We start from the raw sequence: 57,671 nt of genomic DNA, 5'->3' as shown, positions 1-57,671 counted from the left end.
TTGAGTTAACTCTGCATATTTTTATTCCCTAACACTCCGATAAACTGTCAAAAAAATTAACATTTAAATAACAAATTAAAATTAAGCTACTGAATATTAATAATATTTTATTTTGGCTTGGAATATGCAAAAAAACCAGAGTGCAAATTTAAAAATTTGTGAAAATCTAAATTAAAAAGGAAGTATTATGAATTTTTCTAAATTAATGAAATTAGCAGTTTTAGGTTCGGCGTTTATGACAATGTCTAGTCAAGCAACATTGGTCACTAAGACTTTTGATAATGGCGACTCATTGGCAGATTTTTCTGTAGACCGTGCTGCGCCAGCGGGATTCCAAATTATAAATAATGAACTTGTGATGAGTATTGATGGTTCAACTTTTGGTACTGGCCCCAGTGCATTTTACGATACTCAAGGTATGAAAATCGACACTACTGGCTCAAACTTCGTATCAGTAGATATGTACATTGATTCGGCGTGGTCTAATAGCGAGCGTTTCGCTGGTATGTGGGGAGTTGGCAAAAATGATACGAATGATATATCTAGCTACCCCATTATAGAATTTCAAGGACCCGGAGTTACCGATCCTAGCGCTGGTTTAGCAATATGGGATAACGCGTGGGTTGACCTATCAACGCTTTTTAATCTAGATGAATTCAACACGATTGCTTACAAAGCTGCGAATAACGGAGTGCAGTATTTTGTTAATGGCACTATGGTGTACTCAGAAACAGCATCTGGTACAAGCTCATTTGGTGATATTATTTTGAACGCTAAGAATGATGGAAATTCATTTGATGTGCGTTATGACAACCTAACTTATGGTGTGGTATCTGAACCAGGCGCAATTGCACTGCTTGGTTTAGGCATGTTCGCTATGGGTTTGCGTCGCCGCAAATCTTAAATAGCTAAAAACAAAAAGGGTCAGTGTGAAACCCATAATGACCCTTTTTATTATATTGAATGAACAGAAATAAAGTTTAACGTGGTTGATTGTGATAATGCCCAATAAGTGCCGCGCCTAAAAATATAAACATAACGCACATTACACCTAACATCCAAAAATGAGTGATTTCGAATTCTTGCATGATATTACCCTCGTTTATTTTTAATCGGTTATTACCACTTACCCGCATAAAAAATTCGGTAAAAAGCATAACCTATTAACATGATTGTTATTATGATGATAAATACTTGTAAAAAAATATGCCAGAACATGTTACTTCCTTTTTCAATTTGTTTTACTATTTGCAACAACTTGCGCGTTATATTCCACTGAATTGAAATACTTATCTTTACCAGGGCACAGTAAGTTAGTAGTAACACCTACAAATACCGTCAAAATCAGCATAATGTAAGAGTTAGGAATATCTGCCATTCCTAGCACCTGTAGCAGGTTGGTAAAAGACCAGACGGTATTAACGCACCACACACAAGCTAATGTAATTGCCGCACCTATGCTTGAACGCTTCCAAAATAAGCCGCTTACGATCAACCACAATACCGGCATTAACCACGCAAGAACCCAACCAACAGACGCCAATATTTGCGGTAAGAACGAGCCCACCATAATGGCAATAATGGATAACACCACAATTACGATTCGTGTCACCTTGGCGATTTCTTTTTCTGTCGCGTTTTGACGGTAAAATCGACGATAAATATCGTTACTAAAAATGGTAGCTGGTGCCAAGGCAGTCATCGCAAAAGACGAAAGTATTGCCGCCATAAATGAACCCAGTAATAGAATCACCAACCAACCAGGAAGCATATTAACCAACATGGTCGTGGCCGCTGTCTTCGGACCCAAGGCTGCAAATTCTGGAATTGATTTAGCCGTTAGGCCTATCACGCAAATGAAAACCCCAAACATGCCGTTAATAGGCGCAGCAATCCAAAGTGCTTTAACGATGGTTTTTTCATCTTTTGCACTCATGCAAACTTGCAATAGCGGCTGATTGGCCGGTTGGCTAAATACCAACGCAACAACCAAACCAAACGCGAATGTCCATAATAAATGTGGATTTCCAAACACCGACAAGGCTTCTTCGTTACCGCTGCTGACATAAAAATCGGCAACCGAACTAAAATCGTTGTTTGGAAGTTGGAAGGCAATAAATAAGGTAGCCAGAATAACAGCTATATACATGAGGATGGCGTTTACCACATTTATCCAACCCACCTCTTTTATACCCGCTAACACCACGTAGAGTATCCCTAATACTCCACCAGCGATTGCGCTGTATTGCACATTCCACCCGGTCATAGCCGAGAGCAAAATCGCCAGACCTTGGGTTTCTAAGGTTAATACGCCAAAAATGGAGCCAGCCATCACGCAGCCCACCACCACTCGAATCCCTGGGTTATATAAATCTTCGAGCAATTGAGGTACAGAATTCACCCCAGTGCGACGCATCCACAGGCCGGTACTCAAACAAACTATCACCAACAAAATGACATGTGCTATTGAGAACCACAACGAGGTCGCTCCCATATCCCATGACAGTTCGAAAATGCCCATAATATGCGGCGTACCTAGCACAGTAAGAGCCAAAGTGGCGGCAATCACAGTGACGCCTAACTGGCGTCCGCCATGAGTAAACTCGGCATCATGGGCAACAGTGCTCTTTTTAGATTGCCTTGATACGTAATAACCGACTCCACCAATTAGAATCAGTTCATAAGCAAGCACACAGATAATTAGGGTTATATTCACGGATTTACTCTCCTAAATGCGCGACAGGATCGCTGTGACAAAGCGCAGAGTCACTACTTGCAGCAGGTTTGATAGTTTGTGTCGGTTTAGTGTTTTTGGGCGGATAAATAACAGCACTAACAGAACCAATTCCAATGCGTAATCCATTTTCTGATTGGCAATAACCGGAAATTTCAATCTCATCCCCATCTTCAAGAAAAAAACGTTTCTCACCGCTGGGTAAATGGATTGGATGTTGCCCGCCTTGGGTAATTTCAAGTAAAGAGCCGGCCTCACTTTCGGTGGGCCCAGATTGCGTTCCCGACCCAAGAAGATCACCAGAATTAAGGTTGCAACCAGTCTGCGTATGATGGGTTATCATCTGCGCTATAGTCCAAAATGCATGTTTAAACGTGGTTTGACTTAACTTGAATGCTGGAATTCCTTGATGTCGCATTTGTTCAGTTCTAATGTGACATGTCATTTGAATATCGAATCCCCCTAAAAGGCTATTCTCATTGCTTTGTAAATTTACAACTTCAGGCCTATCTTGGTAATTCGTTGGCGGCACTCTAAATGGTGCCAAGGCTTCAGCGGTAATAATCCAAGGCGAAATACTGCTTATAAAATTCTTCGACAAAAACGGACCTAAAGGCTGATATTCCCAAGCTTGAATATCCCGCGCTGACCAATCGTTTAGCATACTAACGCCAAAGAAGTGAGCATCGGCCTGCTGAATGCAAACCGGCTCAAATGACTCCGTAGATTGACCGATGAAAATTCCCAGTTCAACTTCATAGTCGAGTTTCGCAGTGGCTGTTAATTCTGGTTGTTGAGTATCGGCATTTAAGGTTTGCCCGATAGGACGAAAAACCGGTATACCAGAAGGGTGAATACTTGATGCTCTGCCATGATAACCAATGGGCAGCCACTTATAATTTGGAAGCAAAGGGTTATTTGGTCTAAATAATTTCCCTACCGAAGTCGCATGATGAATTGACGAATAAAAGTCAGTGTAGTCACCGATTTGACAAGGCAGACAAAAACTTACGTCAGCGCTTGGAATTAACGCCTTCCTAACGGCCATTTCATGCTGAGACCCATCCGTTAAGGCATTAGATAACGCTTGCCGAAACGCCACAGAGAACTCTCGCCCTAAAGACATAAAACGTTGCAAACAGGTTTCCCTTAGCGCGTCGAGTCCAATTTGCGCTTTACCACTGAAAATCCGCTGCAATCCGAGGGTGTGAAGGTTAATCACAAAGTCACCAATAGCGACGCCACAGCGTGGTATCTGTTCGGCGTCAATAAAGACCCCAAACGGCAAATTTTGAATTGGGAAACTCGGGTGCCCGTTGGCACTTTTCAGCCAACTTATTAGTGACGGATTATGAGTTTCATCTACAAAAGGATTGTGTTGCGCGAGTTTAATATCTGATTCCACGTTTCATCATCTCCGTGCCGATAACAGCGGCTTTCTTTTTTAATTTACTGATTAACGACGGCTCTAGTTTTTGGCTAAAGCGAGAAGACGGTGTTAACACCACAATGGCAGCAATTGGCTGACGGATACTATTAAAGATTGGCACCGCCACTGCACATATTCCTAAATGCAACTCTTCCTCATCCGTGGCATACCCTTGTTTGTTGTAATCAATCAGTCGTTGGCGTAATTGTTGTTTATCCGTAATGGTATTGGGGGTTATTTTCTCAAGCTCCCCCTTCAACAACATATCTACCCGCTCGTCGTGAATGTATGAAAGTATTGCTTTGGCACCGGCTGCGGTGTGTAATGGCAGGACTTCGCCCGGTGGAAGCACCACTTTTAACGGCAGGTTAGAAGGAGCGGAGTAAGTAGGTACAGTAGAGTTACCTAACCATATTTCCAAAGTAACCGTTTCTTGTAATGAGTCTCTAAGCTCGTCTATATGAGGTCTTGCTAAATGCAGAATTTCATCAAAATTGACATCTGCCATGGTCATTGCAAGCTGATAGATAGCCGGTCCTAGCCAATATTTGCCTGTTTCTTTGTTTTTATATACAAATTCATGCTCGGCCAACTTCATTAACAACCGAGACACGGTTGCTTTATGAATGTCCAATTTCCTGCCTAGACTCGTAGTGCCAACTTCTTGATTTTCTTTGGCCAGTTCGATGAGAATACGAATGGCTTTGTCTACGGTAGACGATGAGTCACATTCTTTCATAGCGCCCCCTAATATTGGTTAAACAGATATTACTGCCGACGCTAAATTCCGCAATAAAGGTGTCTCACTATTTGAGACAAAAAGTTTATATAGTGTATTTAATTTGTGAACACTTTGTAAGAAGGGAGGTTTGAAAATTAATCATTGAGCGGCAAAAGCCCATAGCAGGGTGCATTCTGCTACAGGCAAAAAACAGCGTATTACTCGGGTGAACCGACCTGAGAGCGCAGGATACCGATACCTTCAACTTCCAGTTCAATGTTATCTCCCGGTTCTATCCATCGCTCAAGTTCGTCACCACAACCAAAGGCGATGGTACCAGAACCAATAAAGTCCCCCGGATAGAGTGTCTCAGACTTTGATACATGCTCTATGATTTGGGCAAAGCTCCAATACATGTCAGATGTATTGCCCGACGACCAAGTTTCTCCATTTATTCGTGCTTCCATTTTCAGGTTTGCAGGATCAATTTCATCGGGTGTAACCAGACAAGGTCCCATTACGTTCCCCATATCCATATCTTTTCCCTTCGCAGGCCCTAAAAGCATAGTGATTTCCTGCTGAAGAACGTCTCTTGCACTAATATCATTAAATATGGTGTAACCGGCAATATAAGACGCTGCATCTTCAGCACTTATATTGCGTCCCGTTTTGCCTATATAAATACCGAATTCCAATTCAAAATCGAGCTTTTTAGTATACTTTGGCCATGGGATGATGCTGTTATTACCGCAAACCGTGCTTGTATTACCTTTGTAATAAAGCGGCTGTTGATACCAAAGCTCTGGAATCGGTTTACCCGTTCGTTTTTCAAAATTCTTGGCGTGGGTTTCGAAGCTGATAGTATCGCGTATGGAATTTGGACGTAACACAGGGGCGAGCAAAGTAACTTGCGACATCAAAAATTGTAAAGGCTGGTTGTCAGGTCCAAACATGGGTTGATTATTTGTGTAGCGAGATTTAACAAAATTCAATCCTTTTTTCGCCTCTTCCATGCTGTAGCTGCCGCCTTGTAACAGCAACAACATATCAGCGGGAACAATTGCATCGGCTATTTGCTGGCAACGCTCAGTATCAGTGTGCTGTTTCAAATAAAACGCGTAAGCGAAATTAAGATCGACAACATACTCGCGCAATTGCGCACCTATACGGTTGATCGGTCCAAAGGGAGAGTCGACAGAAAAAGAAATAAGTTTCATAGGTGTAATCCTTGCCAAATAATATTTGTCGTTAATAAAAACGAGTTTTAGTTTCGATAAGCTGGGTTAATTGTTTGCAATGAAAAGCTTTAGTTGACGCAGCAAACGTTCGTTATTTATTGCCACTTTTTTGTCACCGCGCCCGTCGTGATACTGATACCAGCCCTCACCGGATTTTAATCCTAATTCCCCACGCTCAACTTTATCGATAAGTTGTTGCGAGGGTAAATCGGCTTTGCTTAACGTTGGGAAAATGTTGGCTGATGCCCTAGCTGCGGTATCTAAGCCAATCATATCCTCGGCTTCCATTGGTCCAAGGCACGCAAGCCTGAAACCATAACTGGCCTTTACAGCAGTATCTAAGTCTTCAGGTGAGACTACCCCTTGCTCCAACAAATAATCGATTTCTCGCTCCATTGCACCGGTTAGACGGTTAATGATAAATCCCGGAATTTCTTTTCTAACCAAAACCGGCTGTTTGCCAATTGATTTCATTAGTTCAAGGGTTAAATCAATAGTCTGTTGTGAGGTCTGCGCACATTTATGCACTTCTACTGCAGGAATAATATGTGCAGGATTAAAGTAATGCAGGCCAATCAAACGATGCTGCGTGGCCATTTTGGCGCCGACTTCAGACACCGTCATACTGCTGGTATTAGTGGCTAGAATAATATTTTCAGGTAACTTATCTAGGCGCTCGAACAATGATTGTTTAAGCTCAATAAGCTCAGGTAGCACCTCAATCACCACATCCGTCGATGAGAGATACTCAGCGACATCGGTGGTTGCTGTGTAGCTAATTCGCTGAAGTATATATTCTCGGTTTTCGGTGATTAATTGATGTTTTTTAAACTGCTCTAAATTACGCGCGATGCCATTTTCACATCGCACTAAGGCTTCTTCCGAAATATCATATACATCGACTTGTAAACCGGCTTGCGCAAAACCTTGCGCAATTCCTTCACCCATTACGCCCGCGCCAATTACCGCGACGCGCTTAATTTGCTTTATTTGTTGAGAAACCATGACTAATCACCCGATTTTTGGATTTAATTTGTTAAACTTTCGTTAACAATAGTAAGGGTGATAAGTATTCATCAGCAAGATAGGCGTTTCACCATATGAGACAATCTGCAGTATATGCGCAAATAATGCCACAACAGGGCCCACAGTTTACTTTCAAAGCGTTTCAACATGTGAAACACATGCATTGACCGGAGAATCGACCATTCGTAACCTAGATTTAACAAATTTATTACATTGATCGTTTCACGAAAATGCATTGGCGCATTGAGGAGTACTTATGAGTAATGTTGTACAAAGACGTTTTAAAAGAAACCCACTGGCACTAGCGGTTTGTACGCTTTTGCTAAATCCCATGGTTGGTAATAGTCAGCTATTTGCACAAGAACAACCCAACATCGCTGAAGAAGAAGCGGTAGAACAAATTCTTGTTTATGCGCGTAAACGCGGTGAACAGGAAAAAGATGTTCCCGTTTCTCTCACCGCAATGACTGGTGATGAGTTGACTCAAGCTGGTGTTTCTGACATTACCAGTTTATTTGCCCTGATGCCTGGAGTGGAAAATAACGCAGACGGCAGTCGTATCGCTAACAAACCTGCCATTCGCGGTGTAGGCTCTACCGAAAACTCATCAATCAGAGCTAAGGTCACCACCTTTATTGACGGCATTCCCATTGTCGGTGCTCAAGGGATGAGTTCTTTTGCAGGTTTACAGCAAGTAGAAGTACTTCGTGGCCCACAAAGTTCCGCTTTTGGTCGCTCTACATTTGGTGGTGCGATTAATTATGTTACCCGCGATCCGGATCCTTCTGGTGATTTAGAGTTTGATGTTAGAGGCAGACTTGGAACAGATGAAACCCGAGATGTTAGCCTGTCATTAATTACCCCCTTAATAGAAGATAAGCTGGCCGTGGCAGTCACCTTAGAGTCAAATAACTATGGTGGTCCAAGTGAATGGGTAACCACATCGGGTGATCAATTAGGCGCGAGAAAAGACAGCCTAGGTTCTGTGAAACTAGTGTATACACCCACCGATAATATTAAAGCTGAATTGATGTACCTCAACCAAAAAATTGATGACGGTCACACGGCTGTATTGTTTGCTAACCTTGACCAACTTGAGCCCTACGCCCTTGATAGTGACGGTTTATGTGTCATCAATGGCGGCAGTAACGCCTGTGTGATAAACGGCGAAATCGATCATATAGAGCCTTATTTTGACTACAACTTTGATCACGCGGTTAACCCCGTCGTTAATCCTGGTACACGGGTTGATCGTGAACGGATTCAAGGCTCAGTAGAGATTGAGTTTGATAACGGCATGGCGTTAACAGTCTTAGGCGCTGTCACTGACGAAGTGGGTGATACCTCTTTTGATCGTGATGCCTACAATGATGTGACCACCATACATGTGGCCTCTTCACCAGAAAGCGATGAAACTTATGCTGAAGTGCGTTTGGCCTCATCAGACGAAGGAGACTTTAACTGGTTAGTCGGTGCTTCTTTATATGAGTACGACTATTTGAATACGGTATATGCGAATAAATCTACCGGTGCGGTGATGGACTTATATTCTGAAGGCGCAAGAAATATCGGCGTATTTTTCAACCTTGGTTATCAATTTACCGACCGTTTAACTGGCTCGATCGAAGGACGTTACCAATCTGATGAGATAGACAGTGTTTATCCAGAAAATGCAGCCAGAGGAGTTGACAGTGATATTCAATCCAGTAGCGATACTAAATCGTTCCAGCCTCGTATTGCCCTAAGTTATGAATTAGACAACAACAATAATGTTTATGCTCAGTTAGCTCGAGGTACTAACCCTGCAGGCTTCAATGCCAATGCCCTTGATCCAATTTTGCTGCAAACTGCCGCAGAAGAAGGCTTCGATTTAGATGCATTTCAAACCTATGAAGAAGAAGTGATTGTGAGTTATGAGCTAGGCGTAAAAGGGTATTTGCCAGACCACGACTTCCGCTATTCTTTAGCCCTCTACTATTTAGATTGGGAAGGCTACGTTCAGCCAGCTACAGCTAACTGGACTCCCTCTGATGGCGAGTTATCTGAAGGCACGACTGCAGATGATTACTACTCTCGATTATTTCTAAATACCGGAGATTTAAGTGGTGCGGGGATCGAATTTGAAGGTGAATGGCAACCAATCGACTATCTTGACATAGGTACTGCTATCTCCTACACCGGACTGGAATTTAAAGATGATGCATGTTCACCCATTCCGTTAGATTATGGTGTTGCTGCAACTTCTACTGACCCTTATAACTGTGCTGCAACTATTGGTGGCAATGCGCCGCCTATGTTATCGCGGTTCACTTGGTCTTTAAATGCTACCTACACGGTGGAACTAAACAGCGATTTAGTGTCTTATAGCCGAGTTGACTACCAATATCGTTCCAAACGTTATGTTGAGCAAATCAATACCGACTACTTACCTGCATATTCTATGGTTAATCTGCGCAGTGGTATTCGCGCCGATAACTGGTCAATCGAATTGTACGTCAATAATTTGTTTGATGAAGACTCTCCTGCAGGCGCAGTGCGCTTTTTTGATGGACGCATCTCAGGTATGTCTTACAACACTAGTGTTCGCTTGCGTGAACCAAGAACCGCTGGAATTAATCTAGCCTACAGTTTCTTTTGATTAGTGCTTTAAGAGGTATTAAGTATTATGAATATAACTAAGTCTGTTTTGCACCTTATTGGTGTGTTGGTTTTAAGCGTTTGTATTAATGGTTGTGTTAAAACGGAAGCTGAAGCTGAAACTCAAATTGCGTCACAAACTAATCCTAAGCCGAATATTATTTTTATTCTGCTAGACGATTTAGGCTACGGTGATGTGGGGTATTTAGGGTCTGAGATTAAAACGCCTAATATAGACGCGTTGGCCAATCAAGGCGTGGTTATAAGTCATAGTTATGCTTATCCCATATGCAGCCCCACTCGGGCTGCTTTAATGACCGGAAAAAACCCTCTAGGGTTTGGCATTGATGGGCCAATGGAAAACGATGCTATGCTGCCTGAGAGCCTGACAACTATGCCTGAGATGTTTCGGGATGCAGGTTACCAAACCTGGATGGTAGGGAAATGGCATTTAGGCATGGCTAAGAAGTCTGCAATGCCCCACAACCGAGGATTTGATGATTTTTATGGTTTCCTAGGTGGTTTTGTTGATTTCTATACTCATGTGTATTTTGGTGGTCTTGATTGGCAACACAATGACACCTCACTGCGAGAAGAAGGACATGCCACTGATTTGTTAGCCCACAAGGCAATCGAAAAAATCCAAAATTATAACAACGATGCTCCCTTTTTCATGTATTTATCATTAAATGCACCACATACGCCTTTGCAATATGTGCCTGAGCCAATTTACGACTATAGCGCGATACCATCGGCTGACCGTCGTGTATTTGCTGACATGACATCTCATGTTGATCAGCGTATTGGTGAAGTACTTCAAGCACTTGAAGACAAAGGTATTGCCGACAACACCTTAGTGGTATTTATGAGCGATAATGGAGGTAACTTGGAAGCGGGAGCGAACAACGGCCAACTGTTAAAAGGCAAAGCTAGCGCCTACGAAGGCGGGGTTCGTGTACCTACCATTGTGCGCTGGCCAGCAGGTTTGAGTAAGAAGAATATTGCAGAATCACCACTTTTTACGCAAGACTGGCTGCCCACTTTACTAGACGCCGCGGACATCCAATATGATCCAGCTAATTTTGATGGTCAGAGTATGTTTACGCTGTTAAAAACAGGAACCACAGACAATACTCAAAGGACAGTTTTACTTGGTACGGCAAAATCAAAAGCCGTGTATCAGTGGCCGTTTAAACTGATAAAAGAAGGTACTGATACTTTGTTGTTTAATCTGCTAGAGGACGAATTTGAACAACATAATTTAGCCGCAATGCACCCAGATTTAGTAGCTGCCTTGTCAAAACAGTTAACCTCAAGAACAGCGCTCCCTTCAAAAGCGGCGAAAGGTCCTCCTCCAGAATCGCTTTTTTATGGACCTGACGGTAACTTTATCTACGATATACGTAAACCCGAAACCCGTGCTCCTTGGGTGGAAACAGCAGAATAATAATTAGCTAACAGGTGCAGTAATGAATTCAGAATACACTCAAGACGTCGCGTTTAATTCAGATTTTGGTGCATTACAAACACCTGTTCACATCACTACTGCAGCCCTACTATCGGGTTGGCCTGCACATAAATTTGCAGGCCATTTTCGGTATTTAGATTTAGCTTGCGGGAATGGACATACCTTAACGCTATTAGCGGATGCCTACCCCGAAGCTGAGTTTATTGGAGTAGACATCAATCCAACACACATTGAACAAGGGCAAACACTCGCCCGCCAAGCAAATTTAAAAAATCTACAATTTTTCTGCAGCGATATAGCCGATGCTGGGCAATTAAACCTGAAGGAGTTTGATTATTGCACGGCCAGTGGCGTATTTTCGTGGCTCGATGAAAAACGCCAAACAGATTTATTCGATGTTGCGACCCGTGCACTTGCACAAGGAGGCTTATTCTTTTTAGATTACTGTGCCTTACCGGGTATTACTCAAAACGCGACTTTGTATGGCATGTTGCAACAACTCTCCACCGAGTATTCTGGATCTAGTGCTGAGAAGCTCAAAGGGGCGAGTCAGTTACTGGCTGAAGTCAGAGGAAATAACGGCCAATTCTTCCAACAAAATGGTCAAGCAAACGAGCGTTTTTCCCGATTACTTGCAAATGCCCCAGAGGATGAAGCCCACGAAGTGCTCAACCTGCAACCTCGCAGCGTTTGGAGTCGCGACATTATTGCAAAAGCAAAAAGTGTTGGGCTTGAGTTTATCGGCAGTGCGGGCCTACATCATAATATAGCCGAATTTTCTGCACACTTGGGACTACCAGCTAATAGCGAACAGTTTTCAGTGGCAACACAGCAAATGTTGCAAGATATAGCTTGGAATATTGCACAACGTAAAGATATTTATTGTAAAGGGGCCAAACCTTCAACCTCGTCATTGTTACAAAGAGTTGGAGAATGTCATTTTTATTTTGCGCCAGGCGCCCTTAGCGATAACATGATTGGCCACATTACGACTCAATTTCCAGCCGCCAACCTACTCACCCCGACTATTGTATCTTTGCTTAGAGATCATGCAGATTGCAGTACGATAAACGCGTTGATCAATAAATTATGTGACCGTTTCCAAGCGAAACTAGCCAGTCCTTTTTTAGAAGCTGAAAAGCTAGTGACTCAATTGCTGGCTACTCGGGTTATGTCATTGGCGAAACCAATTGCCCCATCTTCGCCACAAGGTACTTTATGTATGCCTTCTTTATTGAATCAAACCTTGCTAAAACAAGATATTCATCTTGAGCATGGAAGACCCCTTGCTTCGCCGTTGATTGGTACACGTTTGCTGTTACCTATCAAAGATAGATTGTATTTATGGGCGTTGGTATTCGGTGACGTTGGTGCGGCATGGGATAAATTAGGCGACTTGCAGAATGCGTTTCATGATGCAAATGGTCAACCGATAACGAAACAAACCTTTGCAGCAATTATTGCTCAAAGCCAACCCGCTTTTAATCAACGGGTTGTGCCCGAGCTGTTACGCTTGGGCATTCTTCAATACCGTTAATTGCAAGGCCTTTAATTGCAAGAGAAGCCACCATCGATATTAATCACTTCGCCAGTCACTAAGTTTGAAGCAGCGGATGCTAAAAACATAAAGATTCCATTAAAGTCTTCAGGCTCTCCTAGGCGTCCTAACGGGATTCGACTTAGCACATCGGCGCGTTTGCCGGCAGCTTCTGGCTCAAACAACCAACTCGTTAATGCCGAGCGAAATACTGTAGGCGCGATGGCGTTAACACAAATATTATGTGGTCCAAGTTCCACGGCTAAAGAACGAGTAAGCATATTGACTGCAGCCTTAGATGTACCATACGCGGAAGTACCGGCAGCGGTAGCAAACTGAGCACGCACCGAGGAAACTAAGATGATTTTTCCGCCACGACCTTGCTCGGTCATCACTTTACTGGCTTCCCTTGATACCAGCCAGCTTTGTTTTACATTGGCGTCCATGACTCTATCAAATTCTTCTGGGCTCATTTGTGCGATAGGTTTTACAACAGCCGTACCTGAGGCACAGACTAAAATATCGAGTGGATGTTTATGCGTTGCATGTTTGAGCATGCGCTCTACCACTTCTTCGTTTTCCGGTCTGCCCACAAAATAGGAAACCTCTACCCCGTAAGACTGAATTTCCTGTGCAAGGGCCGATAATGTCTCACTATTCGAGCCTGTTAATGTAATGTTTGCACCTGCTGCGGCCAACGCTTTTGCTGCTGCCGATCCTAACGCACCCGTAGCACCAACTACGAGGGCTGACTTGCCATCAAGGCTAAATAAAGATGCTGGTGAAGTTTGTTGCATAATTGTAACTCCCTTAAGTTTCAAACTGACAATAAATTGCCTCCAACCCAAGTATTCTGCAGTCTAAGCCTAAAAACCATTTAAATTTAAATAGTGTTTCAATAGTTAAGACAACCCTGTCGAAGCGTCCCTTTTCCCGTGCAATACTCTTTTCACACCTTGCAACTGTGGATAACAAAATGACCGTTAGAACAGAACCAAACACTGGCCTTCAATTTGTAGAGTTGAGCCACCCATGGCATCACAATCAACCCGTTTTGCCTGGACACGATGAACTTATTCTATACCGTTCAGTGAATCACGCGAAACATGGTGTGATGAGCCAGAAATTTAAAACGACTTTTCATACTTCAACACATGTTAATGCGCCTATTCATTTAGTCTCTGGTGCCAAAGGCATCGGCGAATTGCCGCTAGAAACATTCTGGGGTACAGGCGTCGTAATTTCTATACCCAAACAAAAATGGCAGCAAGTTAGCGCCGCTGATTTAGCTTCATTTGATCAATATATTAATGCCGGTGATATCGTTTTGATCAACACCGGATGGCATCACCTTTATGCTGATAGCCAAGCCTATTTTGGCCACTCTCCAGGCATCACAGAAGATGCAGCTCAATGGTTCGTGGATAAAAAAATCAAAATGTTGGGAGTAGACACTCCGCAAGTCGACCATCCTCTTGCTACCTCGTTAGGGTTGCACAGAAATGGCCCAACAATGAAACGACTAGCCCCAGAATATGAAGCTGAAACCGGCCGAAGTGCAAGTGAAGACTTTCCTGATTGGATACCAGCTCACAAATTATTGTTACAGAACGGCATTCCAACTATCGAGAATGTAGGCGGCGACCTTGACTCTGTCACCGGCAAACGCACTACCTTCCATGCCATGCCTTGGCGTTGGAATGAAGGAGATGCTTGCGTAATTCGATTAATGGCAATTTCAGATCCAAATGGGCAATACCGTATCGAACCCGGTACGAATCAGGAATAAGGAGAGCGTAATGTCACAAACAACACAAGGTTTACAGTTTTTTGATTTAAGTAATCGTTGGGGACATGGTATGCCTCAATGGCCATCTAGCCCTAAAGGTATCGCCATTAGCACCCAACAATTTCATGCCATGAATGGCTGCCAAGTACTTGAATGGGAAGGCATTATGCACCGCGGCACCCATATGGATGCACCTATTCATGTAACCGAAAACGCGCCACATTTAGATGACTTTGAGCCTTGGCGCTTTTTTGGCACCGGCGTAGTAGTGTCGATACCGAAAGGAAAATGGGGCGTAGTAACACCCGAAGATTTAGAGAAAGCCAGACCACAAATCCGCGAAAACGACATTGTGATAATCAATACTGGCAGCCACAAAAACTTGGGGGATAACGATGAATATTATCAATATTCCCCGGGACTTTATAAAGAAGGCGCTGAATGGCTGGTTGAGCACAAAATAAAATTATTGGGCATTGATGTACAAGCCTTAGACCACCCTCTTGGGACTAAATTGGTAGATCATGGTCCTGGCCCTACTCACCACCACTTATTTAAAGAATACAAAGAAGAAACAGGTCGCGATGTGATGAAGGACTTCCCACATTGGGAACCATCTCATAAAGCACTACTTGCGGCGGGGATCCCCGGTATCGAAAACGTTGGTGGAGACATCGATAAAGTCACCGGAAAACGCTGTACTTTTATGGGCTTCCCATGGCGCTGGCCTGGTGGCGATGGCTGCGGTATTCGACTTGTGGCGATTATTGACCCAGAACAATCTTATGTGATCGATAAAGGAGACGATTATGCAAGTAACTAAATTGAAAGACGCCAAAATCTATGAAGCTAGACAACATTGGGATATGGCAGGTTTACGACTACAAGGCGCAGATGCCACCAATATCGACGCATTTAGCTGTTGTTTATCTTATTTCCTTCCCGGTGGCGGTGCGGAATGGGCTTCTTCTCCAAACGAGAAAGCTTATATCGTACTCGACGGCGAAGTGACTATTCTTACCAAGGAAAATGGAACTCAAAAAGAAACGGTTTTAGGTCCACTAGACTCTTGCGTCATTGAATTTAATGAAGAACGCGCAGTTGAAAATCGCAGTAATAAAGTTGTCACTATGCTTGTAGTGATATCCAACTAGGAGGATCAGATTATGATATCTGAAACGTTGAAAAATCCATTATCTTTGTTTGACGTGAGTAACAAATCAGCATTGATTACAGGTGCATCCGGGGCCTTTGGTCGCGCTGTGGCCATCACCTTAGCATCACTTGGCGCAAAGTTGACTTTAGTGGCTGGCAACAAACAAGAATTAGAAGCAGTTGCAGAGGAATGTCGCGGAGTGGGCGGCACTGTACAAACTCTAAATTTGCGTCCAGATACATTAGAAGACGCCAATGCGATAGTGAATGCAGCGGTAGAAGCCTATGGCGATATTGAATTGATGTTTATCGGTTCAGGTTACAACAAGGCAGGTTTTATTCACGAACAAGATTATGAAGATTGGCAAGCTGTTATGGATGCTAATGTGCGTGGTAACTGGTTCATGGCTAAAGCTTATGGCACCTATCGCATCAACAATAACTTAACTGGCGGTAAAGTAGTTATGGTGTCGTCTGTGCGCGGTCGCCACGGCAATATTTCAGGCTACACAGGTTATTGCACCAGTAAAGGTGCTACCGATATGTTGACCAAAGTACTCGCTACTGAGTGGGGACAACATGGTATCAACGTCAACTCAATTGCGCCTACGGTATTCCGCTCAAAACTCACCGCTTGGATGTTTGACGAAGACAATGAATTAGGACAAGCAACTAAGCAGCGTTCTTTGTCTCGTTTACCTTTGGGACGCCTCGGCGAACCAGAAGATTTAGTCGGTATGGCGCTGTATTTATTGTCGCCTGCTTCAAATTTTTGTACAGGTCAAATTATGTACGTTGATGGCGGCTTTACAGCGGGGTAATGACAATGGCAGATCAACCTAAGGTCACCGTAATAGGTGCAGGCTTAATGGGACACGGTATTGCTCAGCGCTTTTTAGCTGCTGGTCACCCAGTCAATTTAGTTGACCCCAATTTGCAAGTGCTTGAGCAAGCTGAGCAGCAAATCAGTGACATTTTTACACTGCTTGAACAACCTTATGATAAGGGAGATCTTTTAAGCCTATACACAGAGATACAACCTGCGGTGGAAGACGCTGAGTTTGTCATTGAAGCAGGACCAGAAATACTAGATGTAAAAAGAGACATCTTTAGCCAACTAGCCCGCTTTAGCAGCCCAAAATGCATATTAGCGAGTAACACCTCGGCCATCCCGATTTCTGAGATAGCCAAAGGTATTTTGCATCCACAACGTATTGTGGGTGCCCATTTCTGGAACCCACCTCACTTAGTGAGATTGGTTGAAGTGGTGCAAGGGGATGAGACTAGCGTAACAACGGTGGAACAGACCATTGCATTACTTGATGCGGTAGGCATGAAATCAGTTCACGTTAAACGGGATATTCCAGGTTTTATTGGCAATCGTTTACAGCATGCAATGAAACGCGAAGCCATTGCCATGCTTGAAGCTGGGGTCTGCGATGCAGAAACCATTGATGACGTGGTGAAGTACGGATTTGGCCAACGCCTAGCGGTGCTCGGTCCACTGGAGCAATCTGATTTAGTCGGACTGGATCTCACCCTGCGTATTTTAACCACAATTTATCCATCACTAGATACCAGTTCAACACCGCAAGCCGCATTGGTTGAGCGAGTCGAAACTGGACAATTAGGCATGAAGACGGGTGGCGGTTTTCGCCAATGGACGCCTGAAGCCGCAGACGACGTGCGCACTCGCGTACGTGAACACTTAGTCGCGAAAGCGAAACAAACAACAACTAATTGAGCGAAAATCGCAACCTAAAGAGGACAACATAATGGCTATTAATCAATATTATCAAGTACCTAAATTGGAAGAATACAGCGAAAAGTTTAAGGACTTTTTCAAGTTCAAACGTGAAAATGGCATTCTCGAAGTGAAAATGCATACCAAAAACGGTCCAGTAAAGTGGAGTTATCAGTTCCACCACGCACTTGCTGAATTATGGACAGTCATTGGTCACGATAAAGAAAATGAAGTACTTATCCTCACCTCAACTGACGATAAGTGGATCAACGAATGGGATGTTGAATCATTCAAAGAAGTTGAGCAATCACCAGATGACGACAAACGTTTTGATGTGCAAATCTACGACACTCTCAAAATTGTAGAGAACTTTATTAATGATCTCGAAATTCCCACAATAGCTGTAATTAACGGCAAAGGGATTCATTGGGAAATGTGTATGATGAGTGACATCACCCTTTGTACTCCTGATTTCGTGTTGCAGGATGACCACTACGGCATGGATAGCGGCCATGTACCTGGTGACGGTATGGGTCTTTGTCTACAGGAAATCTTAGGTGTGAAACGCGGTAACTATATGATGCTGACATGCGAAGCTATGGATGCTCAAACCTGTTTAGAGCTTGGCGCAGTAAACGAAGTAGTAGAGCGCGAGAACATTGTAGATCGTGCTTGGGAAATAGCCCGCAACATTATGACTAAAAGTCGTTCATGCCGCCGCCTGACCCATTACATTTGTGTTCGTCCATGGAAAGCCGTGGTTGAAAGAGACTTTAGAATCCATGTTTTATCTGAAATGTACTCATTTAATATGTCCAAGTCAGAGCACGATTTTGAATATATAAAATACGATGAAGAAAAATAGAGTGAGTAAATAACCACAGTGAAAAAAGATGCTTCGGCATCTTTTTTATTGTCGCTTCATTTTTCAGCTTGGCTCCTAATGATAGGCCGTTGCTAGAAAAGTAGAATGACTAAAACCTGCACTTAGCACAACGTTGTTTACAGTGTTTTTTTGATGTTTATACCTAAACGTTTAGCAAGCCTAACTAAGTTCGCCCTATCTAGGTCAAGTGCGCGAGCAACCGCTGCCCAATTGTAATTGTGCAGTTTTAACTGTTCAGTGATTAAGTTGTACTGCAATGACTCAACGGTTTTTTTCAACGATTGATTGGCTGCATAATCGACAATGTTTTGCTCTGCAGTCGTCACATTTTGCTGTATCTGTGGCATTAAGTCACAATGTTCACGAGTAATCGTAACTATCGGGTTTTGCCACTGACTCTGCATTGCTTTTAATGCACTGCGACTAATCACATGTTCCAGCTCCCGAACATTACCAGGCCAACCATATTGATTGAGTAGCAACTGTGCTTCAGTGCTTAGTTTAAGTTGTTTTATGCCTAATTTACGGGCTGTTTGCTCAATAAAATAACCGGCTAATAAAGTCACATCATGTTCGCGTTTTCGCAGTGGTGGCACTTTGATAGGATAGACACTCAACCGATGATATAAATCAGCCCTGAAACGCCCTTGTGCCACTTCTTTTTTCAAATCCCGATTGGTCGCAGCCACTACCCTTACATCCACATACTTCAGGGTGTCTTCACCAACAGTTTGTATTTCACCGCTTTGCAAAACGCGAAGTAACTTACTTTGCATTGCCAAAGGAAGCTCGCCAATTTCGTCTAAAAATATGGTTCCACCATCGGCTAATTGAAACTTGCCTTGACGTGCGTTCTGCGCGCCGGTAAATGCCCCTTTAGCATGTCCAAAGAACTCACTTTCCGCAAGGTTTTCAGGTAATGAAGCACAGTTGAGATGAATAAGAGGTTGATCGTTTCGCGCAGAATGCAAGTGGATATTACGTGCAACTAATTCTTTTCCAACGCCTGTTTCACCTAAAATAAGTACACTAAAATTAGACCCAGCGACCAATTGAATATCATTTTTAAGGGTTTGTATTGCCGGACTTTGACCAATAATTTCGCCACCATCGCGGGTTAATGCTTCGCGGTTGAGCTCTTGTACCAGAGCAGTAGACTGTTGCGCATGATGTTTGTATTGCGCAAGCTGCAAGGCAATTTTAAAGTGGGCGCTACAAAGTGCTTGTAACTTATTTAAGGTTTCACTGCCGATATTATTAAAGGCGCTGGCATTCAAACTATCAAATGTAAGCACCCCCAATAACAAATCGTCATCTAATAATGGTAAACCCAAACAGGCATGAACTGGAATATCTCCCTCTTTTGCTAAAAGTAAACCGTCATATGGATCAGGTAAGGGACAATCATGAGCAAACTGTAAAGCCTGTTTAGCACTGCATATGGCTTCTAATCTGGGGTGTTCTGATATGTTAAAGCGCCGTCCCAAACTGTCTGCCATCAAACCTTTGATGGCAAGCGGTTTTAGTTGCTCACCTTGGAACTGTAACAACGCGCTAGCATCACAGGGAACAACTTGTTGAACGGTGTTGAGTAACAGATCATAAACTTGCTGGTGCAAAGTTGCTTGTGCCAGTTGCAATGCTACCTTTGAAAAATCAACTTGCCTAGCCATGTCAAAAAGACCCATTCGAGTTATATAAACACGTTAAACAATAGGTCATTTCGACTCTAAATGTAAAGCACAAATACCTAACCAATTGAAATTTATCGGTAAAATTTGTTGGCACGAAACCTGTAAAGTCATTATTGAAGTAAGTGTAATCAACACCTGCAATATTCCAACCAAGGTAAGTGTTTAATAGGAAGTTATGAACACAGTAAATAGTCAATTAACCTTTGATACACAGTTTAAATCATTATTGTTAGGCGCTAATTTAGTTCTGATTATTAGTGTTTTTTTAATCATTCTGAGTATTTTAATTAGTTACCCCTTTGCCGAGCATTTTTCAATGTTGACGCAAACATTTTCCCACATTAGTACGATTATTGTGGCTGCCATTTTGAAAGTCGGCTACGTCGTTCGCTGTATAACGCAGCACGGCTTAGGTCAGGAGGTACGTTAATGCGCCCTATCAATTTACAGGAGCCAGAAACACCGAAAAAAGGCATTCTAGCGTTTTCCAAAAGTCCTGTTTGGATGCTTGCCTTTAGACCATTCTTTTTGATGGGAGCGATGCTCGCACTGGTATCTGTGGGTTATTGGCTGCTGATTTTAACTGGATACACTGCGTGGCAATTAACAATTCCCGCAACGCTTTGGCACGCTCACGAAATGTTATTTGGTTTCGCTGGGGTAGTCGCGGTAGGATTTTTACTGACAGCAGCACAAACTTGGACAGGAGTTCCAAGTATCAGTGGAACGCCTTTAATCTGGCTCACCTTTATATGGTTAGCTGCGCGATTTTGTTTTTTTATCCTTGTACCAGACTTTGCCAACCTGAATTTATATTTAGTCATGATGCTGCAGTTAATTTGGTGGTTAGGCGCGATAGCGACTCTGGCTAACATGTTGTTCAAAGCAAAAAATAAAAATAACTATCCCTTGTTAGCCGTTTTGGTTGTGCTTTGCGCATTAAACACCTTCTATTTGGCGTTAATATTGAACCATGATCTGCAGTATGCTCTGGCCACCGTCGATACAGCGGTATTAATTATGACCTTGTTAATTGGTATTGTTGCTGGCCGAGTTATCCCCTTTTTTACCGCCAAAGGATTGCAGCTCGCCAAGCAAGTAAGCACGCCTAAAATCGATATCGCGCTTTTGTATTCTTCAATACTTGCCATTGCTTTATTTTTTATCAGTAAGTTATTTCTTAACGATATTAATCCAGCTTTAGGATTCACCTTGGTTGCCGTGCTGCATCTGATTCGATCGTATTTTTGGTGGAATAAAGGAGTGTTAAACGTGCCTTTATTATGGTCGTTACACATTTCTTACTTCACATTGAGTGTGGGATTATTTTTAGTCGCTTTAAGTTTAAGTAGCGAGCTAATACCGTTCCAAGATGCGCTGCACCTTATCACCATCGGTACTATTGGAATGATGATTTTAGCCATGATGACCCGTGTATCCCACGGTCATACAGGTAGACCCTTAGTGATCCCACATTTTATGGCAGTCGCATTTGCGCTCGTGATGGTCGCAGGAATTATTCGCTCGCTTTTTCCCCTATTTATTGAGTCATACCTTGCGTGGCAATTGAGTGCTGTGTTGTGGTTAGTGGCCTTTTTATTATTTTTGATTCATTGCATACCGATTTTAACTCGGCCTCGCATTGATGGTCGTCGTGGATAATAGTCACAACACTTTAGGATACAAATATGCTAACTGATAACACTATAAAAATAGTTAAAAGCACAGTTCCGCTATTAGCGGAAGCTGGCACAGTCATAACTGAACATTTCTATAAACGTATGTTTAGTCACAACCCAGAACTTAAAAATATTTTCAATATGACAAACCAAGCAAAAGGAAAACAACAATTTGCATTATTTAACGCCTTAGCTGCTTACGCGCAAAATATTGATAAATTGGCTGTACTAAAAGATGCACTGGAACGGATTAATCATAAGCATGCCAGTCTTAATATTTTACCGGAACACTATCCAATTGTAGGTGGACACTTAATTGCTACCCTCAAAGAGCTCATTCCTGACCAATTTACCCCCGAGGTGGAGTATGCCTGGCGCGAAGCTTACGCAGTGTTAAGTGATATATGCATCACTGAAGAGGCAGCTTTGTACGCCCATAACAAAAATACCCAAGGTGGTTGGTCTGGCACACGTCAATTCGAAATTACGAATAAACAGCAAGAGTCAGAGTTAGTGACAAGCTTTGAACTTACCCCCGTAGATGGTAAGGAAGTAATTTCCCATAAACCTGGCCAATATTTAGGGATCAAAATCAAACCTGATAATTGTCAGTATGAACAAATTAGGCAGTATTCTATTTCGCAAAAAGCTAACGGCAAAAATTATCGTATTAGCGTTAAAAAAGAGTTATTCCCCAAACCTGGCGTAGTCTCTAATTATTTGCATTCTTTACCTCAAGGCAGTGTTGTAGAGCTATACCCGCCTGCCGGAGACTTTTATTTACGTGATAATGCAACGCCAACAGTGCTTGTGTCTGCAGGCGTCGGGCAAACTCCCATGATGGCCATGCTACAAAGTTTGTTGAGTGATAAAAACACCGAAAACATTATCTATTTACACGCATGCGAAACCCCAGAGCAACACTCATTTGCCAATGATTTAAATGAGCTTAGTCGCCTTTACAATCGCTTACAAACCGCGACTTGGTTTAATCAAGGTGGAGAAGGATGTAACTATACCGGCTTAATGAATCTTCGCGATTTAGATACGGAGTTGCCGATAAATAATGGTGAATTTTATCTTTGTGGTCCGGTTAATTTTATGGCTTTTATTAAAACTCAACTACTAGATTTAGGCGTTGATAACAGCCGTATTCATTATGAACTATTTGGTCCTCATCAAGATTTATAATCGTTAACACTGATCATTTTATTGCGCCCATTGGGTTGGGCGCATCTGCATATAGCAGCTCAAAGCTCATTCTCAATCAAGCACTAAAATAAACTAGAAATATACACTGTATCTCTATTATTTCCCCCACGAGTAAACAATCCGTATTTAATAAGTTAAGCTAGCGCCTCTTTTGTAAAATGTGTTCAACTTAGATGGCTTTATTAAATATAAAAATAATGCTGCCCAAAGATGCTGCATTCACTATGCATCGGCTAGCTGACTGTGAGTTTTTGAGCAAAGTATTTGCTACAAAAATCATTGAGTTGGATAACACTGGCAGAAAACCTCGGCGCTTAGTTGATATGCGAGGTCATCAGTTTGTTGAAGAGATCATTCAACTTAGTGATACTAAGCTTGTATATCAGATTGTAGGTAACGGACCGATACAACAGCATCAAGGTCAAATTAATTATATTAGCAATAGTACAAAACCACATTTACAGTATTTAATTGAAGGCCAAAGCAATACGTGGGTCCCCAATTGGTTGCTAAAAGTAGTGATGTTTTACGACTTTAAATTAGCCGGCAAACGACTAAGGAAGTTACTCTATGAGCGTTGAATATATCTTGTTATTGCTCAGCCCGTTATTTCTTATTGCTATTGGCATAGAAGTGCGTAAACGCAGAGAAAGTTATTCATTAAAAGAGTTTGGTTTAAACCTAGGTTTAGCCTTGTCTCATCAAGCAACAGACATACTTGCTATGCTCGCATTAATGCCATTTTTTTATTGGGTACATAGCAATTTTGCTATATTTACTATTGAATTAAGTCCCCTATGGTTAGTTTTAGCATTCGTATTACAAGACTTTTTATACTATTGGTTTCATCGTGCTAGTCATCAATGCAATTGGTTATGGGCAGCTCATGTTGTGCATCATAGTTCCACCAATATGAATTTTTCTACTGCTATGCGGCAAAGTCTTTTCTATCCCATTGTTGGCATGTGGATATTTTGGCTTCCATTGATTATTTTGGGTTATACGCCCGAATTAGTATTGGCAGTGGTAGCCTTGAATCTGGCATTCCAATTTTTTGTGCATACCGAACTTGGTCCCGAATTCAAAGTACTTGGTAAAGTGTTTAATACACCAACTCACCACTGCTTACATCACGCCAGTAATCCACAATATATTGATAAAAATTATGCTGGTGTACTCATTGTTTGGGATAAAATTTTCGGAACCTTCGTTAGCAGCGATGGCGAAGCTCCAAATTATGGCGTGACTGAACGTCAATACAAGGTGTCATTTTATGATGTGGTATTCACACCATGGCGAATACTATTTAACAAAGTAAGACAGCAAAAAAGTGCCTCTTGTGCTTTGAAATTGTTATTCAACAAACCCCGCAACTTACACTAGGGTTTTATTCACTCTCACCTAAAAAGCGAAATTCTAGCTATAAAAAAGCCCCGATTTTATCGAGGCTTTGATTAATTTGAATAGTACTTAATTAAGCGTGATATCTTTTTCTTCCAACCAACGCTAATAAACCTAGGCTAAGCAATAAAACGGAAGCTGGCGCAGGTACAGCTACAGAACCAGATTGAGTTTCAATTTGAAACTGTGCTTGGGTTCCGTTGAAGTTGAAAACGTCATTACCGCTACCAACATCATAACTGATTTCAATACTATTGGCGGTAAAAGACAATGCTTCAGGAACGGCGATATCGGTTAAATTTCCTGATATCCATGACAACCCCGTAATCATTTCACCAGCGTCAAAAACGATATTACTTATAGAGGCAGTGAAAATTTCAAAATCTAAGTCATCTTGTGAGTTAAGGGTAACTATGTTTGTTGTAGGGTCTAAGTCAACTAGAACTAAACCTCCAGACCAGCCACTGTCATTACTTAACAAGTTACTACTGTCTAATTCGTTACCCGCTCCAACAGATGCATTTAAGTCTTCATAAACTAATGGGCCAGCGTCGAAACAACAATATGGAAGGTCACTTTCAGTGCGAAAATCACCGGAAATAATAGTGGCATTAGCCACGCCCGCAAAAAGTAAAGCAACTAAACATAACACTTTATTCATTTTTAAAACCTCATAAATGATACAACTGTTAAAACAAAAGCAATAGTCAGGCCAATATTTTAAACGATTGATAAATAACGATTATTTATCAATTCACGTTTTAGAATAAAAATCTATTGTAAATAAACCTGACAAAAAATCTCATCTCTATCATATACTTAAGTATAATACCCAAGATATTATTGAGCGACCATATTTGGCTGTTTTTAAATTTAAGGTTATCGATTCAGATATATCACTACTAGTGAATAGTGTTAGTCGTAAGCACTTATTTTCAAGTTTAAGCGCAAAAAACAAATATCTAGCTTCGCTGCAATTAAAATTTTGTTTACTAGCATTTATTTCTTTTCACCTCCTCCCGAGTTTAAGACTAATAGCATTACGCACTGCAAGCTCGTACAATACGAACTAAGCGTTCGTCGATCTTAAGCTGTGAAACGCTACAATCATATTGTTTATTTAGTCGCTAACGTTGTGCCACTTTATTGTTATCAAATCACCAGAAGGTTTGTCATGAAAATTTTATTTGTAATTGGAGCTTTATTTCTAACTGGGTGTGCCAGCACACAAGGCTTATCGGTTTTTTCATTCTCAAACGCTCAAGTGCAATCATTACTAAGCCAACAACTCCCCAATTTAAGCGAAAAGGTCAATGTAATGGGGTTGCCTGTAGAGCTGAACGTTAACAATCTAAGTGTTAATATTGGTCCGGACAACCGTGATGTCATCGCCCTTGGCGTTGATTCCGGTGCAGAAATAAACGCCTTCGCATTTAAATATCCAGTACGTTTAATGTTGCAAATCGAAGGTAGCCCTTCTTACGACAGTGATAAAAAAGCAGTCTATTTACAAAACCTTAAACTCGTCGACTCAACGGTTGAAGCGGGTAAATATAAAGGTAATTTGAACCTACTAAATGACCAAGTAATGAATCTGATTAATACATTTTTAGCGACCACGCCAGTGTATAAATTAGATATGGCAGACCCTAAAGTTGCGCTTTTGAGCAAAGTCCCTTTGAATATAAAAGTGGTAGAAGGTGCGATTCAATTGGTGCCAAGTCTTTAGTTTAGATTTGAAATCGTCGAACCCGCTATTTAGGTTCAACGAAAGCATAGGCTGCACCTTCTGAGTAATATTTGTTTATTTTTTATTTATAAGTGACCTTGCATTTTTTCAGTTCGTCCTTATTAAAGCTAACAATTCAACAAGAGTATATTAAACAGTTTCATGTGGACTTGGCGGGCGTTTATTTTAAGCATGTTTATTGCACTTTTTGCGGTACTAAGCTCCCCTGCCCGCGGTTTAGAAATCTCACTGCATACCGAAAATAAAACAGTACATATTAGTGTTTATAATCACAACATCGATAATCCAAACAGTGTTGCTAAACTCAACCACACCACTCAAATTTTGTCGTCGGATTACCTGCTTATTAAACGAAATAACAGGTTAAAAAAGCATAATAATCAACAAGACGACGACTTTCGCTCGGAAATTCCTCCTGAACATATTAGATTTAATCGTGACATACGCTGGCCCCCATTCGAACGCTCAGCATATAGCGCTTTTAGCTCTTCAATTCAAAACGAACCTATATTTGTTTTAGCCTACGAATTTCTCCCCGAAATTTTGGGCCGCCAGCACTTTTTAGCACCATTAAAACCAAGTGTTGATGTTCCTTGGTATTTGCGCCCCGATGCGGCAAGTAATCAAAGCAAATTAAATGGCTGGAAAGACGCAAACACGCTTTATACCGGCACCATTACCTACCTAAGTTAAAACGTTCTCGCGCTGATTAGAGCGCACTTTTATTAATTGTACTTTCAGTACTGAATTTTATTTTGCATTGGCGCGAATCCGCGCCCTTGCCCCCTAAATGATAGTCGCTTCAAAGCGCTTCATTTGGGTAAAAAGAGAACGAATATGCGTAAAACAACTGCAAAACCCAAGCATACTTGGCAAATAATAGTGATCATTGTCACTGTACTCATTCTGGGATTAAATGCGATTCCAACACTATACGGGAGCAACAACGCGTTATTGATTAGCGCGCAAACCCCAACTCAATCACTGCCGTCGCCACAACAGTTGCGTAATTTAATGCAACAAGAAGACATTCAAGTTAAACAAATTATCAACGGCGAAGTAGACAGTAAGATCGTTATTGAAGGAGACGATGAAACACTGTCACGGGCACAGCAGCAGCTAAAAAATAATTTAGGTTCGGCATACCAAGTCCGCTTGGGAAGCCAATCTGCGGCCCCTAAGTGGCTCGACGAACTAGGTATGTCGCCGATTAAATTAGGCTTAGATTTAAGCGGTGGAGTGCTCTTTGTACTGGAAGTGGATATCCACAAAGCTGATCAAGAAAGAATAGAAAGTGCCAAAGACGAAGCCCTGCAGATCATTCATCAAAATAGTTTGCGCGGTATGACTGTCAAGGTTGCTGCTGATAACGAGGATTTGACGAGCAAAATTAACTTACATTTTTTGAGTCATCAATCCGGCAATGTGAAAATAGTAGTAAACGAATTACAGAAACGTTTGCCGGGCATAACTTACACATCTGTCGATGATAACAACGGCATTTTAATGTATTCCCAACAAAGCCTTAGCACATTTCACAGTGAAACTATGGCCCAGGCAATTACAACTCTACGTGGCAGAATTGAAGAGTTAGGAATTACCGAAGCAGTTACGCAACGACAAGGAAAGAATCGTATTCGTGTGGAATTACCTGGGGTTAAAGATCCAGAACAAGCCAAACGAATCATAGGAGCGACAGCCTCATTAGATTTTTATGAAATAGCTGGCGATGGTGCAATTGGAACTAAAACCTTTCGCGATGAAGACGGTCGTCATTTGCGGGTAGCTTCAAAGCCCATTTTTACAGGAGCGAGTATCGAAAATGCCAGCACAGGTCGCGACGAAATGGGCGTTGCCTTGGTGAACCTGTCGTTAGATGCTATTGGCGGTCAAAAAATGTCAGCGTTCTCCAAAAACAATATTGGCAAGCCTATGGTAGTGGTTTTTTCTGAGTACCACAGAAACGCTGCTGATGAGATGATCAAAAAAAGCAAAGTCATCAGCGTTGCGACTATTCAAAGTCAGTTGGGTAACCGTTTTAGCATCACTAATTTAGAAAGTCATCAGGCGGCATCTGACCTTGCATTACTCTTGCGCGCAGGCTCGTTAGACGCTCCCATTACTATAGTTCAACAGCGCACAATTCAAGCCTCTTTGGGGCAAGACAATGTCAACAACGGGATCATGGCATTAGCCATTGGTTTAGGCATTACGTTGTTATTTATGGGCTTGTGGTATCGAAAACTCGGCTTAATTGCTAACACCAGTTTGGTGCTTAACCTAGTGTGTTTATTGGGCTTAATGGCATTGTTACCAAATGTGGTGCTTACCCTCCCAGGCATTGCTGGTTTGGTATTAACCGTGGGCATGGCCGTAGATACAAATGTGCTAATTTTTGAGCGAATAAAAGAACAGCGAAGGCGTGGACAAAGTAACTTCTCAGCCATTGAAACTGGCTATAAAGAAGCATTTTCGACGATTTTAGATGCAAATATCACCACGATGATCACCGCGTTAATACTCTTAAGTATTGGCTATGGCCCAGTAAAAGGATTTGCCATGACGTTAAGTCTAGGTATTTTAACCAGTATGTTTACCGGTGTATTTGTTTCCCACGTTTTAACCTATTTGGTGAAACCACAAATTGCGGTATCACATAAGGAGCTCAGTTAATGACAACACATTTAATCAACAACTCATCAAGTAATAATGAGTCCAATGAAGGTAAAGGTTCAACTCAAACCGTTTCTCGTTTTAGCAAGTATCGTTTGGCGGGCTTTTGTTTGGCTATGGCTTTGATGGTGATATCTGCATTGGGCTTAGGTCTGCGCGGGTTAAATTTGGGATTAGATTTTACTGGCGGTTATATGACCGAATTTACCACCAACCAGAATATCGACAAATCACACATGCAAAACCAATTAGCTGCGCAGTTAACTGGCGATTTTGAACTCAATAGCAGCATGACAAATACCCATTGGACTATTCGCCAAGGGGATGACACAACGGATGTAATTGATAAACAGTGGCTAAATCAATTTGCCAACCAAAGCGGTTACGATATTACACCTCAGGATTCGGTTTTTATTGGCTCCCAGGTTGGATCTGAACTGATTGATAACGGTGGTTTAGCCTTGATCGTAGCGGCAATTGCTATGATGGTATACCTAACTTGGCGCTTTGAATGGCGCTTAGCCTGTGGTTCATTGGTCGCTTTAGTACATGATGTTTTAGTTGTTCTTGGGCTATCCGCCTGGCTCGGTTTGACCTTTGACTTAACTGTGCTTGCTGCCGTACTAGCCATCATCGGCTACTCACTCAACGACTCTATTGTAATAGGCGACAAGCTCCGTGAAGTAATGCGCGCCAAGTCCGGCTTAAAGATGAATGACTTAGTCAATACCGCAATTAAATCAACATTAACGCGCTCACTGATAACCTCAGGCACAACACTGGCTACAATAGGCGCCATTTGGATATTCGGTGGACAGCCATTACAAGGTTTTGCCATTGCGTTATTTGCAGGTGTTGTGTTTGGAACACTCTCTTCAATTGCAGTGTCGGCCACAATCCCGCAACTAATAGGTTTAAATCCAGCATTCTATCAACATCGTGCCCAGGAATTACTACTCAATGATGAGCCATAGCTATCGCTAGATAGAACCCAGAATCAAGATTAAAATGTCCACATAAGTGGACATTTTTTGCTTTGAAGTTGCAGTAAAGGTATTAGCTAGACATTAGCGAGACACCCATGATATTAGCTAGACACCCATGATTGTTAGCTGGAGACATATTAGCTAGACACCCATGATTGTTAGCTGGAGATATTAGATATTAGCGAGACACCCATGATTAGCTGGACACCCATGATAGAAGGTATTAACTAGACACCACACCCTTAACAAGGTTTTACAATGGGTTAATGAACTGGCGTCATATTTCGAGTGTTATTATCAAGTGCAGCAGATATACGGCTTGGCAATCTGAGCCTGAATTTCTATCTGGTTAGCAAGATTCAGCATCCACTTAATCAAAGCAGAGTAGCTCCTGACGATTAACCATAAAACAAACAGGATAGCAGGTACCTGCAGGTGGATTTATCATTCATGGCAATTTAAAGTGGTGCAAATGATATGAAACTTTGAGTACGCCACTATGAAAAAACCGCAAGAGAAACCATTATCTAAAGATGACATTGCTTTACTGAACATGCCATTTGACGCTTTTTCGTCACATCTGAAAGGCGCTGCATTGGGGCCAAAAGCAATACGCACAATGATGGAGTCGGGTTCATCAAATTCAGCTACTGAATTGGGGCAAGAGCTTAATGATAATCCTAGGTTAGTGGATGCCGGTGAAGTGTCTTGGACACAAGAAGTCGACGCATTTGAAGCGCTTGAGAAAGTCATTGATAAGATAGCCTTGCAAGGTGCGAAACCCCTGACTTTTGGTGGCGATCACTCCATTACTTATCCGATTATTAAAGCGTTGGCAAAACATCATTCTGACATTACTATTTTGCATTTCGATGCTCATCCCGATTTATATGACATTCTTGATAACAATCCATTATCCCACGCCTGCCCTTTTGCGCGAATCATGGAAAATAAGTTGGCCAATCACTTAGTACAAGTAGGGATCCGCACCTTAAATCAACACCAACGAGAACAAGCAAAACGCTTTGAGGTTGAAGTACACGAAATGACCCACTACAAAGGCGCTCAACAAATCAACATTACCGGCCCTGTATATATAACAATAGACATGGATGCACTGGACCCAGCCTATGCCCCAGGCGTATCTCACCACGAACCAGGTGGTTTAAGTGTACGCCAAATATTGGATGTTATTCATCGCTTAAACGTACCCGTAATAGGCGCTGACATTGTCGAATACAATCCCATACGTGACATAAACGATATGACCGCTATGGTTGCCACTAAGTTATACAAAGAAGTCTGCGGTAAAATGCTCGAGTAGTAATGTCTTCGTTAATTATTAAGACACCTAATTATTAAGACACCCATATATATGAAAATCTATATGTTCCTCTAAGTTAATACTTGATGACTACGATGCTTTAGTTTCCTTGAGCTTTAGGAGGTTCTATATATATTCTGGAGGGCTAATGGTCATTTTCAAATTGATAATGTCTCTGTTTTAACATTCCAAAGACAACAGTGATTGCCAACTTTTGCTGCAATATTGGTAATTTTAGGTGTATGACTTTAAATTTGTCTAAGCAACACTTTTGCTTTTCCCATGCCTCGTATTCGTTGATGTTTTGTGTTGCGCTTAAATTGTTGCAGCATATGTTCACTGCCCACTGCAATCGAAAAATGCTGTTCAAATTCAGTGGTAAGAGTAAACCATTGCTCTGAATTGATACCTAAATTATCTATAATGGAGCTTTCTTTTGCCTTTAAGTATCCCGCTTTATCGTCTCGAATAAATCTACCGGTGCGAACCACTAACTCACAATAGTCAATTAAGCTGAAGGCGATACCTGAGGCCATATTTTTTTGATGATTACCGACAAAACGCAGCAGTGAATCAGGTTGTTTACCCGTTTTTACAGCGGCAATACGCTGGAAAATACTGGTATGCTTGGAGGTTTGCGGCGTACTTTCCATTTTCGCTCGAATTGGGTTCAAATCAACGTAAGCCATACAGGCAATAACGGCTCGTTGATCTAAGAGCGCTTGAGATTTGAATCTTCCTTCCCAAAATCTGCCTGTACATTCATCCTCTTTGTTCGCTTCTCTGGCAATGAACTCGTTCAAATTACGCATAAACCAACTTATGTCATACAAACGTTTACGATTTACTTCGGCTATTTGATCCACCGTAAGCTGCTCATATTCGCTTAGCTCTTCACCGCGCATGAATTTTTGCGTAAGCAGAGTGCCTCTGTGTAATTGATGCCAGCGAGTAAGTACCTCTTTTTTCGACCAACTCTCAGCAAGGTTTTTATCTACAAACAACACCACGTGAGTATGATTGTTCATAACCGCATAAGCCGCGATATCGATAGCAAAGACCGAACCTAAAAATAATAGACGAGATTCCACCCAGCCTCGTCGATGCTCATAACTTTGCCCGGTAAATTTATTTTCACCACATAAAAATGACTGTCTTACACATCTGGATACACAATGATAATAAGGAGTATCGATTAAACTTATTTGATTTTTTCGAGCTTGCGGCATACATCATCCTTCCTTGGTTGATTGAAGACTTTTAAGTTTAGCCGAGAGTTGATAATTTAATAGTATTGAAATAGACGCATGAGCATAACCTGTTTCAAAACTGAAAGGTTTTAAACTTAATCCAGCCGTAAAATAGTTTACTTCAAGTTGTCATCCAAAGGTGGGTGTCTTGATAACGGCCTAAATAACTAAGCATGGGTGTCTTAATAGTGAGTTTGGCTTGAAATCAAATTGGAGAGGCAAGTGATAGCGTTTGCGCAAGCAATGTTAATTTTGAAGTATATAACCGAGTTGTCAGTGTGACAGTGACTGACGGAGAACAAATTAACAAATGCCTTAAGATGTTAAATTTAGCCTGCCAGATTTTGAGCTCTTTTAATTAGAGAACCATCGGTATTTAAAAGTTAATTGTCAATATACCTCCATTACTTAAAGCCCAGCATGATATTGACTAACTGTTGATTCCGGCACCATAGCATTTAACGTTGCCTCCACCATTTTATCTCCCGCGAGTAATTGTTCGAATTGATGAATTAACGCAATTTTATCCGGAGAAACTTTATCGCCAGCACCAATGTTAGTTAAATCAATCATAAAACCATCAAATAAGTCAGCCAAATCATGTATCACCTGCATATTCAAAAACTGGTCTTCGTTGTAAATGCTAGGGTAACCCGCTTTTTGTTTATCAATGGCAAAAGACATCCCTTTAAGATTAGTAATACTAGTGGATTTATCACAAGACAGCATACATCCGTTATCTATTCTCGGTTTTTCACAACCGACACTTTGCTGGAAGAAACACTGTCGGCTAGTCATCAGTAAAATGGGGTGATAGATGCTGTAAAATAGTTTGAAATTGTCAGGACGTGCAATGTTTTTCATTTGCATACGATTAAGCTCATTCGAAATAAATGCGCCACTACAATCAAAATCTTCTTTCATTGCCATCAATGCATACGAGTTGGTTGTATTTAAAAATGGTCCTGCTATCCACTTTATTCCTAACTGATTAGCACGGTAAGCAATACCTGTATTGTTAGTAACGATTAATGGCGGCATAACTTTTTCCAAAATATTAATTGCCACATCATAATCTTTGCCAATTAATACTGCTGGAAACCATGGTATCAGGCGCGGATTGTCAGCCAAAAAGTCAACGTACTTCGTGCAATCACGTTTATAAGCATCGGGTAATTTAAAGTAAATATCAGCGCTGGAAACCTCTGCCAAAGCAACATCTGCTTGGTCACAAATTAATATGGAAAGCTTAACGTTAGTATCTGCAGTTTTTGGGTAATTTTTCAATTTAGGTAATGTCACAGGAGGGATCAACGCTTGCGCACCATTAAGCAATCTAATCGCTTCATTTTTCAAGGTTGTCATTTCACTAAAAGGCACAGTTAACCCAGTTGACAGATGCTGAGTATCAATGCTTTGGAGCTCATAATCCCCATTCCCCAAACTTCTAAAGCGTTTCTCTAAGACCTGTTCGTCAATCGCATTTTTATCACTTTTTGCTAATAAACTGCTCGATTGTAATGTAAAACTTTTGCTTCGCCCTTGAGATACTTGAGCCTCAGTGCTTCGATAAAAAGCTCCATCATCGGTGCGAATATTTAGGGTTAATTGACTACCTTGCTGACCAGAAAAAACTAAGATTAAAGGGACTTTATCTATACTCAAATACTGAATTTTTTCTCGTACAATATCATGAAGCTCATTTTTTTCTTGATAAAGAGTTTGCTTCACTTCTTGTATTTGTACCACTGATATACGATTGCTGTCGTCGTTAGAGGTGGCTTTAGCAATGGCATGGTTTTTAGAGTTGTCTCGAGGGTTATCGATAAACATTGACTGATTCAAGTCACCGCGCAAAAACGCATTTGAAAAATCCCGATTAAAGACTTTATACAAGCGCTCACCATCTTCAAGCAATTCGCCGGTTTCAATAAAACCGTCGATTTGTTTACGAAAACTATCTACTACCGTATGTACGTAACTTGCACCTTTTATTCGTCCTTCAATTTTAAACGAATAAACACCGGCTTCGATGAGTGCTGGCAGATCAAAGAATGCCGAGTTATCTTTAAGATTAAGGGGGAAATTGTGCCCCGACTCGGTGGTTTCATATTCTTCACGGCACGCTTGACTACAGCGGCCACGATTCCCCGAATTACCAGCGCTTGCAGAAGTTGAATAACACAACCCCGAGAACGCCACGCACAATGAACCATGAACGAACACTTCAGTTAAAATATCGTGTTCACGGCTAACTGCAGTTAAGGCTGTTATTTCTCGTAGGTTTAACTCTCTAGATAAATTAACCCTTGAGGCCCCTAATTTTTTTAGGAAAGCTATTTGGCCCGCATTATGAGTAGTGAGCTGTGTAGAAGCATGAATATCCAAGCTGGGAAAATGTTTTTTAATCAGGTTAAACATACCTATATCTTGAACAATTACACCGTCTAAAGTGGTGTTTACTAGCTTACTGAGTAATTTAGCTAAGGTCGTAAACTCTTGCTCTAGAATCACAATATTCAAGGTTAGAAATATTTCGCAATCATATTGATGGGCTAAGCGAATTACCCCAACAAGTTGTTCAAAAGAAATATTAGACGCGCGATTACGGGCATTAAAGTTGTCTAAACCACAATAAACGGCATCGGCACCCGCAATAATGGCCGCTTTAATGGCATCAATATCTCCACCTGGGGCTAATAATTCAATTTTTTGTGTGGTTTGGAGATTATTCATGCCGATATTACTCATTTAGGTGCGATTCATTGGGGGTGATACTCACAGAAGTATTATAAGTCCTGTAATTTTATGCTGGCGATTTTACCTGTATCTTTAGCCAATGAATATGACTAGAGTAGATTATTATCTGTAAATACTGCAAAGTACCAAATTAAGCTACTCAAAACATGAGATAAATGTCATCAGAGCTAACTTTGAAGAACACTAGAACGATAAACTATGACACTGCCAATACTTTACTCATTACGAAACTGTCCTTATGCGATGCGAGCTAGAATAGCTCTTTTCAAAGCCAATCAATCTGTTGCTGTGCGCGAAGTAAATTTAAACAATAAACCCGTAGAAATGCTCGACGCTTCAGCCAAAGGGACTGTGCCAATTTTAGTTGTAGGTGATGAATTACAACCATCGTTGATCGTTGATGAAAGCCTTGAGGTTATGTTGTGGGCCTTGGCTCAGAATGATCCTGACGATCTACTTCGTAAAGATGATCCAGTGGCACTACCTTCAATGCTTTCAATGATTGCACGTTTTGATGACGAATTTAAAACTCGCTTAAATGCCTATAAATGCGCACAACGATATCGAGAAAATAATCTGACTGAATGCAGGCAGGCTTGTGAGATTTATATTCAAGAATTAGAAGGTCTATTATCAGTTGAGAACGCTAAAAAGAATACTAACAAAGCCAGTTATATCATGTCAGACAGAGAAAGCTTAGTTGATATCGCACTTTTACCCTTTATTCGTCAATTTGCTAAAGTAGAACGCCAATGGTATCAGCAATCCCCTTATCCCAATTTGAAAAAATGGCTTAAGCATTACCTACAAAGTGTGATGTTCACCAAGGTAATGACAAAGTTTGAGGTATGGGATGCAAGCAAATAGCCCTGTCACTTGTGGATAAAAGTCATACTATTTTCTAACAACCCAGCTACCTTCTGCTTCACGGCAAGCAATTCCATGAACTATCTCAGCGTTCTCTCCAATGGTTGCATCAACAGTATATTCGCGACATGTTTGACCATCAATTAAGTACGTTTTGGTAGGTACCACGCGGTATTCATATCCTGTATCCGGGTTATACCATTGTGTTGCAACGCCAGTACGAATCGTTTCTAGAGAATGGGAAATATATATTCGATCATGTCGATTCATATGACGCCCCACATTGCCGCCTATATGTATTTCAACCGTTGGGCCGACAATTGTAGCGTTCGCGCGGGCCTCACCTTTGCCAATCTCATGACCGATTACGCCACCAATAATACCACCGATAATTAAACCTGTGAGCGGGTTTGCTCCTCCACCATGACCATGGTGTATACCTCCGCGCCCCGCACAAGAAGATAACAATAAAACACTGATGCAAGACAAAGCGATGACTACTTTTTTAGAACCTGTAAACATTATAAGTACCTCTCTATTTGGCATGACCGAATTTGGTGTAAAAAAATAAAATGCCTACTCTCCAGTAAGTTAATTCACAAATGCAAGATTATCTTGAGACGCATGGAGTTTTTTACTGAGAATGCAATCAATATTAAAGATCAAATATTGAAAGAAGGTGCAGGTAATGTGGAGAAAATGCAGATTTCGTATCTACAGACAAAAAGAAATAAACAGGACACCCATCGCAAAGTTTCGTATTCGGCGCTATTGATGTAGGAATAAACAAGACACCCATAATTAGCAAGTGAATAAACAGGACACCCATCGCAAAGTTTCGTATTCGGCGCTATTGATGAAGGAATAAATAAGACAGCCATAACTAGCACGTGAGTAAACAAGACACCCATGTTTAGCCATGTATGCAAAACTCAAAAAGATATCTATGAATTTATAACAAAGATATCTCAGGTTTAGCTTTTTCGGAAAACATCATAAAAGAATCAATCTACTGGCAAACTCGCTATAACCACCCTTTCTGATTGGCAATTCGCGCCGCATCAACTCGGTTGGTCGCATTCATCTTAGATATGGCTTCTGAAAGGTAGTTACGCACTGTGCCTTGCGCAATAAATAATTTCTCTGAAATTTCAGCGGTAGACAAGCCTTCAGCCGCAAGTTTTAGTGCTTTACGCTCTTTGCTGTTAAGTGGATCCTTATCCCCTAACGCCATCATGGCTAGCTCGGTATCAATTACTCGCTCGCCGCTTATCACTTTGCGTAAACTGGTAATTAAATAGTTACTAGGAGCTTCTTTGAGCACGATCCCCCGTACCCCAGCCTCAATTGCTCGACGCATATAGCCGGCTTTGGCGAAAGTCGTCATGATCACAATTTTTATGCTTGGATGTTGCTTCTGCAAGGTTTCGGCAAGTTCGATGCCCGTCATATGTGGCATTTCAATATCGGTCAATACAATATCGGGGATTACATCTGAACTATTAATAAAACTAAGCGCTTTTGTCCCATCACCACAAGACGCCACTACCTTTATATCTGATTCAAAACCAATTAATGCGGTCAGTGCATCGAGCACTAAGGTTTGATCTTCAGCAATAACTAAATTTGTAGTCATTAAATTTCCCTTTTCAATTAATTCATTTTTTAACACCAGCGGCTAGCCTTAAGACAATGCGACGCTTATTTCAAGGTGCATCCCCTTGTCATGCTTAATAAGCAAAGTACCATCAATCATCTCTAAGCGTTCTTGCATACCGGTTAAACCATTTCCAGCTTTATAGGGCATATTGGACTTACTGCCGTTATCCCCAATACGCATATTCATTATGTCACCGTCAATATACGCCTCAATATAGGCTTTACTCGCATCACTATGACGCAGAATATTAGTCACTGCTTCTTTGGCAACAAACGCCATTTGCAACTCAATATTTACCGGCAGGTCCACTTCACTCAACTTATTTGTCGTTAATGCTACTTCGATATTGGCATTTTCGAGCAATTTAGTCAGAGTCTGTAATTCGCTTTGCAATGAGAGTTTTTTCATGCCTGAAACTGCTCTCCTTACATCAGACAAGACGTCGCGGGAAACGGCACTAAGCTCAGCAAGTTGCGTTTTTGCTTCGTCGGTGCGGTCGTGTTGGAGGAGTTTTTCTGCTAGCTCAGCCTTTAGTGCAATAGTTGAAAGAGTATGCCCAACTAAATCGTGTAAATCTCGACCTATGCGCTCTCGCTCGGCAATGGCACTAACCTGCGCTAGTTCATTTGCAGCATGCTGTTTGTGTATTTCAATGAAGGCTTCTTTTCTTTCCAGTAATCCAAATGCGAATAATGCCAAACACGCAAAAACTGAGGGGATTAGATAACGTAAATCAACGGTTTGATAGTGCATCACCGAAGCAACCATAGCACTCAAAACAATTAAAAGACTAATTGCACGTACCCAACCACCGCCATGATAGCCTATCAAAAAAGTCGCAAAGCCAAATAAAAATAACCCTGCAAAATTGAGCAACGTGCCACCTATACAAGCTAACACAAGGCAAATGATTGGCAATATCACAGCCGTTCCACTAGCAAAAACAGCCCAAATATAAAACACGATAAAGGATACATAAATACCGATAGAAGCAATCAAATGATTAGTACTAAGAGTATTGGAACCGATAAACAGGGGAACGAAATAAAAAAATGAAAAAACGAGTGAAATGAAAGACCATTTCTTGCGCTCACCACGCCCAAGGGCGGGCAAGCTTATATTGCTGTTTGGTATAGTGTTAGCCATTTTATTTCCTTGTGATTATTACATCATCACTTAGCAAGGCTTGCTGTAAAAGCCGCATCCTTTAGTGCCTTACTTTGACTGCCAGTTGCACCTTTGATGTTGGCATAGCGCTTTTCTTGGATATAAATACTGACAATATATACCACTACAATTACAGCCGGTACAGATACAAATACATGCTCAGGGGCACCAAAGTAGCAGGTCACAATCGCAATAGTTCGAGTAATAGCATGGAAATATCCAACCCAATGCTGAATTGCCCATGATAACGGCATCCACATTAATCCGGCAAGAATACCAACTGACATAGGAATCGATTCATTTTCTTTAGTTGCGAAAGGCATGACGATGGCAAACACTAACAACGCCATTACTACTCCTGCCATAAACAGGTTATCAAATTCATTTTTAGGGCCTTTGCGGTTAAAGAAGTCTTCACCGGTGAGCTTGGCAAAGAAAATCCCCAAATAGAAAATAGCACCACAACCTAACCATACTGACCATACTTTTATTTCCATTGATTCAACAAAAAAGCCGATAAAGCCAATAATGCTCCAAACTATCATTCCAGCTAAAGGCATCGCTAAAAAACGACGTTGACGAAACTGTTCGCGTTGCTGATCTAAGGTAAATATTTTCATTTTTTAACTCGCTAGTTGTTTAAAAGACGAGTTTATTATTGCCAAAGTGTGAACAAAGAATAAGGCACAAATGTCACCAATAAGATGTGACATTTGTCACAAAATAAACTTAAAGGCCGGCTCTGAGGTATTAAAGACTAATTCTTAGCATAATGGGTATTTGATAGGTTCTTTGTGTAAGTATTAACGATTGCGCTTACTACTAGATGACTTGGCAAGCCGTTTTCCCCGCGCTAGAAATTCACCTTTTCGCTTAGATTTGAGCTTAGGATCAGGCTCAAAATTACCGTAAAGCTCTTCATCAGAGGTTTTTACTGATGCCTTCTTATTGGGTGTAAAACCAGAGATGATTTCACGCGGCAACTTACAACCAATCACTTGTTCAATTGTTTGCAACTGTTTTGACTCATCCTCACTGAACAATGATAAAGCTAAGCCAGTGTTATCAGCACGCCCAGTGCGACCGATGCGATGCACATAATCTTCGGCAACATACGGCAAGTCAAAATTAATCACGCAAGGTAGTTGGTTTACATCAATACCTCGAGAGGCAATATCAGTAGCAACCAAAACTTGAATATTACCGTTACTAAATCCATCTAATGCTAGCGTGCGTGCATGCTGGGTTCGGTTCGCATGGATTGAATCCGCGCTAATACCGGCATTTTTTAGCTGGGATACTAAATCATCGGCTCCGCGCTTAGTGCGACAAAATACCAACAGTTGATGCCATTTATTTTTCTTGATCAGGTATATCAGCGCTTCACTTTTCCGGGCTTTGTCGACGGGATGTATCAATTGCTTAACTGAATCGACAGTGCTATTAGCCGTCGTCACTTCAATCACAAGGGGGTTATTCAACATACTTTTAGCTAGGGCTTTTATTGATTTAGAAAATGTCGCTGAAAACATTAAAGTTTGACGTTGGTTGGGTAACAAGTTTTGGATGCTGCGAATGTCGTCGATAAAACCCAATTCCAACATACGGTCAGCCTCATCTAAGACCAATATTTCAAGTTGTTCAAAGTTAATCGCTTGTTGATGATACAAATCAATGAGACGACCAGGTGTAGCGACTAAGATATCCAAACCATCTTTCAGCATTGATATCTGGGGTTCTATCCTGACACCACCGAAGACCGCTCCACAACGGATTGCCATATTACAACAGTAATTTTCTACACTCTTTGCAACCTGAGAGGCGAGTTCTCGTGTTGGCACAATGATCAACCCACGTACGTTTTTTGCAAGTGGATTAGTGCCACCAGATAATAGCTGTGCAACTGGCAGTGCAAAAGCCGCCGTTTTACCCGTGCCAGTCTGGGCCGTAGCCATGACATCACGTCCATCAAGCACTGCCGGAATAGCTTCAATCTGTATGGGTGATGGTGTTGTGTAACTTTTTTCGGCAAGAGTATTCAACAACGCGTCACACAGGCCTAACAAACGAAAAGACATAGAGTAAGTATTCCTTGGAAAGATTAATATTTTCTAAACAGTGGAATTGAGATCTGTATTTGATTTATTGATAGCGCAAACCAAAGGTATAACAAAACCGTAAATATAAGTACTGAAATCAGGATATTTGAGATTACAAAAAGCAAACCGACAGAAGACTATTTAAAAGTTCTCAAATCTATTGCTTTTTGCGTACTTTAATAATTAGCTAATTAACGTGGGTGTCTTGATAATTTAATGAATAATTTCCTACCCAATAGGTCAAAACGATACATTCGGTGCTCTAAATTTCCCAATAAGGTAAACCTAGAATACAAAAAGTAATACCTATCTAGATTGATCGATTTAAGATGTTGAACCGTAGTAGTTTTGAAATTTAAGACCCTATTTACTCTTAATATGGAGATTTAAATGGATCGCTATATAGTTCGAAAGCCTTTCGGCGAATCGTTTACATATCAGTATCCCACAGGGAAAACGGTTAAAAATAAGGGAATTAAGCGTTGGGTGCGAAGCTTAGCAATACCACCAGCATGGCAAGAGGTGCAGATTGATCTTGATCGCAGTGCCAAAATATTAGCCTTTGGTCGAGATGCACAAAACCGCAAACAATACATTTATAACCCCAAGTGGACAGAGCAAGCTAGCGAACAAAAATTTGAACGAATTTTACGATTCGCCAAAGAATTATCTACGATGCGAAGAGTCACCGGACAACATATAACACGCCGTCCCATCGATGAAAACGCCGTTCTAGCTTGTATGACGCGTATGCTCGATGAAGCCTTTTTCAGGCCTGGCAACCCCACTTATACCCGTGACAACCAAACATACGGTTTAACCACCTTGCGAGTCAAACACATGAGTTTTGACGATGGTCAGGTTCAATTTGATTACATTGGCAAAAGTCAGCAACCTCAACACCGGGAAGTCGACGATAAACACGTAAGCAAGGTTTTAACCCATCTCGAAAAAATGGCTGGCTATGAGTTGTTTGACGTTACCTTGCCTGATGGCGAACGCAAAAAAATCAACGCGCAAGATTTAAATCAATATATTGCCGAAGTTATGGGTGAAGACTTCAGCGCAAAAGACTTTCGAACATGGGCCGGATCCGTACTTATGACAATCGCCCTTGAGGAACTTGGCCCGGCAAGTGACCAGAAACTAAATAAGAGTAATGTATTAACCGCTGTTAAAAAGGTCGCAAGCGAATTAGGTAACACACCCGCAGTATGCCGCTCAAATTACATTCATCCCAACGTCATATTACATTACGAAAGTGGACGGACTCTTGCTTATTTCCGCAAGCAACTTAAACGCTCGCGAGCCAAATATTTCAGTCCAGACGAAAAAGCAACGTTGAAACTACTCGAATATTTAGTCGCGACTTAATATTCAAACATATAAACTTTTTAGTACTATTTATTACTTTTAAAGTCACAATTACCGTCACTCACCTTTATCCAACAAAGCATTAAACGCCAATATTTATACGTCGCTTTTAACAAGACACCCATGATTATATTATTCTGAGCATTTAAATTACTTACTCGTTAACATGGGTGTCCTTATAATTCTTATAATTTTCTAATGTCCGTGGATTAATGAGCCAACTATTCGTCTAAATTGTCTTTCGTCGGAAGGTATTTATAACCACTTATCATTGAAGACACCAAAGCAGTTTTTTCTCTACGCTCACTAATAACAACGCCGATAATATGTAATGGAATTAAGCACAATAACGCATAAAAAGCGTAGACATGTGCAGTGATAAATGGCTTTCGAAGTTCGCGCATTTTTTGGTAATCTTGTTCATCAACATTTTCTTTAGAATAGGGTTTAATGCTATCAAGTTTACTGCTATCAACTGCAATACTTTTAGCAAAATATTGCCCCAATGGAGGATAATAAATATCAGTACCTGCGATAACTAAACCACTAATCATTTGAATACACATTGATAATAATAGCGCCCCTACCATAAGCTTCCCTAGCGGGTTGTGCCCTTTATATTTTTTATGGGGTTGTTGTTTGAAGTCGGCTAACTCTTTAGTAAATCCTTTAGCAAATGGGAGAGTCTTATGCCAGCGTTCATATCCTTTACCGAAAAACCCCATAAAAACTCTTATCAACAAGTTAGCTGCAAACACGTAACCAGTTAAGACATGAACGGTTTTAAGTAGAATTTTGCCATCAACGCTTACTCCTAAAGTTTTCGCATTAAAAATAATTAAGCCGAAACCCAGTAACATCGTGATTGTGAGAACATTTATCCAATGAAACAGTCGCAAATATTGACTCCAAACATAGACTTGTTGATATTGAGTATTCATATTCACCTCGATGTAGTCAGGAAATTTACTGTCTTTTCAGCATAAATGATTAAGATGTTCAATTCATTGATCTGGCGCATAACCTAAGCTTCTTACTTAACAAGACACCCATGATTATTTTATTCCGCATATTTAAATTACCTGCTCGTTAACATGGGTGTCCTGATAATTCGGATAATTCTCAAGATGTGTTTAAGCGGTTTAAGGCTGGCTTGAAGCTGCAGATAGATAATCGGGTAAACCAGTTCCCTGCTGATGAAGCCCTGTTATTCGGTCTCTAGGGTATTTCTTTGTTTATTACTGTGTTGGTAATTAAAACTGATCATCTCGAATAAAAGCAAAATGTGTCACCGTAATAAGTAGTTGAAAGTCATGCCAATGCGCAGCTAAATCTCGTAGTTACTAGTTTTAACTTTTATAAGGCGACATATCTAAACCACCATGATCACTAGAAATAACTCACTTTGTTGGTTAATCTGTGTATATGAATAAAAACCGATAAGTGTCATGGTACTAAATTTTTTTAGTCTTATTTGTCGTATCTCCGTGCTGATTTTATTTTTGGTAGGTTTTAACGGGGTTTATGCTGCCGACCAAGCAAATGTATCTTACCAGTTTTATTCGGTTGAGCAGCCAGTCGTTGCGCATCAGTCTTCTGTATACCATGTTGTATCAGATCAAGATGATTTAATCTGGCTGGCCACAGATACAGACGGTTTGGTCCGTTACGATGGTTATAGTTATCAAGCTTGGTCAAAAGTACTATTAAACGGACACGAAAATGCCAACATTTCCAAACTGTACCTTGACCAAGGAGTCATTTGGGCCGCAACTTGGGGAATGGGCATAGTAAGATGGGAATCTGCCAGTCAAACAAAAACGCATTATCGAGTTGAGACCGATAAACCATCGATCAGTAATGACCATGTACAAACCTTTTTCAAAGACAGTCTTAATAGGTTATGGATCGGCACCCTATCGGGACTCAATTTTATCAACCTTTCAAATCCTGATTTAGTGCACAGCTTGCCATCTGAAAACCCACTCAGTAATGTGAGGATATGGTGGATGCAAGAGTCAGATACTGCCCTTTGGGTGGCGACGTCAAATGGCTTATATAAGCTTTCAAAAGATCTCTCGAAGCGGCAAGGATATACACTCACTGGAGATATCCCTGAAAAAAGTCGTTCGAATGAAATTCGTACCCTACAGCTTGTTCAAGATGAACTTTGGCTAGCGACCAACGACGGGGTATACCGGCGTTATAATTCGTCACTTGAAAACGCGTGGCAATTTATACCTTTCCCAAATAACTATAAAACAGACGAAATTAGCGTCCTTTTTGTCGATAGCACAAACAATTTATGGGTCGGTGCTAACAATAAGGTGTTCCGAAGCAAAGTGTCTAAACCAATGGCGCTAGAAGAATATTTCGGTTTTGCTGACTTGGCCTTGAAAGACGTTCGATTGACGGCGATATACGAAGATAGTGATAATAAAATCTATTTTGGTATTTGGGGAGTAGGCATTGCTCAACTTTCTATTGAGGAAAATCGACTAACTTGGATTGACCAAAGCATCTCGAATATACGCAGTAATATGGCCTATTCCATATTTCAGTTAGCCAACGGTAACCTTTACGCTGCGACACGATTTTCAGGAATAATCCCGCTCGGTTCGAGTCCCAAATTAGCTACCGCTGTTTCCTCCTCGCAACTCTATTGCGCCCATGTTGATATGAACAATACGCTATGGCTTTGTTCTGACGAGGGCTTGTGGCGAGTCACCCCCGAAACAGGCGCTACTGTACAATATAGCCTTCAAGATGGTTTGCCATCAAAACGCATTTTAGGTATCACCCACGACAACAACGGAATGATATGGGTCGCTACAAATCAAAGTTTAATATCTATTAATCCTAACAATGAGCATATTCAGCGAGTGGGTATTGCTCATGGTTTGCCTATCGAGACCTTTACAGAACACGGAATCAAGCGTTCAGAAACAGGTATAATTACGCTGGCTAGTTCACAGGGCGCTTTTGAATTTAACCCAAGTAACATGTTTACAGACATATCGCCTTCTCATGTGCGATTAACCCAAATATCTATTGGTTACGAAAAAGAAAAACACGACGCGATTTATTCACAGTCTAGCTTTGAGTTAACCCATGATCATGGTCCGGTTCGTTTACAATTTAGTGTGACAGACTTTAGAGAGTCGAGCAAAAACATGTTCCGCTATCGTTTAACTGGTCGAGACCCAGATTGGACCGATTGGAGTTTAGATAATCATTTGGTGCTGAGAAACCTGCCAATTGGTGACAACATATTGGAAATCGAAGGTAAAAATAGTCAAGGGACAATTACCGCAGAGCCGCTAGAACTTCACTTTAAGGTCACCGCACCATGGTGGATGAACAAGGCTTTGATATTTTTAATTTTCATCATCTTTGTTTTTCTTATTTGGACCATCATCAAATGGAGAACCCAGCATTTGGCAAAAGTTGCCGCAAAACTTGAGCGCGATGTGCAAGAAAGAACCCAACAACTAGAAGAAGCTAATCTGACTTTGAGTCGATTAGCTGAAACGGATCATTTAACTGGGTTAACGAATCGACGAGGCTTTTTGAGAGCCTTTACGTTTGCACAAGAACTTAGAAAAAGGTCAGCTAATCCATTGGCGATTTTATTACTGGATGTCGATTATTTTAAGAAGTTTAATGATACTTATGGTCACCAAGCTGGAGATGACTGTTTAAAACTGATCGCTGATACTTTATCTGAAATACTACGTTCTCAAGATGTACTGGCTAGATGGGGAGGCGAGGAATTTGCGCTATTGTTGCCAAACACAGAACAAGCTGGAGCCGTGACTTTAGCTGAGAAGCTAAGGTTGGCCGCGCAGCAAGCTATCCATAAGAAATTTAACGTACAGACTTGCGCCACTTTAACTATAGGCGTGGTTGCTAACCTTGAACCAAATATCTCATTAGAAAAGTGGTTGCAGCGAGCAGATAGTGCCTTATACAAAGGAAAAGAATCCGGACGAAACCAGGTAGTTGTTTACTAGAATGAATAACGAGTAGCGTCATAATTTACTCAATCGGTTAATCCCCTAAAAAGGTCAAAAATACCAAATCGACCATGACTTACCGTTAATTTTGCTTAACCTAGTGCTATGTATTGAAAAACAGCCCCCCTTGTAAGCAACCGTGAGGGGGCAAAGACTGAAACGGTTAAACAAGAAAACGCTTTAACAAGACACCCATGATTAAATTTTATAGCATTACGAGGTTATCGGTCCTAACTAAGGTGGGTGTCCTGATTATACGCTTGCTTATTAAGGTGGGTGTCCTGATTATTTTTGATTGCCGAGAACTTAAAATAAATACTCGTTAACATGGGTGTCTTAATAATTTTATAATTTTTTTAATAATTTTGATAATCCCTTCTCAAAACAAAGGTCGCCAATCCAAGAGCATGATTGCCACTTTTTAGTGCAGACTTTTTTAAATTTTCATGTCGGTGCGAATAGATATGTAGTCCCTAGCACCAAAACTCGATTAAACACTGCTTTTAGGCTGACAAAAGTTTAGATGTGAAAAAGGAATAAAACTTGCTCATATTGCTCGAAATTGAATTACTGAGAGCAAAATTATGCAAGCATTTATCGATAACATCCCAAAAGCCGAGCTACATGTTCATTTGGAAGGCACTTTAGAGCCAGAGCTTAGTTTCGCATTGGCGAAGAAAAACGGTATTCCACTACCCTATAAAACCCCCGAAGCATTGGTTGAAGCATATGACTTCACCGATCTCCCATCGTTTCTAGAAATATACTATGCGGGTATGAATGTGCTTGTGGCAGAGTCCGATTTTTACGATTTAACCATGGCATATTTAACTAAGGCAAGTAATCAGAATATTGTATACGCCGAATTATTTTTTGACCCGCAGGCGCATACATCCCGTGGCATCGACTTTTCAATTGTGATCAACGGCATACATAAAGCGCAAGTTGACGCTGAACAAAAACTCGGTATAAAAAGTCAGTTAATCATGTGTTTTTTGCGTGAATTGTCTGCCGAGTCTGCCATGGAGCATCTGTCAATGGCAGAGCCTTATTTATCCTATTTAGTGGGCGTGGGACTTGATTCGAATGAACGCGACAATCCCCCCATAAAATTCAAACAAGTATTTAAAAAAGCAAGAGAGCTAGGACTTAAGCTAACCATGCATTGTGATGTGAATCAAAAAAACACGCTCACGCATATTGGACAATGTTTAGATGATATCAAGGTTGACCGCATTGACCATGGTGTTAACTCTCTAGAAGACGCTTCACTGGTTGCTAAATTGCGCGATAGCAAAATTGGATTAACGGTTTGTCCTGTGTCTAATAGGTTTGTGGTGCAATCACTTACCGCAAAAGAAATTAGAACCATGTTAGACGAGCAAATAATGGTAACGATAAATTCTGACGACCCCGCTTACTTCCGAGCTTACTTAAATGAAAATTTTATCGAACTACAAAAAGAGGGAGATTTTGATAAGCAGGACCTACAAACCCTTGTGGAAAATTCATTTCGCATTGCTTGGTTGCCAGAAACCGAGAAACAACAGTATCTATCGAGCATAAGAGATTATGTGGTAACTAGCTCTTAAGTCTTCGTAAAGAAAACAGGCTATCTATATTTCAATTAGATTGCGCTGCTTTAGATTTTAACAAGACACCCATGAATACGTGGTTATAGGTGTTTTAATTTCCTATGATTTAACGTGGGTGTCCTGATTATTTTGTGCTGCTTTAGATTTTAACAAGACTCCCATGAATACGTGGTTATAGGTGTTTTAATTTCCTATGATTTAACGTGGGTGTCCTGATTATTCCTTCCTGATTATTCCTTTGATAGTTCCTATCCAAAAACATGATTCTTGGACGTTTCGTCTAACCCCATCTACGTTTTGCTTTACGAACTCAGTAAAAACCTCAGAACAATAATTCTTGTAGATATTGATCCCCCATGGATTCACTTTTGATTGTGGTCTGCCATTGGCTGGAGCCATACCTTCTGGCGCTCTGGTTATCTGGTCAACTTAAGGGATATTGCACTTTTTGGAAACGGCTGAAAAATTTGCCGGAGTATAAACCTCACCAAAACTGTACAAAAAATGAGCTATTTGGACGATATGAACTACACTATTCCAAATAAGGAGATGATTTTTATCTACTTATATTACGGTTGAAGTCTATCCGTATCCAATAGTTAAGAAATATAACAGGGAGAAGTTATGAAATTTATTCAATATATACAGTTATTTCCATACGCGCTGCTATTACTTGGGCTGTCAGCGTGCACTCTAAACGTCGACGTATCAGAAGATGACGATCCAATTTCGGGTTCTAGTATTTATGAATTATTTGTCATTCAACCAGATATGGATGACGCGTTCAATATACTATTTGTTCCCGATGCATCCTATGGTGATCTAGCTGAATTGGCCAATCGTCAAGCCTTTGTAGATGACCTAACCAATGCGATTGAAAATAGCTACTGGCAAAACCAAGCGTATTATTTCAATCTAGGGCGCTTCAATTATTATTACACTCTCGAATCTGGAAGTGTCGTAGAAAACGAGCCCGATGAAGAAGGGAATTTTCGTTGTCCTTCAGTGACATGGCCTAGCTCTATTAGTTCAGACGGCGCTTTTGCCGATGCGACTATATTGATACACAGCAATAACTTACGCGATTGTGCTAACCCAGAATCCGGCCTCGCTACTGCAGAGCCGACAAGCTATGGAACTATTGTTCATGAAACTTCACACGCAGTGTTTGCCCTGCCCGACGAATATTGCTGTGATTCAAATTACAGTACTAACGTACCTATTCTGTATGCAACTGAGACTGCATGTGAAAATGATCCAATCAACGCGGCTTGGAGAAACTGTACAAGTTTCGTTTCAGATAGAGATGGAAACGACTGGTGGCGTTCAGAAGGCAATATCACGACCAATGCAATTATGTTATCAGGGGGAAATACAGTTTGGGAATTTGGTCCAGCTGACTGGGTGATCATGGAAGCGGCTTATCTTTCGTTTCCACATGCTAGCTCAAGTTCAACAGGAACCCCCGCAATCTTTGCACCAAATAATTGGAATCGTCCCTAATAAAGGAATATAACATGAGATATCTATTACTGATTTTAACGGCTTTATTGAGTACCTCGCCATTAGCGCAAACGATTAGCCAGATGCCAATCGAAACACCTAAATTTGAACCCGCAAAACAGCATAAACCGATGGCAAAGCCTGCAAATTACCAACGCATAGCGATTTTAAATATCAACTTAAAATATGACAAAGGTGAAGCGGTCAATGCAGAACTAGTGCGTTCACGAATTATCAAATCCGTTGCTCCCAAAGTCTTTACGCGACAGATGGGAGACTGGCAGGTGATCATTGACAACAACCCGAAAAATACATTTTTTGTTAATGACCCAGGTTATTTAGAAGTAGAAAACGATGATCAAAGCGAAGCTCCTTATCATTATGTCTCTCTGGGCGTTGATGTGGCTTGGGATCTAGTAATCCCCCTTTATAAAGATGGCCAAACAATCGATGCTTCGACGATTACCATAAAACGGGTGAAAGACGGAAAACAAATTTTCGAAACGAAAATTTAGCCTCACCATATAGGCCAGACTGCGCTGGCCTATTTTCAAATAGTTGGAAAGTGAAAATCCGCTGCTAGAAGTGACCTTTCCAAGCATTTTTATAATCACCAAACTGTAGAGTTAAACCTGCCCCGCCGTTAACTTATATGCCTTGTAAAATCCAAGATTTGTGCAATTAACATTCATAGATGATGGTATCGAGTGAGGGAATTACTGTGAGACGCGGACCACCAAAACCATAGGCAGAAAAAGCAAAAGGGTACAGCCTTTACATTTCCAGGTGTCCACCGATATCCATACCCCCTATTACTTTCACCGTTATCTGGTGAAGTATCAACCACATGTCTCGTTGTTGTTTGGCGAACACAATTCTCACTTACAATACTTTTCCACTTGCTATTGCGCAACATCATAAGTCCAACCCGCGCTAGATCATGAGCTGAGAGATAAAGCCATCCCAAACGGTCGACTTCTTTATCTGGCATAATATTCCAATGATAAGACGCGATACCAATAGGTCCGAATAGCTTTTCCGCGGCCCATTTACACAATCTTTTTCCCGTTGCTACGCCAAAGATTTTACCTAGAAGAGCGCTTGCCCCATTGTTATACTCAAACAACTTTCCAGGTTCCATTTCCATTTCCATTGGCTAGCTGAGCACAAATTGGCTCCAGATATCGGCATTTTCAAAGTCATACGCGGAACTTCCACTGTAGTTATTTAATGAGTCTGTCCACTAAGTTAGCACGGCAAAACACCATAGAAGAAACCAATTTTTTGATATTAGTGCTTACGCGAGAACGAGGCTTTAGCCTCAAATTAATATGACTGTCCATAACAAGTTTTTTTCAACGAACCTGACTCCGCGGCTCTTCATAGTCTCGTTTGTGACGGTCCATGTAATTCTGTGTAATTCGTTGCAAGCTACTTGCAATCTTTATTGTTGTATCAGGAGACACGCCGATCGTAACCGTGTAGAAAATCAGCTTTATCCCCCCTTTGTAGTCTTTCAATCTATTCGTTTTTTTTGAGAGACGCTGGCAATACAATCGTTTGGAAGGCGTAACTGGCTTTCCAATACTCGGCGACAGGGTCCCACCCCTGAAACACAGCAACGATGTCGTATTCAGGGAATACCATGATCCGCTGTCCCCCAAGTCCATACCCTCCGAAAACCGTTGTGCTTCCGTTTGTTTGATTGGGTATCCACCATTGATAGCCGTATTCAGTGGAATTATCGCTCGCCTTGCTCGAGGCATCCGCATTATAAGGTGTTACAGAACTGCGAACCCATTCTTCAGATATGACTCTCTCGCCGTCCCATAACCCATTTCGCAAGTAGAGATAGCCAATCCGCGCCATGTCATGTGCTGTCAGGTAAAGTCCACCTTCAGTATCGGCCTCGTTATCGGGCGTGATTTTCCAATGAAAATTATCGATACCAATTGGGCTGAAGAGTTTTTCCTTCGCCCAAGCATCGACGCGTTGACCAGTCGCTTCGTGCAGGATTTTTCCGAGAAGAACGCTCACGCCGTCATTATATTGGAAGACTGTGCCGGGCTCTGCATACATAGGTTGGTCAAGGATGAACTGAATCCAATTCTCGGAGTTTTCAAGGGCGTAAGTACTGTCGGTTTCAGAGCCGAAACCATTCTCATCATCCCACGCGATACCGCTACGCATGGTCAGGAGATCACCAATCGTAATTCGCGCTTTGCGCGGGTCAGACTTGTCGAATACATAGTCATTTAAAAAGGACAAAGCCAGTGTATCGGTTCCTTCGATAAATCCTTCGTCGACAGCGATACCAAATGCAGCGGAATTAATGCTTTTCGTGACTGACTGGACAGTATGCAGATCGGTTCCCTGATAATAAGGATGCAGTTCAGGATTATCGTAATTATAGATTGGATTGCTAAAGTTTGGCGTTAATCGCTCATCTGGATCAAGGCTAGACGCCAACGCGGCATAGTCCCGCTCGATCTTTTTTTCGGCGACGATACGGCCGTGTCGTATGAGTAGAAAATGATCAACCCGGCCGTATTCTCCGGCTACCAGATCTTCGATGAACTGATTAACGGGCTCGGGATTGAAACCTTCCGCTGCGAGGGAAGAGTATTCCCATTCTTCCTGCGGCCATGAAATATCTGGAACGTTTTCGGAAGTGCTAACTGGGGAGACGTCTTCGTTTTTAGAAGCAACGCAAGCCACCGTCAAAAACGCCAAGCCACCAATGGTCAACAAACGTATTCTTTTAAAGGCATTTTTCGAAAAGTGTGTCTTCACGGTGTATCCCCTTTTTTAAGATTAAGAGTAGTTGACAACACTATTCTATGCAACAGGTGCTACTTTTTGACCTTTGTGCATGCTGGCTTGTTTGCTGTGCAGGTTTAAATTGAGTGAAATATTGTTTCGTGACTAAAAATTTGCGCGACCAGAGCAGATAAAAAGCATTTAATTGGACAGCCATGTTAATACCGCAAAAGCCATCATGATTACCCTCCCTCACAGCTAAGCAATCTTCTCAACATAGTTGACTTATTAAGTGTCTGAAAAAGACGTGCAGGCAAGGCAACCTTTTAACGTAGAGTTACAATGTTCGCACTAATGAAATTGGCATTAGAATCGAATAAACACAGCCCACAAGAACGAAACTTTGGACTCAAATTAAGATGACTGTCCATATAAGTTGTGTTCAACGGATCTGACCTCGCAGACCACAAAAAGCCCATCGAACACAGCGGGATACGCAATGATAATATGGGGTATCGGATAGGTTAATTTGTCGCTTCCTTGCCAGAGGCATCATTCACGCCTTGAATTACGCAGACTAAAGCATAGGTGATTCTATTTTCCTAAGAGTTTAGTTTGTGGCTGTCCATGTTAATTCGGTTCATGTTAATTACGGCGCTTAATATCCTCTAGTTACTGTCTAAGGTTTTATAGTTCGCTGCCTAGTTGATATTTATAACTCAGTCTTTTCTCGCCGCTTACGATTGATAGACTCTTTCTATTTAATTATTTTAAATCCCACGCTTTACGAAATTGAATTAATAATTACGTTGTTTAGGCCCAAAATTTATACTAACCTTAGTGTTCATTTTTTGTTCAACAAGGAAGTGTAATGAGCCTCCCTTCTAATGATGCGTCCTATTATAGTTATAAGTGGGTCGGTGCAATGCCAACAGATCCCATTGAAAGTCACGTATATAATAAAGAACTTACAGTAGTTTCCGACGATCAATTAACTCGTAAACATATTGCCAACTTCAAACTCACACCAATAGTATTGTTTGATCTGAAATGCCAGCTTTGGCGCTTTACTCCTTTAATCGCTCCAGGACAATTAGGGTCACCTATAAAAGTATTTACCTGTGAAACCGACGGCACAAGAGTAGTTCCTGGCCAACCTTCAGCAACCGGAGAGGCTATGAATAATGGCAATCCAACTGCCGGTGACCAAATAGAAATTCTGTGGGGAGTTCAGGAGAAAACTGGAAGACGCGGCGAAGATCTTCCGAATTGGTTTCATTTAACTAGGCCTTTTATCGAAAAAATTGACGTCTCAATGCAGTTCAAGGACAGTGATAAAGCTAGACTAGTAACTCACGCCCCATTGACCGATACTCAAAGAGGAAGTACGTCAACATCTAGCTCTGTTAGCTATTCGTTTAATCTAGGAATGTTTGGAACAGATGCTACCGCCGGTGGTGCAATATCCGCAGATTATTCGCATAGTAACTCCATGGAATTAACCGACTACATGGTGCGCTCAGATTCAAATGAATTTGCCACTAAACACAGTATTCGAATGTCTATGTTAAGTGGGGGAATAGAGTACGACGATTATACTAGTGCTCCGGTAAATGCAAAACTACCTCAGCGCGCAACCTCCGATATGCCACTAGCATGTCAAGGGATTTGGGAGTTACCAGATATTTCAGATGAACTTGAATTTGTAGTAACCATTGAAGTCACTATTGCCACTTTATTCAGTCGCGATCTGACTCCGATGATGAACCAACAATTCTATATTACCGACCCCGGTACGCCAGTGTTTTTGCCCGCAGATATATTTGGACCAAACACTCCGGCTCGTGATCTTAATGGAAAACAAAAAATTAAATATCCTCCGTTGCGTGAAGCTGACAAACACTATACTCAATCAACATTTAAATGGGAGCGAACAATAAAAGTCCCCTTAGCCAAAGCAGATACAAAAATTCCAACTAGGGAGCGATAGATATGGCAATACCATTTGAAGAAGCGGAACAAATGTTAATTCAAGCAGGATTTAAATTTATGTATGAAGACCCTGCAACTCCCGCTATCGGAACAATTCGCACTGAGCGATCTGGCTCTTACCGTTACGTGATCTATATTGAATATAATGATGGTACGTATAGCCCCCCATTAGAAACAGAAGCTGGCAGGTATAATGGTCCGCTTGCAGACGAACCTATCGCTAACTATGTTTTTTCGAATGAGAACTTATATCGTTGGGTTGAAGAAAATAAAATTCGTGTTGATTCGGAATTTGAAAAAGAACATAAACGTCCTTGGCTTCGTGGTGAACGAAAAACTGACGCCGAATTGGCCGCAGAACGGGAGCGGGCGCGTGAGAGACAACGTGAAACCGAACGCCAGTTGGAAAGGGAACGTGAGCGACAAAGGCAGCAAGAGCGAGACCGTGAAAGAGAAAGACGAGAGCACGGCAAAAAATAGTACAATTTTAATATAATTATTTTTTACTTGGATTTATGAAAGATGAAATCAATTTACTCAAGAAGCATGGGGCATGGATACCCTTTACCAGTGATTAACTCAACACATTATAGTTTATATTCGGCTGAGTACTTCTTGATTTTTGCATAGTTGGTTTTAGGTATCATGCCTCCAACAAAGTGCTTTGAATAATTAGACCTTTACAATGTATCTGCGCCCCCTCGTGGCTGATCCGGTTAAGCTCTCGCATTAGGCGTAGAAACAAAAATTGGTAGCGCTCACAGATTTCTGCGTAACAGGAGAGGGTCAGATTGTCGTGTTCACCGATGAAGTCAGTCAGTGTGTGGTTGTCGATATACATTTGGGCTTCCATGCAGAGTATGATTTCTACCCCAGTATACGCATTTATGAAAATGGATCCCCCCTCAAAAAAATGGGTTTCAGTGCGGTTTATTGAAATCAAAAAATTTTATTTTCGCCAAGCTTCGCTTGCAGGATCCAGTTGGTTCCTTTGCCATCCCTATTAAGAGTCAATTTTAATCAATAAATCCTTAAATTCGGTGTTTGGGTTTAGCCGATTTCTTTACTGAAACGTCCCCGATAATTTTATAACGTCATTTCTTATTTATATATGTAGGACCGTTTTTTTCGTTTTTACAGTAACGCATGAAAAAAAATTTCTAAGTCTTTGATTCGGGCACCACTTTTTTTATTTGTTGACTTTGAGATTGGATTTTGATTTATCAACGACATGAAACTACATTCATATTCAATAAGTTACATAAAATCGATATTATGTTACACACACAACAGAGGAAAAATTCAAGAAGCTATACTGTTATGCACATATAGTGCCTAATAGAGCACACACTGATTTTCAACGGCGACAGAAAGAACCATAAGAACTACTTCAAATAAAGGCTTTGCGAGGAATTAAGTCATTCTATCTAGGAGAGAAGTTGAAGTGGACTCAGACGACAGATGTGTGAGGAAACCTCCCCATTCACTCTATAAAAGCAAAATTAGTTGCAAGTAGCTCTCTTTTAAAGAACTTACCTGAGACGGCAACTATCATTTGACCGACTAATCGCGACTAGTGCATTAGTCGATGAAAGCAGCCCAACCAGAAAACCGTTAGGTTAAAGTCATTTTGTCCACATAAATAGCTTACCAATTAATATCCCCGAATCAACTCTTTATTCATTATAATTTCACCAAGATCAAAATTCGACCAATCCACAAACCAAGTCACGGACGCGAACTCAGCTACAGCTTGTTCTCGCCTAACAGGATCATCTGATATTCTGTTATAAAACGGAAAATTTCTGAAAAGCTTTAACTTAGTACTTTTACTAACAAATGGACAGGACAGGAGATCAAGCACCAGATGGCATTTTTCGGAGCATTTTTTGATATCGATAGTCCGCTTAGATATCTTCAATGCTTCTACCTCAAGGAATTTTATAAGTAGTGAATACTCGGACTTACCTTTCGTATAAAAGAGTAAGGATATTAAGTCGAAGTAGTTGAGATGCTTACCGTCGATGAGTCTAAATATTTGCTCTTCAGTAAATTTTTCACCAAATTTAAAATCATGTGTTGAAAGTAAGATATTGAGCTTTTCAAAAGGGAGAAAGTCTTGATTGTTACTTTCAATCTCTGCACTAGTAATACCGCCAAAAATCAAATTTATTTTTTCAATAACAACACTTCTATAAAAAGAAAGGTCTTCTGGCGCATACTTTTCAACAACCTCATTACATTTTAGAATAATTCCACAAAGTGTCCGGCTAGTTGAACTTTGTGGATTGGCGTTATAAAAGAAAAATGCAATCTCTATCAACACTATTAGATTATTTATTGGGTTAGGTTTTTCTTCCGACATATCAAGTCCACGTTCTAATAGAGCCACTTTCCTTTTTATTGAACCAATAATTAAGCTTGAGATGTTTTTATAGCTACCTTCATTGGACAAGCAAATAGATCTAACTTTTGAAATAAACCTATTTACCATGCCTAAAGGCTTAAATACTTTTCTAATCAATAAGTATGAATCCCCTTCACTATTTTTAACTAAGTCAAACATAGATTTATCAAAATCTCCTAAGAGTTCCTTCGTCTCAACAGCCGTACATGCAATTTTTGATGAGAAAGGTCTCTCTAATGTCTGTGTTTTAGATTGATTTAGAGCAAAATTAAATTCATGTAAACACTGAGTCAGCGCACCCAGACATCTAGTCATTATGTCCCTATTAACACTAAATATAAAATAATCATCTACATATCGATATATTTGATAGTGTTTTCCCCATACTAGTTCATATTCAAGCAATATTTCTTCTATATTCAAATCTATCTTCTGAAATAATATTTCGGAGAAAATCCTACTAATTTCATTCCCAATAGGAACGCCATTTGTCTCATTATTATTGCTCCTCTGCATCCTTTGATCGAATGAATTAGCAAACAAACTTTTATGATTAATATATTTTTTGTTATATTCTTTCCCATGTGTAGCCCAAGGAATAGTGTGGGTATAAATTGAATTAAAGCAATTCGCAACATCGGCAGTAGTGAAAACACTGAATTTTGATTCAAGAATAGCAAAATCTTTTGATTCATAAAATTTGTGAACTCTATCAATGCCCTCAATTGAAAAAAAGCTAGATACACCAAGAGAGTTACTGTTATCATCTATTTTAGGTTTGTAATATGAAGCTACTCTAGAGGGTTTTCGTAGTGAAAAATTACTTCTAGAACAATAATAAAGAACTGACGCTGTATGCTTCTCAAAAAAGTCACAATACAATATCTGAGACCTAGGATGGAGTAGTGAAAGGCCTCTTATTTTAGTTTCGTCTTTTAAGATTAAATATTTAAATGGAGTAGCAGAAGAATATAATTCACTATCGTTAGTTGGTTTAATAGCATACTCAAATGCTTCTTTAACATATGGATAATTCAAGCAACCTTTAAAATAATCTTGAGAAATGGCATAAAAACCACCATTGGAGAATATTACAGGAGAATCAGAAGGAATCGTTTCTGATTTTAGAATTCTTAGA

At 40.9% G+C, this 57,671-nt stretch carries 48 protein-coding genes; 28 read left to right on the top strand and 20 right to left on the bottom strand.

What is annotated here, in order from left to right; genetic code table 11:
• Positions 1-187 precede the first annotated feature (187 nt).
• Positions 188-904, top strand: a complete 717-nt coding sequence (locus ABWV72_RS12670) for a PEP-CTERM sorting domain-containing protein (protein WP_353370917.1) — start codon at positions 188-190, stop codon at positions 902-904.
• A gap of 327 nt (positions 905-1,231) precedes the next feature.
• Here ABWV72_RS12670 and ABWV72_RS12665 read toward each other — a convergent pair whose 3' ends face one another.
• The 5 genes from ABWV72_RS12665 to ABWV72_RS12645 all read right to left on the bottom strand — a co-directional run bounded on the left by ABWV72_RS12665 (position 1,232) and on the right by ABWV72_RS12645 (position 7,127).
• Positions 1,232-2,716, bottom strand: a complete 1,485-nt coding sequence (locus ABWV72_RS12665; protein ID WP_353370915.1) for a sodium:solute symporter family protein — start codon at positions 2,714-2,716, stop codon at positions 1,232-1,234.
• 4 nt (positions 2,717-2,720) lie between these two features.
• Positions 2,721-4,139: a fumarylacetoacetase gene (gene fahA, locus ABWV72_RS12660; RefSeq protein WP_353370913.1), complete on the bottom strand. Its 1,419-nt coding sequence runs from the start codon at positions 4,137-4,139 to the stop codon at positions 2,721-2,723.
• Positions 4,123-4,902 carry an IclR family transcriptional regulator gene (locus tag ABWV72_RS12655; protein WP_216047133.1) on the bottom strand — a complete coding sequence of 260 codons (780 nt, stop codon included), beginning with the start codon at positions 4,900-4,902 and terminating at the stop codon, positions 4,123-4,125. Before ABWV72_RS12655 ends, fahA begins: the two co-directional genes overlap by 17 nt.
• A gap of 200 nt (positions 4,903-5,102) precedes the next feature.
• Positions 5,103-6,101, bottom strand: coding sequence for a fumarylacetoacetate hydrolase family protein (locus ABWV72_RS12650; RefSeq protein ID WP_342804937.1), 999 nt, complete (start codon positions 6,099-6,101; stop codon positions 5,103-5,105).
• A gap of 66 nt (positions 6,102-6,167) precedes the next feature.
• On the bottom strand, positions 6,168-7,127 hold the full coding sequence (locus ABWV72_RS12645) for a 3-hydroxyacyl-CoA dehydrogenase family protein (RefSeq protein WP_353370910.1): 960 nt from the start codon (positions 7,125-7,127) through the stop codon (positions 6,168-6,170).
• A gap of 277 nt (positions 7,128-7,404) precedes the next feature.
• Between ABWV72_RS12645 and ABWV72_RS12640 the strand changes: the two genes are divergently transcribed.
• From ABWV72_RS12640 to ABWV72_RS12630, 3 genes are read left to right on the top strand one after another with little or no spacing between them, the layout of a single operon-like run.
• The gene (locus ABWV72_RS12640) at positions 7,405-9,786 is read left to right on the top strand and encodes a TonB-dependent receptor (protein ID WP_353370908.1); all 2,382 of its coding nucleotides are present in this window, start codon (positions 7,405-7,407) and stop codon (positions 9,784-9,786) included.
• A gap of 27 nt (positions 9,787-9,813) precedes the next feature.
• The gene (locus ABWV72_RS12635; protein ID WP_353370906.1) at positions 9,814-11,232 is read left to right on the top strand and encodes an arylsulfatase B; all 1,419 of its coding nucleotides are present in this window, start codon (positions 9,814-9,816) and stop codon (positions 11,230-11,232) included.
• Positions 11,233-11,254: 22 nt separating this feature from the next.
• Complete coding sequence (locus ABWV72_RS12630) at positions 11,255-12,790, top strand: methyltransferase domain-containing protein (RefSeq protein ID WP_353370904.1); 1,536 nt, start codon at positions 11,255-11,257, stop codon at positions 12,788-12,790.
• 11 nt (positions 12,791-12,801) lie between these two features.
• Here the strand turns inward: ABWV72_RS12630 and ABWV72_RS12625 are convergent, their stop codons facing one another.
• Positions 12,802-13,587, bottom strand: coding sequence for an SDR family NAD(P)-dependent oxidoreductase (locus ABWV72_RS12625; protein ID WP_353370902.1), 786 nt, complete (start codon positions 13,585-13,587; stop codon positions 12,802-12,804).
• A 179-nt stretch (positions 13,588-13,766) separates the two neighbouring features.
• On the opposite strand from ABWV72_RS12625, the gene ABWV72_RS12620 reads away from it, so the two are divergent.
• Genes ABWV72_RS12620 through ABWV72_RS12595 form a run of 6 tightly spaced genes read left to right on the top strand, consistent with a single transcriptional unit; the run spans position 13,767 to position 18,343 of the window.
• A complete protein-coding gene (locus ABWV72_RS12620; RefSeq protein ID WP_216047140.1) occupies positions 13,767-14,579 on the top strand; it encodes a cyclase family protein in 813 nt (270 codons plus the stop codon).
• 10 nt (positions 14,580-14,589) lie between these two features.
• Positions 14,590-15,402, top strand: a complete 813-nt coding sequence (locus ABWV72_RS12615; protein ID WP_216047141.1) for a cyclase family protein — start codon at positions 14,590-14,592, stop codon at positions 15,400-15,402.
• Positions 15,389-15,733, top strand: coding sequence for a cupin domain-containing protein (locus ABWV72_RS12610; protein WP_353370899.1), 345 nt, complete (start codon positions 15,389-15,391; stop codon positions 15,731-15,733). Before ABWV72_RS12615 ends, ABWV72_RS12610 begins: the two co-directional genes overlap by 14 nt.
• 12 nt (positions 15,734-15,745) lie before the next feature.
• Positions 15,746-16,555 (top strand): SDR family NAD(P)-dependent oxidoreductase, encoded by an 810-nt coding sequence (locus tag ABWV72_RS12605; RefSeq protein ID WP_353370897.1) that lies wholly within the window; start codon positions 15,746-15,748, stop codon positions 16,553-16,555.
• Positions 16,556-16,560: 5 nt separating this feature from the next.
• Positions 16,561-17,478 carry a 3-hydroxyacyl-CoA dehydrogenase family protein gene (locus ABWV72_RS12600; RefSeq protein WP_353370895.1) on the top strand — a complete coding sequence of 306 codons (918 nt, stop codon included), beginning with the start codon at positions 16,561-16,563 and terminating at the stop codon, positions 17,476-17,478.
• Between the two features lie 31 nt (positions 17,479-17,509).
• Positions 17,510-18,343 (top strand): enoyl-CoA hydratase/isomerase family protein, encoded by an 834-nt coding sequence (locus tag ABWV72_RS12595; RefSeq protein ID WP_216047145.1) that lies wholly within the window; start codon positions 17,510-17,512, stop codon positions 18,341-18,343.
• 137 nt (positions 18,344-18,480) lie between these two features.
• Here the strand turns inward: ABWV72_RS12595 and norR are convergent, their stop codons facing one another.
• Positions 18,481-20,037 (bottom strand): nitric oxide reductase transcriptional regulator NorR, encoded by a 1,557-nt coding sequence (gene norR / locus ABWV72_RS12590; protein WP_353370893.1) that lies wholly within the window; start codon positions 20,035-20,037, stop codon positions 18,481-18,483.
• Between the two features lie 196 nt (positions 20,038-20,233).
• Between norR and ABWV72_RS12585 the strand changes: the two genes are divergently transcribed.
• The 5 genes from ABWV72_RS12585 (at position 20,234) to ABWV72_RS12565 (ending at position 24,332) form a co-directional block, all read left to right on the top strand.
• A complete protein-coding gene (locus ABWV72_RS12585) occupies positions 20,234-20,488 on the top strand; it encodes a hypothetical protein (protein ID WP_353370891.1) in 255 nt (84 codons plus the stop codon).
• Entirely contained in the window at positions 20,488-21,720 is a 1,233-nt protein-coding gene (locus tag ABWV72_RS12580) for an NnrS family protein (RefSeq protein WP_353370889.1), read from the top strand. Before ABWV72_RS12585 ends, ABWV72_RS12580 begins: the two co-directional genes overlap by 1 nt.
• 26 nt (positions 21,721-21,746) lie before the next feature.
• On the top strand, positions 21,747-22,928 hold the full coding sequence (gene hmpA / locus ABWV72_RS12575) for an NO-inducible flavohemoprotein (RefSeq protein ID WP_216047149.1): 1,182 nt from the start codon (positions 21,747-21,749) through the stop codon (positions 22,926-22,928).
• A 194-nt stretch (positions 22,929-23,122) separates the two neighbouring features.
• On the top strand, positions 23,123-23,530 hold the full coding sequence (locus tag ABWV72_RS12570; protein WP_353370887.1) for a hypothetical protein: 408 nt from the start codon (positions 23,123-23,125) through the stop codon (positions 23,528-23,530).
• The gene (locus ABWV72_RS12565; RefSeq protein ID WP_353370885.1) at positions 23,520-24,332 is read left to right on the top strand and encodes a sterol desaturase family protein; all 813 of its coding nucleotides are present in this window, start codon (positions 23,520-23,522) and stop codon (positions 24,330-24,332) included. The genes ABWV72_RS12570 and ABWV72_RS12565 overlap by 11 nt, the downstream gene beginning before the upstream one ends.
• A gap of 91 nt (positions 24,333-24,423) precedes the next feature.
• Here the strand turns inward: ABWV72_RS12565 and ABWV72_RS12560 are convergent, their stop codons facing one another.
• Entirely contained in the window at positions 24,424-25,011 is a 588-nt protein-coding gene (locus tag ABWV72_RS12560; RefSeq protein ID WP_353370883.1) for a PEP-CTERM sorting domain-containing protein, read from the bottom strand.
• A gap of 513 nt (positions 25,012-25,524) precedes the next feature.
• On the opposite strand from ABWV72_RS12560, the gene ABWV72_RS12555 reads away from it, so the two are divergent.
• From ABWV72_RS12555 to speB, 5 genes are all read left to right on the top strand, one after another.
• The gene (locus ABWV72_RS12555; protein WP_216047153.1) at positions 25,525-26,079 is read left to right on the top strand and encodes a YceB family lipoprotein; all 555 of its coding nucleotides are present in this window, start codon (positions 25,525-25,527) and stop codon (positions 26,077-26,079) included.
• A gap of 192 nt (positions 26,080-26,271) precedes the next feature.
• Positions 26,272-26,793 (top strand): hypothetical protein, encoded by a 522-nt coding sequence (locus tag ABWV72_RS12550; protein ID WP_353370881.1) that lies wholly within the window; start codon positions 26,272-26,274, stop codon positions 26,791-26,793.
• Between the two features lie 144 nt (positions 26,794-26,937).
• Positions 26,938-28,773: a protein translocase subunit SecD gene (secD, locus tag ABWV72_RS12545; protein WP_353370879.1), complete on the top strand. Its 1,836-nt coding sequence runs from the start codon at positions 26,938-26,940 to the stop codon at positions 28,771-28,773.
• Positions 28,773-29,747: a protein translocase subunit SecF gene (gene secF / locus ABWV72_RS12540; RefSeq protein WP_353370877.1), complete on the top strand. Its 975-nt coding sequence runs from the start codon at positions 28,773-28,775 to the stop codon at positions 29,745-29,747. Before secD ends, secF begins: the two co-directional genes overlap by 1 nt.
• Positions 29,748-30,258: 511 nt before the next feature.
• Positions 30,259-31,083, top strand: a complete 825-nt coding sequence (speB, locus tag ABWV72_RS12535) for an agmatinase (RefSeq protein ID WP_353370875.1) — start codon at positions 30,259-30,261, stop codon at positions 31,081-31,083.
• Positions 31,084-31,331: 248 nt separating this feature from the next.
• On the opposite strand, the gene ABWV72_RS12530 is transcribed toward speB, so the two are convergent.
• Entirely contained in the window at positions 31,332-32,312 is a 981-nt protein-coding gene (locus ABWV72_RS12530; RefSeq protein ID WP_353370873.1) for a transposase, read from the bottom strand.
• Positions 32,313-32,741: 429 nt separating this feature from the next.
• Positions 32,742-35,069 carry a peptidase U32 family protein gene (locus ABWV72_RS12525; RefSeq protein WP_342804956.1) on the bottom strand — a complete coding sequence of 776 codons (2,328 nt, stop codon included), beginning with the start codon at positions 35,067-35,069 and terminating at the stop codon, positions 32,742-32,744.
• A 222-nt stretch (positions 35,070-35,291) separates the two neighbouring features.
• Between ABWV72_RS12525 and ABWV72_RS12520 the strand changes: the two genes are divergently transcribed.
• Positions 35,292-35,960, top strand: a complete 669-nt coding sequence (locus ABWV72_RS12520) for a glutathione S-transferase (RefSeq protein WP_303500881.1) — start codon at positions 35,292-35,294, stop codon at positions 35,958-35,960.
• Between the two features lie 27 nt (positions 35,961-35,987).
• Here ABWV72_RS12520 and ABWV72_RS12515 read toward each other — a convergent pair whose 3' ends face one another.
• The 5 genes from ABWV72_RS12515 to ABWV72_RS12495 all read right to left on the bottom strand — a co-directional run bounded on the left by ABWV72_RS12515 (position 35,988) and on the right by ABWV72_RS12495 (position 40,865).
• On the bottom strand, positions 35,988-36,482 hold the full coding sequence (locus ABWV72_RS12515) for an RT0821/Lpp0805 family surface protein (protein ID WP_353370870.1): 495 nt from the start codon (positions 36,480-36,482) through the stop codon (positions 35,988-35,990).
• Between the two features lie 502 nt (positions 36,483-36,984).
• Positions 36,985-37,596 (bottom strand): response regulator transcription factor, encoded by a 612-nt coding sequence (locus ABWV72_RS12510; protein WP_216047162.1) that lies wholly within the window; start codon positions 37,594-37,596, stop codon positions 36,985-36,987.
• 48 nt (positions 37,597-37,644) lie between these two features.
• A complete protein-coding gene (locus ABWV72_RS12505) occupies positions 37,645-38,766 on the bottom strand; it encodes a sensor histidine kinase (protein ID WP_353370868.1) in 1,122 nt (373 codons plus the stop codon).
• Positions 38,767-38,792: 26 nt separating this feature from the next.
• Positions 38,793-39,407, bottom strand: a complete 615-nt coding sequence (locus ABWV72_RS12500; RefSeq protein WP_353370866.1) for a DUF7010 family protein — start codon at positions 39,405-39,407, stop codon at positions 38,793-38,795.
• Between the two features lie 183 nt (positions 39,408-39,590).
• A complete protein-coding gene (locus tag ABWV72_RS12495; protein WP_353370864.1) occupies positions 39,591-40,865 on the bottom strand; it encodes a DEAD/DEAH box helicase in 1,275 nt (424 codons plus the stop codon).
• A 411-nt stretch (positions 40,866-41,276) separates the two neighbouring features.
• On the opposite strand from ABWV72_RS12495, the gene ABWV72_RS12490 reads away from it, so the two are divergent.
• Positions 41,277-42,260, top strand: coding sequence for a DNA topoisomerase IB (locus ABWV72_RS12490; protein WP_353370862.1), 984 nt, complete (start codon positions 41,277-41,279; stop codon positions 42,258-42,260).
• Between the two features lie 221 nt (positions 42,261-42,481).
• Here the strand turns inward: ABWV72_RS12490 and ABWV72_RS12485 are convergent, their stop codons facing one another.
• Positions 42,482-43,201, bottom strand: a complete 720-nt coding sequence (locus ABWV72_RS12485) for a cytochrome b/b6 domain-containing protein (RefSeq protein WP_353370860.1) — start codon at positions 43,199-43,201, stop codon at positions 42,482-42,484.
• 507 nt (positions 43,202-43,708) lie between these two features.
• On the opposite strand from ABWV72_RS12485, the gene ABWV72_RS12480 reads away from it, so the two are divergent.
• From ABWV72_RS12480 to ABWV72_RS12465, 4 genes are all read left to right on the top strand, one after another.
• Entirely contained in the window at positions 43,709-46,273 is a 2,565-nt protein-coding gene (locus ABWV72_RS12480; protein ID WP_353370858.1) for a ligand-binding sensor domain-containing diguanylate cyclase, read from the top strand.
• 587 nt (positions 46,274-46,860) lie between these two features.
• Positions 46,861-47,868, top strand: a complete 1,008-nt coding sequence (locus ABWV72_RS12475) for an adenosine deaminase (protein WP_353370856.1) — start codon at positions 46,861-46,863, stop codon at positions 47,866-47,868.
• 627 nt (positions 47,869-48,495) lie between these two features.
• Positions 48,496-49,374, top strand: coding sequence for a hypothetical protein (locus ABWV72_RS12470; RefSeq protein ID WP_353370854.1), 879 nt, complete (start codon positions 48,496-48,498; stop codon positions 49,372-49,374).
• A gap of 14 nt (positions 49,375-49,388) precedes the next feature.
• Positions 49,389-49,889, top strand: a complete 501-nt coding sequence (locus ABWV72_RS12465; protein WP_342804965.1) for a hypothetical protein — start codon at positions 49,389-49,391, stop codon at positions 49,887-49,889.
• Positions 49,890-50,062: 173 nt separating this feature from the next.
• Here ABWV72_RS12465 and ABWV72_RS12460 read toward each other — a convergent pair whose 3' ends face one another.
• The gene (locus tag ABWV72_RS12460; RefSeq protein ID WP_216047173.1) at positions 50,063-50,515 is read right to left on the bottom strand and encodes a serine hydrolase; all 453 of its coding nucleotides are present in this window, start codon (positions 50,513-50,515) and stop codon (positions 50,063-50,065) included.
• Positions 50,516-50,895: 380 nt separating this feature from the next.
• Positions 50,896-52,167: a serine hydrolase domain-containing protein gene (locus ABWV72_RS12455; RefSeq protein ID WP_353370851.1), complete on the bottom strand. Its 1,272-nt coding sequence runs from the start codon at positions 52,165-52,167 to the stop codon at positions 50,896-50,898.
• An 838-nt stretch (positions 52,168-53,005) separates the two neighbouring features.
• Here ABWV72_RS12455 and ABWV72_RS12450 point away from each other — a divergent pair.
• Positions 53,006-54,124: a hypothetical protein gene (locus ABWV72_RS12450; protein ID WP_353370849.1), complete on the top strand. Its 1,119-nt coding sequence runs from the start codon at positions 53,006-53,008 to the stop codon at positions 54,122-54,124.
• A 2-nt stretch (positions 54,125-54,126) separates the two neighbouring features.
• A complete protein-coding gene (locus tag ABWV72_RS12445; RefSeq protein WP_353370847.1) occupies positions 54,127-54,606 on the top strand; it encodes a hypothetical protein in 480 nt (159 codons plus the stop codon).
• 163 nt (positions 54,607-54,769) lie between these two features.
• Here the strand turns inward: ABWV72_RS12445 and ABWV72_RS12440 are convergent, their stop codons facing one another.
• Positions 54,770-54,967, bottom strand: a complete 198-nt coding sequence (locus ABWV72_RS12440; protein WP_353370845.1) for a hypothetical protein — start codon at positions 54,965-54,967, stop codon at positions 54,770-54,772.
• Positions 54,968-55,780: 813 nt separating this feature from the next.
• Positions 55,781-57,671: antiviral reverse transcriptase Drt3b (drt3b, locus tag ABWV72_RS12435; RefSeq protein WP_353370843.1), on the bottom strand; the 1,891-nt coding region annotated here is incomplete at its 5' end.

This window comes from Aliiglaciecola sp. NS0011-25 (assembly GCF_040370605.1).
Classification (GTDB): domain Bacteria; phylum Pseudomonadota; class Gammaproteobacteria; order Enterobacterales; family Alteromonadaceae; genus Aliiglaciecola; species Aliiglaciecola lipolytica_A.
The sequence above is the reverse complement of the archived record's forward strand: the minus strand, read 5'-3'. Positions and strand labels throughout refer to the sequence as shown.

Excerpts from the sequence above, each read along its gene's own strand:
- ABWV72_RS12670 (WP_353370917.1), top strand. The coding sequence starts at position 188 with ATGAATTTTTCTAAATTAATGAAATTAGCAGTTTTAGGTTCGGCGTTT.
- ABWV72_RS12655 (WP_216047133.1), bottom strand. The coding sequence starts at position 4,902 with ATGAAAGAATGTGACTCATCGTCTACCGTAGACAAAGCCATTCGTATT.
- ABWV72_RS12650 (WP_342804937.1), bottom strand. The coding sequence starts at position 6,101 with ATGAAACTTATTTCTTTTTCTGTCGACTCTCCCTTTGGACCGATCAAC.
- ABWV72_RS12645 (WP_353370910.1), bottom strand. The coding sequence starts at position 7,127 with ATGGTTTCTCAACAAATAAAGCAAATTAAGCGCGTCGCGGTAATTGGC.
- ABWV72_RS12640 (WP_353370908.1), top strand. The coding sequence starts at position 7,405 with ATGAGTAATGTTGTACAAAGACGTTTTAAAAGAAACCCACTGGCACTA.
- ABWV72_RS12635 (WP_353370906.1), top strand. The coding sequence starts at position 9,814 with ATGAATATAACTAAGTCTGTTTTGCACCTTATTGGTGTGTTGGTTTTA.
- ABWV72_RS12630 (WP_353370904.1), top strand. The coding sequence starts at position 11,255 with ATGAATTCAGAATACACTCAAGACGTCGCGTTTAATTCAGATTTTGGT.
- ABWV72_RS12625 (WP_353370902.1), bottom strand. The coding sequence starts at position 13,587 with ATGCAACAAACTTCACCAGCATCTTTATTTAGCCTTGATGGCAAGTCA.
- ABWV72_RS12620 (WP_216047140.1), top strand. The coding sequence starts at position 13,767 with ATGACCGTTAGAACAGAACCAAACACTGGCCTTCAATTTGTAGAGTTG.
- ABWV72_RS12615 (WP_216047141.1), top strand. The coding sequence starts at position 14,590 with ATGTCACAAACAACACAAGGTTTACAGTTTTTTGATTTAAGTAATCGT.
- ABWV72_RS12610 (WP_353370899.1), top strand. The coding sequence starts at position 15,389 with ATGCAAGTAACTAAATTGAAAGACGCCAAAATCTATGAAGCTAGACAA.
- ABWV72_RS12605 (WP_353370897.1), top strand. The coding sequence starts at position 15,746 with ATGATATCTGAAACGTTGAAAAATCCATTATCTTTGTTTGACGTGAGT.
- ABWV72_RS12600 (WP_353370895.1), top strand. The coding sequence starts at position 16,561 with ATGGCAGATCAACCTAAGGTCACCGTAATAGGTGCAGGCTTAATGGGA.
- ABWV72_RS12595 (WP_216047145.1), top strand. The coding sequence starts at position 17,510 with ATGGCTATTAATCAATATTATCAAGTACCTAAATTGGAAGAATACAGC.
- norR (WP_353370893.1), bottom strand. The coding sequence starts at position 20,037 with ATGGCTAGGCAAGTTGATTTTTCAAAGGTAGCATTGCAACTGGCACAA.
- ABWV72_RS12585 (WP_353370891.1), top strand. The coding sequence starts at position 20,234 with ATGAACACAGTAAATAGTCAATTAACCTTTGATACACAGTTTAAATCA.
- ABWV72_RS12580 (WP_353370889.1), top strand. The coding sequence starts at position 20,488 with ATGCGCCCTATCAATTTACAGGAGCCAGAAACACCGAAAAAAGGCATT.
- hmpA (WP_216047149.1), top strand. The coding sequence starts at position 21,747 with ATGCTAACTGATAACACTATAAAAATAGTTAAAAGCACAGTTCCGCTA.
- ABWV72_RS12570 (WP_353370887.1), top strand. The coding sequence starts at position 23,123 with ATGGCTTTATTAAATATAAAAATAATGCTGCCCAAAGATGCTGCATTC.
- ABWV72_RS12565 (WP_353370885.1), top strand. The coding sequence starts at position 23,520 with ATGAGCGTTGAATATATCTTGTTATTGCTCAGCCCGTTATTTCTTATT.
- ABWV72_RS12560 (WP_353370883.1), bottom strand. The coding sequence starts at position 25,011 with ATGAATAAAGTGTTATGTTTAGTTGCTTTACTTTTTGCGGGCGTGGCT.
- ABWV72_RS12555 (WP_216047153.1), top strand. The coding sequence starts at position 25,525 with ATGAAAATTTTATTTGTAATTGGAGCTTTATTTCTAACTGGGTGTGCC.
- ABWV72_RS12550 (WP_353370881.1), top strand. The coding sequence starts at position 26,272 with ATGTTTATTGCACTTTTTGCGGTACTAAGCTCCCCTGCCCGCGGTTTA.
- secD (WP_353370879.1), top strand. The coding sequence starts at position 26,938 with ATGCGTAAAACAACTGCAAAACCCAAGCATACTTGGCAAATAATAGTG.
- secF (WP_353370877.1), top strand. The coding sequence starts at position 28,773 with ATGACAACACATTTAATCAACAACTCATCAAGTAATAATGAGTCCAAT.
- speB (WP_353370875.1), top strand. The coding sequence starts at position 30,259 with ATGAAAAAACCGCAAGAGAAACCATTATCTAAAGATGACATTGCTTTA.
- ABWV72_RS12530 (WP_353370873.1), bottom strand. The coding sequence starts at position 32,312 with ATGCCGCAAGCTCGAAAAAATCAAATAAGTTTAATCGATACTCCTTAT.
- ABWV72_RS12525 (WP_342804956.1), bottom strand. The coding sequence starts at position 35,069 with ATGAATAATCTCCAAACCACACAAAAAATTGAATTATTAGCCCCAGGT.
- ABWV72_RS12520 (WP_303500881.1), top strand. The coding sequence starts at position 35,292 with ATGACACTGCCAATACTTTACTCATTACGAAACTGTCCTTATGCGATG.
- ABWV72_RS12515 (WP_353370870.1), bottom strand. The coding sequence starts at position 36,482 with ATGTTTACAGGTTCTAAAAAAGTAGTCATCGCTTTGTCTTGCATCAGT.
- ABWV72_RS12510 (WP_216047162.1), bottom strand. The coding sequence starts at position 37,596 with ATGACTACAAATTTAGTTATTGCTGAAGATCAAACCTTAGTGCTCGAT.
- ABWV72_RS12505 (WP_353370868.1), bottom strand. The coding sequence starts at position 38,766 with ATGGCTAACACTATACCAAACAGCAATATAAGCTTGCCCGCCCTTGGG.
- ABWV72_RS12500 (WP_353370866.1), bottom strand. The coding sequence starts at position 39,407 with ATGAAAATATTTACCTTAGATCAGCAACGCGAACAGTTTCGTCAACGT.
- ABWV72_RS12495 (WP_353370864.1), bottom strand. The coding sequence starts at position 40,865 with ATGTCTTTTCGTTTGTTAGGCCTGTGTGACGCGTTGTTGAATACTCTT.
- ABWV72_RS12490 (WP_353370862.1), top strand. The coding sequence starts at position 41,277 with ATGGATCGCTATATAGTTCGAAAGCCTTTCGGCGAATCGTTTACATAT.
- ABWV72_RS12485 (WP_353370860.1), bottom strand. The coding sequence starts at position 43,201 with ATGAATACTCAATATCAACAAGTCTATGTTTGGAGTCAATATTTGCGA.
- ABWV72_RS12480 (WP_353370858.1), top strand. The coding sequence starts at position 43,709 with ATGGTACTAAATTTTTTTAGTCTTATTTGTCGTATCTCCGTGCTGATT.
- ABWV72_RS12475 (WP_353370856.1), top strand. The coding sequence starts at position 46,861 with ATGCAAGCATTTATCGATAACATCCCAAAAGCCGAGCTACATGTTCAT.
- ABWV72_RS12470 (WP_353370854.1), top strand. The coding sequence starts at position 48,496 with ATGAAATTTATTCAATATATACAGTTATTTCCATACGCGCTGCTATTA.
- ABWV72_RS12465 (WP_342804965.1), top strand. The coding sequence starts at position 49,389 with ATGAGATATCTATTACTGATTTTAACGGCTTTATTGAGTACCTCGCCA.
- ABWV72_RS12460 (WP_216047173.1), bottom strand. The coding sequence starts at position 50,515 with ATGGAACCTGGAAAGTTGTTTGAGTATAACAATGGGGCAAGCGCTCTT.
- ABWV72_RS12450 (WP_353370849.1), top strand. The coding sequence starts at position 53,006 with ATGAGCCTCCCTTCTAATGATGCGTCCTATTATAGTTATAAGTGGGTC.
- ABWV72_RS12445 (WP_353370847.1), top strand. The coding sequence starts at position 54,127 with ATGGCAATACCATTTGAAGAAGCGGAACAAATGTTAATTCAAGCAGGA.
- ABWV72_RS12440 (WP_353370845.1), bottom strand. The coding sequence starts at position 54,967 with ATGTATATCGACAACCACACACTGACTGACTTCATCGGTGAACACGAC.